Genomic DNA, 57,671 nt, shown 5'->3' with positions numbered 1-57,671 from the left:
GGTGCCATCTTCGCTGCAGCAGGCCTGGAGCGAATAAACCTGAAACCGGATGCTTTTTTAGACCTCAAATGGATGATCCCGGCTCCGGCACAAGGCGCGATGCTGGTGGTGGCAAAAGAGGAAGATGAATTTTGCCGGAAAGCGTTATCGGCCCTCAATCACGAAAAAACTGCCATCTGTGTACATATTGAAAGAGAGTTTTTACGTGTGCTGGAGGGAGGCTGTACTGCACCCATTGGTGCCCTGGCGACCATTGATGGTGAAGATGTAGATTTTAAAGCTGCACTCTTTAGCCTTGACGGGCAGCAGAGAATTGGAGTGGAGAAGAAAATCTCTGTTTCAGAGCATGAAGGTTTTGGCCGGGCATGCGCAAAAGAGGTGCTTGAAGCTGGCGGCGCAGAACTTATGCGGGAAATAAAAAAAGCCGTGAACAACACCAAAGGTTAATCGCCAACAAATTCCCCAAAAAAGATTTGGCAAGATCACAAGATAGCGACAGCCTTTCAAAACCGACTCCGAGAGGAGGCAGGACGGCTACTGTTCTTTCTACTAAAAAATTGACCAGGGCTCAGCGGGAGCTACTTCTCAACAAAGGAATCGGTTTGGTAGAAGCCGATTTTATTAAAGTTCAGCCAATCGATTTCCACGTCGAACAGCTTCCGGATAATATTATTTTTACCAGTAAAAATGCTGTTTATGCTATTTTGGAGCATCCTTTGGAAAAGGAGATTCGGGAGAAAAAAATCTTCTGCGTGGGGGAAAAAACAGCAATCCTTTTAGAGAATAATGGCTTCAGGGTTTCAAAAATGGCAAATTACGGAGCAAATCTTGCTTCCGAGATCATAAGTCAACATAAGGAAGAAGAATTCCTGTTTTTCTGCGGAAAAAAGAGGCATGCAGAGCTTCCGGAGCAATTGACATCGGCCGGAATCCGTTTCACGGAAGTCGAAGTCTATGATACTCAGACGCAATCAAAAAAAATTGATCGTACCTTTGACGGAGTGCTGTTCTTTAGTCCGAGCGCAGTGAGAAGTTACTGTTCCTTAAATGATCTAAGGGGAAGCCTGGCTTTTTGTGTTGGAACAACAACAGCATCGGAAGCTAAAAATTATACTAATAACATCATCATCGCCTCCACCCCATCTATTGAGAATGTGATTGTGCAGGTGGTGAGAACTTTTACATAAATAGAAGATACTTTTCAAAAATGATAAAAAACGATCTTTTTCTTAGAGCTTTAAAAGGCGAAACGGTGGAACGCCCGCCGGTATGGATGATGAGACAGGCGGGAAGATACCTGCCAGATTTTATGAAGCTCAAGGATAAGTACGATTTCTTTACCCGATGTCGCACCCCGGAACTGGCAACTGAAATCACCGTAATGCCAATTCACCAGGTAGGCACAGATGCTGCTATTCTTTTTAGTGACATTCTGGTGGTGCCGCAAGCGATGAATATTGAGGTGCAGATGAAACCCGGCCTGGGCCCATGGCTCCCCAATCCCGTGAGAACCTCTGCCGATGTTGAAAAGGTGATAGTGCCCAACGTGCATGAAACCTTAGGCTATGTATTGGAGGCAGTTAAAATGACAAAGAAGGAACTCAACGATGAAGTTCCCCTGATAGGTTTTGCCGGTTCTCCATGGACAATTCTGTGTTACGCAGTACAGGGACAGGGTTCCAAAAATTTCGATATCGCCAAGAAATTCTGTTTTACGAATCCGCAGGCAGCCCATACGCTGCTTCAAAAGATCACCGATACTACAATCGCCTACCTCAAGGCTAAAGTTGAAGCCGGAGTAGATGCGGTGCAGATTTTCGATTCCTGGGGCGGAATGCTTTCTCCTGAAGATTACCAGGAATTTTCATGGAAATACATTCAGCAGATCATAGATGCTTTAAAATCGGAAATTCCGGTGATAGCATTTGGGAAAGGCTGCTGGTTTGCTTTGGATAAAATGGCTCAATCTGGAGCTTCTGCCTTGGGCGTGGACTGGACCTGTTCCCCACAAATGGCAAGAAAATTAACCGGCGGAAATATCACTCTTCAGGGGAATTTTGATCCCAGCAGGTTGTATTCCCCTCCTTCAGAAATAAAGAGGATGGTGAATCAAATGATCAATGACTTCGGAAAGGACAAATATGTAGTGAACCTGGGCCATGGGATCCTTCCGGATATACCGGTGGAGAATGCGATCGCTTTTGTAGAAGCAGTTAAGGAATATAAAGCCTTTTAAAGTGGCAATAGGTAAAAGAATAGCAAGCCTGAATTTCAAAGAGCTGGCTATTCTTAGCGGGATCTTTTTAAAACATCCGCTTTACCTTATCCCTACCTGTAAGGCGACTAATAGAACGGTGAAGATCTGTAACCAGCTTTATGGGGCGCTGCATCATGAAGATAACAAGACGAACGCTTTTCGACATGCCCTTTGGAATTACCTGATCTGCAAATATTGTTTGTCTGTGGCAGGATCGGTTGAAAAAGCGGCAGGCTGGAGTAAAAAGATCACAGACCTGCATGAGCGGTTATCTCCAAATTCTGGATTAGCAAAGGCTATGGACCTGCATAACAACAGGATAGGAAGGGAATTATTTACAAATAGTCTTGACAAAGATGTAGATGTTGTAAGCCTTATACAGCAAAAGACAAAAGAAGCAGTGAAAGTCAGATCTTTAAATGACATTGAGAAATCAACGGAAGACCTGGTTTTTATTGAAGAAATTAGATCATAAAGATGAAAGAGAAATTTTACTCATACATTCAGGACCTCCAAGACAGGATCACTGCTAACCTGGAAGCCATTGACGGCGAAGCAGTTTTTAAAGAAGACCTGTGGCGCCGGGAAGAAGGCGGAGGTGGAAGAACCAGAGTCATAGAAAACGGAGCTGTTTTTGAAAAAGGAGGAGTAAATATTTCAAAAGTCTATGGACCTCTTGCCCCTGCAATGCAGAAGCATTTTGGCGTTGGAGATGTCGATTTTTTTGCCTGTGGCCTTAGCCTTGTGATCCATCCCAAAAATCCGATGGTTCCCACGGTACATGCCAACTGGCGGTATTTCGAAATGTATGACAAAGAAGGCAATACAGTAGACAGCTGGTTTGGCGGCGGACAAGATCTTACTCCATATTATCTTTTTGAGGAGGATGCGAAACATTTCCATCAAATCTGTAAGTCGGCCTGTGACCGGCATGATCCATCTTTTTACCCTGAATTTAAAAAGAAATGTGATGAATATTTCTGGAATGCGCACCGCGACGAAGCCCGCGGAATTGGCGGCTTATTCTTTGACTACCTGAGACCTTCAGAAAAAATGGATGAAGAAGCATGGTATGATTTCGTTTCAGATGTAGGAGATAGTTTCCTCAAAGCCTATCTTCCTATTGTAGAGAAAAGAATGGAACTATCTTATAATCCGCAGCACCGCAACTGGCAGGAAATAAGAAGAGGCCGCTATGTAGAATTCAATTTGGTGCACGACAAAGGCACTTTATTTGGATTAAAGACCAATGGCAGGATAGAAAGTATTTTGATGAGCCTCCCTCCGCACGTGCAGTGGGTTTACGACCATCATCCGGAACCGGGAAGTGAGGAGGAGAAATTAGAAAAAATTCTGAAAAAGCCACGAGAATGGGTGACGAAAGAGTAATCGGTGGTCAGTGATCGGTGATCAGGTTTCTTGAACCTCCAAATTTCTTTTTACCTTGAACCTTGAACCTTGAACCTTGAATCTTGAACCTTGAATCTTGAACCTTGAACCTTGAATTAAAATCATGCTAATACGAAACCGAAGACTTAGAACTAACGAAGCAATACGAAGCCTGGTAAGGGAAACCATCATTACACCTAATGACTTCATTGTGCCTCTATTTGTTGTGGAAGGAGAAAATGTAAAGGAAGAGATCGCCTCTATGCCCAATTACTACAGGTACAGTCTTGATCTCCTGAAGAAGGAAGTAAAAGAGCTTTGGAATCTGGGTCTAAAATCGGTTCTGGTTTTTGTCAAAGTACCCGATAACCTGAAGGACAATAAAGGAACAGAGGCACTTAATGCTGAAGGCCTCATGCAACGTGCGGTGAAGACAATAAAGGAGGCGGTTCCAGAAATGCTGGTAATGACCGATGTGGCTCTCGATCCCTATTCGTCCTATGGCCACGACGGAATTGTAGAAAATGGACAGATCATCAACGACGCCACGAAAGAAGTACTTGCAAAAATGTCACTTTCGCACGTGCAGGCAGGAGCAGATTTTGTTGCTCCCAGCGACATGATGGATGGTCGTATAAAAGCGATCCGGGAATTGCTTGAACAGGAGGGACATGTTAATTCGGGTATTATGAGCTACAGTGTGAAGTACGCATCAGCCTTTTATGGGCCGTTTCGGGATGCCCTTGATTCTGCACCCGGATTTGGTGATAAGAAGACTTATCAAATGGATCCTGCTAACCGGAAAGAAGCCATTAAAGAAACGCTTCAGGATGTGGAGGAAGGAGCCGATATTGTTATGGTCAAGCCGGGGCTATGTTACCTGGACATCGTGAGGGAGATCAAAAATGCTGTCAATGTGCCGGTGGCAGTGTACCAGGTAAGCGGAGAATATTCAATGCTCAAAGCAGCAGCCGAAAAAGGTTGGTTAAACCATGATGCAGTAATGCTGGAACAACTAACAGCCATCAAAAGAGCCGGGGCCCAATTGATCGCAAGTTATTTTGCGAAGGACGCTGTTAAATTGCTATAGGCCATCTGCTTTTTATTTAATTTTAGGTTGTGAAGCAGCAGCTGTTATTAGCAGTACGTTTTTTTCTCCCCCTGTTACTTTTTCTGAGCATCGGCGGGGGTTCTCTTTATGCTCACAACACCTCTGAAATACGAAAAGAGCAGCCATTTTCTTCTGAAAAAGTATCAGCTGCGAATTCTCTTTCTGTAGCTGTACGGGAAAACCCTCTTCAGGAGATAACGGAGCTTTCAAAGCAATCCTTTTCTGGATCCAATTCAGGATTACCTCATAAAATTAATTTGCCCGGATCTCTACATCCGGCTACAGCAAATTCTCACTTCTTAAGGGATTTAAGAAGAAATCTGAAGATCCAACTCTTTCCGAAGCATTTTTTCTTGTGACTCTCCTCCTGCAACTTTTGCAGGTCCAGGAATAGATTTTATTAAAACTTCAAAAAAACAAGAAAGAAATGGATATAGCATCCACCCTTATGGGTTTGGGACTACTACTAATGTTTGTAGCTCCCGTAGGTTTCATGGTATACAACCAGGCCAACAAAGAAAAAAAACGAACTAAAAAACTGGCATTTTTGGCAGGTAAGAATGGCTATCGGCTTGACGAGACAGAGAATTTACAAGGGCTCTCCTTAGCTCTTGACAGGTCGGCCCGAAAATTTTTCCTGTTGCGATCTGGTGATAAAGCTGAATTGCAGACTTTAGACTTATCCAATATTACAAAAATTGATCTATTGAAGGTCGATGAGGACGGTCACAACACTTCCTCTCTGGATGAGATAAGGGAGATCGCACTTGTGATCAAAGGCGTTGATCATCCTGATAAAAAGTTGATCTTTTATGCAGAGGAAGAAGATCCGGTAACACAAAAAACAGAACGACTGGACAAAGCAATAAAGTGGCAGAAGTCACTTCAGAAACATTCGCGAAAATAGTTTCCCCTTCAATTTTCATTAAAAAAGAACAGGAGTTGAATTCCTGTTCTTTTATTTTGAAGCTTCTTCAACCCCTGTTGTCACTGACATTATTAAGAATTCTCTCACGCTGATTTACGTCAAAACGGCTGCTGATCCTTGCCCAAACTACCAGTAAATTAGCGGGGTTTAAGAATGTTTTAGGTTGCCTTTAATATAATTTCACAACCTCCTCATGTACCTTTGAAAAAGAGCGGCGAGGAAACTCAGCCGTTTTTTTTCCGCAGGTTTTTACCCCTCTCCCCCACCAGGAAACCTGTCATAATTAATCTGGTTCTTTAAAAATTAAAAAGACCAATAAAAACAGCATGATTGAAAATCAATCTTCCAGAATTGCTCTAATTACCGGCGGAAGCAGCGGGATAGGATTTGCTATCGCAAAAAAACTGGAGCAGGAAGGTTTGAAAGTCATAGTGGCAGACATTGCCAAACCACAATCTATCCCTCAAGGCATCGTCTTTAAAACCTGCAATGTAAGCGTTGGAAATGATATAAATGAACTGTATGCCTGGACTGTAAAAAATTTTGGCCATCCGGAATACCTCATTCTTAACGCGGGAAGAGGTATACAGGAAAAGTTAACTGAAGGAGACCCCGAAAAATGGAAGGAGATCCTTGATACAAATTTACTTGGCGCATTGAGAACAATAAGGGCATTTACCCCCAATATGTTGTCAAAGAAAAAAGGAAATGTTGTTTTTATTTCCTCGGTAGCAGCTAATCAGCCGCATCCATACGGAGGGGTGTACGCAGCTTCAAAAACTGCATTAGAGGTGATCGCAGAGACTTTGAGGCTGGAAACTCTTCCGCACATTAATGTAACCGTAATAAGCCCCGGAATTGTTGACACTGCTTTTTTTAAGCACCAGGTTTCGGGTCACAATACAGTTGAGCAAATGGGAATGGGAGCTATTGATCCTGATGAAATCGCAGAAGATGTTTGGTATGCACTCAATAAAAAACAAGGAACAAGTATAAACAAGATCATAACAAGACCAACATTACAAAACTTCTAACCAACCAAAACAAAAGAAATGCAGAAGAAAATATTGATAACTGGAGGAGCAGGATTCATTGGGTCTCATCTTGCCGATGAGCTATTGAACAAAGGATACCAGGTTCGGGCTTTGGACAATCTCTCAGAACAGGTGCACGGCAAAAATGCCGGCCGCCCCGATTACCTAAACTCACAGGTGGAGCTACAGATAGGCGATGTTCGGGATAAAGCAGCAGTGAATAAGGCTTTGGATGGCATTGACATCGTAATCCACCTTGCCGCAATGGTTGGGGTTGGCCAAAGCATGTATCAGATAAAAGATTATACAGATGTCAATAATGTAGGAACCGCTGTTCTCATGGAAGCTTTGATGGACAAACCGGTTGAGAAACTCGTTACTGCATCCAGTATGAGCATTTATGGGGAAGGTCTTTACCTTGACCAATCAGGAGAGAAAAGAATGGATTGCGACAGGAAATTATCAGATCTCAAAAAAGGTCAGTGGGAAATGTACGATAGCAATGGAAAGGAGTTGAATCCGGTTCCTACTCCGGAGACCAAAACTCCCAATCTTTCTTCGGTCTATGCCCTTTCAAAATATGATCAGGAGCGGCTTAGCCTAATTACAGGAAAAGCTTACAATATTCCGACAACAGCTTTGAGGTTCTTTAATGTTTACGGAACCCGGCAGGCACTCTCCAACCCCTACACCGGAGTGCTTGCAATATTTGCCTCCCGGCTGCTGAATGACAACCCACCAATGATTTTCGAGGATGGAAAGCAAAAGCGGGATTTTATTCATGTAAAGGATGTAGCCCGGGCCATTAGACTGGCCATGGAAAAACCTGAAGCAGATGGCGAGGTCTTCAATGTTGGAAGCGGGAACAAATATACCATTGTTGAAATAGCCGACAAACTTGCTGAAGTTATGGGCAAGAAAAATATTAAGGCAGAAGTTACGGGCAAATATCGCGTGGGCGATATACGCCACTGCTTTGCCGATACCACTAAAACCCGCGAGAAATTAGGTTTTGAACCCGAGGTCAAGTTCGAAGAAGGATTATTCGAACTGGCAGAATGGCTCAAATCCCAAATAGCCACAGACAATGTTGGAAAAGCCAGCAGCGAATTGTCTTCCAGAGGTCTAACCGTTTAAAAGTAAAGCTATGAAAGTAAAGAAGAATATGTATAACAATACTCCTTCACTCGGAATACTTGAATGGTTTAGACCGGGTGAATACGAGGAGGTAAAAGCAGCGATCGAAGATTTTAAAAAATTAGGAATAAGGCACCTGCGCACAGGTATTTCCTGGGCAGACTGGTATGTGGAAGGAACGGCAGAATGGTATGACTGGCTCTTCGCAGAGCTTTCTCCGCATGTTGAAATCCTGCCTTGTTTCCTTTACACGCCACCATCTATAGGTGAAATGCCAAAAACTTCGGCTCCTCCTAAAGATCTAAAAGCCTATGCCGACTTTATCGATACCATGATCACCCGTTACGGGGATTACTTCGAGTGGGTGGAACTATGGAACGAACCAAACAATAAAGTAGAATACGACTTTACACTTGACTACTCCTGGAACAAGTTCTCTACCATGATTGGTATGGCAGCCCACTGGGCTCAAAAAAGGGGTAAAAAGACCTTATTAGGAGGAATGAGCCCCATTGATCCCAACTGGATGCAGATGATGATCGAGCAAAAGGTTCTCGATCATATAGATGCTGTTGGAATCCACGGCTTTCCACATGTATTCGACCAACAGTGGAAAGGTTGGGAAGTTAACATCAGGTGCATCAAAGATGTCATGGAAAAGTTTGGATACAACAAAGAGATATGGATCTCTGAAGTTGGTTTCTCCACCTGGCAAAATGACGAGGTAAAACAGTACCAGGAGTTCAAGAATGTGCTCAATGCCGATGCCGACAGGATCTACTGGTATTCTCTAAAAGACCTCGATCCTAAAAATTCCACTGTTGGAGGTTTCCATCTTGATGAAAGAGAATATCATTTTGGATTGAAGAAAACAGATGGTACCAAGAAGCTGCTCTATAAACTGCTTGAGAAAAACGGTGTAGAAAAACTGAAACAGCAGGATTACATTCAGAAGCAATACAAAATAAAACAAGATGAAAAATATATTCTTATAACCGGAGGTGCCGGTTTTATAGGAACGAATCTTGCCTCAAGATTTCTTTCTGAAGGGAAAAGAGTAATGATCTACGATAGCCTCTTTAGAGATGGAGTCGAGGAAAATCTACAATGGCTTCAGAAGGAATACGGGGAAAAACTAATTATCCAGATTTCAGACATTAATGAGACCAGGATATTACAGGAATGTGTGAATCACGCTTCCGAAGTTTTTCATCTTTGCGCCCAGGTGGCGGTGACCTCATCGGTCACAAATCCTGTACATGACTTTCAGGTGAACCTGAGTGGAACCTTTCATTTACTCGAGGCAATCAGGAAAAGTAAACATCAGCCGCCATTGATCTTTACCTCTACAAACAAGGTTTATGGAAATCTTCAGGATGTGAAAATGGTGGAAAATGAGACCAGGTTCTATCCTGCCGATGCCAAAATGAAGAAATATGGCATCAATGAAAAGATTCCGCTTGATTTCCACAGTCCTTATGGCTGCTCAAAAGGTGCGGCAGACCAGTACATCCTGGATTATTCAAGGACGTATGGTTTAAAGACTGCAATTTTTAGAATGAGTTGCATCTATGGACCTCATCAATTTGGTACCGAAGACCAGGGCTGGGTAGCACACTTCCTTATTAGCGCTCTTGAAGATGAACCAATAACCATCTATGGCAATGGAAAACAAGTAAGGGATATTCTTTTCGTTGAAGATCTCATTGATGCATTCATGCTGGCCCACAAGAATATTGACAGGCTGGCCGGGGAAGTATTCAACATTGGCGGAGGACCTCAAAATACTGTTAGTCTTCTGGAGATCCTCGACACGATCAAAGAAAAGGCCGGTAAAGAAATGAACGTGAGCTTTGAGGATTGGCGTACCGGGGACCAGTACTATTATGTTTCAAATACCAATAAATTCAAAGAAGCCACCGGTTGGCAGCCAAAATACGATGTAGACGAGGGTGTTGAAAAGCTTCTTAAATGGCTGTGTAAAAACAGAAATATTGATTTACCTGCAAATTTAAAATCCACTAAAGAGATTGCAATATGATATCAAACCAGGCAGTGCAGGAGCAATCCCCTGTTACAGAAAAGACTTCCTGTACTAAAACAGCTATTTTAAAAGCCCCGCAGACGGTGACCGTGGAAGAACGGGAATTACCAGAACCCGGAAAAGCTGAGGTTAGGATAAGACTGGAAGGATCGGGAGTTTGTGCATCCAATATTCCGGTGTGGGAAGGTCGGGACTGGTTCGATTATCCAATTACGCCCGGGGAACCCGGCCATGAAGGTTGGGGTGTCATCGACAAGGTGGGCCAGGATGTAACCAGCTGGAAAATAGGCGACAGAGTTACAGCGCTCACCTATAATGCTTATGCTACTCATGACATTGCAAAAGAAGACAGCATTGTAAAATTACCTGCTTCCCTGAACGGAAAACCTTTTCCCGGGGAACCTTTAGGTTGTGCAATGAACATCTTTGATCGCAGTGATATTCAAAAAGGGCAAAAAGTAGCTATTGTTGGCAGTGGTTTTTTAGGAACACTGCTGGTGCAACTGGCAAAATCTGCAGGTGCCGAAGTTATAGCGGTGTCAAGAAGGGAGTTTTCCCTGGATACTGCCAAAAAAGCCGGCGCAGATCATCTAATTCAAATGAACGATCACTATGAGATCATAGAGAAAGTAAAGGAATTGACCCATGGCAACTTTTGTGAGCGGGTGATAGAATGTACCGGCAAAGAATGGCCGCTCAATCTCTCCATTGAACTTACAGGCGAAAGAGGAAAACTCATTGTAGCCGGCTTTCACCAGGATGGGATGCGCAATTTGAATGTGCAAATGTTAAACTGGCAGGGAATTGATATGATAAGTGCTCATGAAAGAGATCCACAGCAGTATATCAATGGGATCAAGGCGGCAGTGGAAGCAGTGGAAGAGGGAAAAATGGATCCCTACCCACTGTTCACTCACCGGTTTTCTTTAGAAGAAATGGGGCAGGCCTATCAACATCTTACAGAGAGACCCGAAGGATTTATAAAAGCACTAATTATAAACCAGAAATGATCGAAACTCAGCCAACCAAAAAGGAATTATCATTAGGTTTTCTCGGCGTAGGCTGGATTGGTCGTAACCGCATGGAGGCAATTCTGAATAATACGGAAGCCAGGGCAGCTGCGATCACAGAACCTGATACAGACAATAAAGATGCTGCACTAAAGAGTGCTAAAAATGCCATTTTAAAGACCTCTCCTGAAGAGCTTTTTGCTGAAGAAGATCTTGACGGAATTGTTATCGCAACCCCAAGTGCCATGCATGCCCAACAAAGCATGGAAGCTCTCAAAAGCGGAAAGGCAGTCTTTTGCCAAAAGCCATTGGGGCGCACTGCCGAAGAAGTAAGGCAAGTGGTGGAAGCTTCGCGGGATGCAAACAAACTATTGGCTGTGGATCTTTCTTACCGATATACCAAAGCCTTTAAGGCCGTTTATGACACCATTCAAAAAGGGGAAATCGGTGACATCTTTGCTGTTGATCTCACTTTTCATAATGCCTACGGGCCCGACAAAGAATGGTTCTACGACATCAAAAGATCTGGTGGAGGCTGTGTAATGGACCTGGGAATTCACCTGGTGGATCTCGCCTTATGGAGCCTGAACTTTCCCGGAATAAAAGATGTTCAAAGTCAGCTTTTCCACAAGGGAAAAAAACTTACCTCCTTTGAAGAGCACGTAGAGGATTTTGCCAGTGTTTCTCTTACTTCTGAAGATGAGCAGGTGATCAACCTCGAGTGCTCCTGGCATGTCTCGGCCGGGAAGGATGCAATTATAGAAGCCACTTTCTACGGAACAAAAGGAGGGGCTTCCTTTAAAAATATCAACGGATCTTTTTATGATTTTAAAGCCGAAAAATATCACGGCACACACACCGAAACACTTGTTACGCCCCCGGACGACTGGAGTGGACGCGCCGGAGTAGTTTGGGTCGAAAATCTAATGACCAACAACGGATTTGATGAAAAATCTGCCACCGAATTTATAAAAACAGCCGAAGTAATAGACCGCATTTATGGAAGATAAAAAGACAAAGGTTTTAATGACTACCGATACGGTAGGCGGAGTTTGGGTTTATTCCCTAGAACTCTGCAGGGCACTGGCGCAGTACAATGTGCAGGTGCATTTGGTAGCTCTGGGAGCATGGCCTTCACCCGCACAACAGGTAGAGGCAGAAAAAATTCCAAATGTCACTTTTTACAAAAGTGATTACAAGCTGGAATGGATGGAGAATCCATGGGAAGATGTCGAGCGGTCACGTAAGTGGATCAACTGCATTTACCAAACCGTGCAGCCCGATATCGTTCATTTGAACAATTATGCTCATGTTGAGGAAGAATGGACGGCACCTGTAGTGACCGTTTTTCATTCGTGCGTTCAAACGTGGTGGCAGGCTGTTAAGGGAGTTAACGCGCCTCATGAGTGGGACAGGTACGCGAAGATCGTCAAAGAATCCCTGGAGGAATCTACGGTGGTTGTTGCCCCAACCGAAGCTATTCTGAAAAGGGCGAAAGACATGCATCATTTCACTTCAGAATCGAAAGTGATCTACAACGGAAGAAAAATTTCTTCTGAAGCCCAAAAACCGAAAGAAGAATTTATCCTTTGCATGGGCAGGATGTGGGATGAAGCCAAGAACCTGCCTTTACTTTCAAAAATCGCGGAGCGCCTCCCATGGCCGGTTTATGTTGCCGGGGAAGATATAAACCCGGGCACAGGTGTAAAATGTAAATTTAAGAATATAAAGTTCCTTGGAAAATTGTCTTCTAAAGAAGTACAGGACTGGATGCAGCGGGCAAGTATTTTCGTTAGCCCAACCCGCTATGAACCTTTTGGCCTGGCCATTCTTGAAGCTGCAGGAAATGGATGCGCACTTGTTTTAAGCAATCTGGATACCCTGCAGGAGCTATGGCATGATACAGCCCTCTTCTTTAATCCTGAAGATGAAGCTGAAGCCGAAAAAACTATAATCCGACTCATGGAGAGCCCAAACTTTCTGGAGGAGCTTTCAATAAAATCCAGGGAGCGGGCAAAAAATTATTCAGCAGAAAAAATGGCGGCAGGTTACAACAGCCTTTACCGGGAAATTTTGGAGAAAGAAAAAAACTTGATGAGTATATGAAAATAGTGATGTTTTACCATTCCCTCTACTCCGACTGGAACCACGGGAATGCGCATTTTTTAAGGGGGACAGTAAAGGAACTTCAAAAGCGGGGGCATGATGTGGATGTCTATGAGCCCGAGGGCGGCTGGAGCCTGCAAAATCTGCTCAAGGATCACGGTGCCGAGCAGCTGGATGAATTCCGGCAGTATTATCCTTCGCTCAATCCGCAGTTCTACAATCCTGAAAAAAGACTCAACTATAAGAATATTCTTGGCGAAGCCGATCTGGTGATCGTTCACGAATGGAACGAACCCGAGCTTATCGCTGAAATTGGCCGGCAAAAAGAAAAATTCGGGTTCAAACTGCTATTTCACGATACTCATCACCGTGCAGTTTCGGCTGAAAAAGAGATGGAAAAATTCAATTTTACCCACTTTGATGGCGCACTCGTTTTTGGCGAGGTGATAAAGAAGATCTATCAGGAAAATGAATGGGTAGAAAAGGTATGGACCTGGCATGAAGCTTCTGATGCCGAATTCTTTAGCCCTAACCGGGATGAGGAGAAGGAAGGGGACCTGGTATGGATAGGAAATTGGGGCGACGGTGAAAGGACCGAAGAGCTCATGGAGTTCCTTATTGAACCCATTAAGGAATTAAAGCTCAAGGCAAAGGTGTATGGCGTGCGCTATCCCGAAAAAGCTAAGAAAGCTTTGGCAGAAGCCGGAATTGAATATGGAGGTTATCTCCCAAATTACAAGGTGCCCGAAGTTTTTGCAAAATATAAAGTTACAGTGCATGTGCCCCGAAGGCCTTATGTTCAAATGTTGCCGGGGATCCCTACTATCCGGCCTTTTGAAGCCCTGTCCTGTGGTATTCCCTTGATTTGCAGTCCGTGGAATGATGCAGAAAACCTATTCACTCCCGGGGAGGATTATTTAGTTGCTAAAGACGGGAATGATATGGGCTACAAACTGGCAGAAGTGTTAAAAAGTCCGCTCCTGGCAAAAAGCCTTTCCGATAATGGCAGAAGAACCATTCTTGACCGGCATACCTGTGCACACAGAGTAGATCTTCTGGAAAATATCCTTCAGGAGCTGAATATTCCGGAGGAGAAGATCTATCCAATCCATCACAAAACCTTGGAAGCATGAAAAGAGACCTGAAAATTGCCTTTTTTGGATCCAGTATAGTATCAGCCTATTGGAACGGAGCAGCCACTTACTACCGCGGAATCGTTAAGGCGCTACACAAGATGGGGCATAAAGTGACATTTTACGAACCAGATATCTACGAACGTCAAAAACACAGGGATATAGAAGATCCGGAATGGTGTACTGTAAAAGTCTATCCCGAAGATAAGGTCACCCTTAAGGGATTGTTACGGGAAGCTTCAGAAGCAGACGTGATCATCAAAGCCAGTGGAGTAGGTGCCTTTGACGAATTTCTTGAAGAGGCAGTGGTACAGCTTAAAAAAGATGATAATCTCATTATATTTTGGGACGTAGATGCTCCCGCGACCTTGGACAGGATAGAGTCTAATGCTTCAGATCCCTTTAATGAACTTGTTCCGAAATACGATTTTGTGCTCACCTATGGTGGCGGACAACCGGTAATAGAGGCCTATGAACGTAACGGAGCTAAAAAATGTATTCCTATTTACAACGCTTTAGATACCGATACGCATTTCCCCGTAGACCCCGATCCTAAATTTGAAGGTACCCTGGCTTTTTTGGGTAATCGCCTGCCCGATAGAGAGAAGCGCGTGGAAGAATTCTTCATCAAACCTGCAAAAAATCTACCCGATGACAAGTTTCTGCTGGGAGGTAGCGGCTGGGGCGACAAATCTATGCCTGGCAACATCGATTACCTCGGCCATGTTTATACAAAAGACCACAACGCTTTCAATTGTACTCCAAAAGCAGTTTTGAACATTAGCCGCGACAGTATGGCCAAGTATGGTTTCTCCCCGGCAACGCGTGTCTTTGAAGCTGCCGGTGCCGGTGCCTGTTTAATAACTGATTACTGGAAAGGGATTGAGACCTTTTTCGAACCGGGAAAAGAGATCCTGGTCGCCAATAGCGGGGAAGAGGTACAGGTGATCCTTTCCGGATTAACTTCAGAAAGAGCAAAAGAAATTGGGGATGCAGCCTATAAAAAAGTACTCGCAGCACACACCTATGAGCACAGGGCAGAATTGCTGGAATCTGTAATCTCTGAAAAATTAAATACTGCCAAACCCGTTGAACAAAAATAGTAGCGAATGAAATTTGTCATTATAGGACTATCCGTCACTTCCTCCTGGGGCAATGGCCATGCCACCACTTACCGTGCGCTCCTTAAGGAGTTAAAAGCACTGGGACATGATATTCTTTTTCTGGAAAAGGATGTGCCGTGGTATTCCCCGCACCGCGACATGCCTGCACCCGATTTTTGCCGGCTGGGTCTTTACAAATCAAATGAAGAGCTAAAAGCCGACTACAGAAATGAAGTTGCAGAGGCAGACGTTGTCATCGTTGGCTCGTACGTGCAGCAGGGAGTGGAAGTAGGTAATTGGGCTATAGAAACTGCTACCGGTGTTACTGCTTTTTACGATATCGATACTCCTGTTACCCTGGCAAAGCTTGAAAGGAAAGATTACGAATACATTGATCCCGAAACCATCTCAAAATACGATCTGTATTTATCATTTTCGGGAGGTCCTATTCTAAGGCATTTAGAAGATCATTACGGTTCACCCATGGCCCGAGCGCTGTATTGCTCTGTTGATCCAGATCTTTACTTTCCCGAAGATCGCTCCAAAGAATGGAAGCTGGGCTACCTGGGAACTTACAGTGATGACAGGCAACCTACAGTAGAAGCATTACTTAATAAACCTGCTGCAAAATTTCCTTCGGAAAGATTTGTAGTTGCAGGGCCGCAATATCCTGAAGACTTTGCCTGGTCCAAAAATGTGGAGCGAATAGATCATCTTCCTCCTGCCGAGCACAGAAAATTTTACAACTCCCAGGAATTCACCCTGAATGTCACCCGGCAGGATATGATCAAGGCCGGATATTCCCCGAGTGTCCGCTTATTTGAGGCTGCGGCATGCGGCGTGCCTATAATTTCAGATTACTGGGATGGCATCCACAGCATTTTTGAGCAGGACAGGGAGATCCTTATAGCCCGACGCAGCGGCGATGTGGAAAAATACTTCCGAAGTATTTCTGAAGAGGAAAGAAAACAAATAGGGGAAAATGCCCTCCAAAAAGTAATGAAATCCCATACCGCCCGGGCAAGAGCAAAAGAATTAGTGAATTATGTGAAGGAAGTTCGACAGCCTTCAGAAAAAGTTTAATGTATGGCTAGCCAAACAGAAGTAAAGGAACTCGCACCGTGGTTCCATAATATTCATCTACCAAATGGAAACCAAACAGCACCCAACCATTTTTTGGGCGATTTCCCCAGGTTCAAATGGGAAAAAATAAAAGATTCCATTCCCGAAGATCTGGAAGGCTGGAAAGTTCTCGATATTGGTTGTAACGCCGGATTTTATTCCCTGGAACTGGCAAAACGCGGGGCAGATGTGCTGGCAATAGATCTCGATGAACACTACCTGAAACAGGCGAAATGGGCAGCAAAAGAATTTGGACTGGATGATAAGATAAGATTCAAACAAATGCAGGTGTATGACCTTGCACATCTTGAAGAGCAATTCGATCTTATCTGGTTCATGGGAGTGTTCTACCACCTAAGATACCCTATGCTGGCGTTGGATATACTCTCTCAAAAAGTCAAAAAAATGATGGTCTTCCAAACGCTATCCCTTCCGGGCACAGAGGAAATGGAGGTTCCGGAGGATGTGGAATTCCACAAGCGGGAGATCATGAAGGAAAATGCGTGGCCAAAAATGGCATTTATAGAACACAAATTGGCCGGAGATCCCACAAACTGGTGGGCACCGAACCACCAGGGAATCATTTCCATGCTTCAAAGCTGCGGACTCAAAGTAACCGCCATGCCCGAGGATGAGACCTATGTGGCTGAAAAGGATCCGGCACTGCATTCAAGCCTTTATACCTGGAACTATTCTGAATATCTATCGGCAGTTGGTAAGGACTGGAAAGAGGAGGTTGAGAAAAAAACCCGAAAGGGTTAATAGAGACGTAATTAATCGCGCTCATTTCGACAGTAAACTGGCGAGGCTTTTTTTGAACCTCGTAAGGTTTAAACCCAAGAATTGATAGACCTACAAGGTTTTGAAAACCTTGCAGGTCTTGGAATTATCGAACAGGTTCAATCTCAAAATTTTTAGGTGGCGTAGCACCCAGTAAATGTTCGACAAAGTAGTCCCAGCGGCGGCGCATCATGTAATAAGAATCCTCGCCAAAACCATGTCGGGCATTTGGAAAAATGATCAGGTCAAAATCTTTGTTTGCCTTTATTAGCGCGTCTACCACCAGGTAAGTGTTGTACGGAGGTACATTATCATCCAATCCGCCGTGGGCAAGCAGGAGCTTTCCCTGCAGGTTTTCGGCGTACAATTGATTGGCTTGTGCAGCATAGTTATCCTCGCCTTCCGGTCCCTTGGTCATGAGTCCAATATATCTTTCTCCCCAGTCATCTTCATAGTTGCGATTGTCATGGTTACCCGATTCTGCAATTCCGACGGAATAAAACTCCGGATGGCGGAACATAGCTGCAGCAGCGGCAAATCCACCTCCTGAATGTCCCCAGATCCCAACATTTTCGGCATCTATGTACGGATATTTTTCAGCCAACTGCCGGATTCCCGCTTTTTGATCCTCCAGCGTATTTCCTGAAATATCTCCGTAACAGGCATCGTGAAAAGCTTTTGACCTCCCTGGATTACATGAGCCGTCGATAACAATGACCACAAACCCCAGCTCGGCCAGTGCCTGATGATCCCTGCGTGCCGCCGAAAAATTCCGGCTACCAACACTTCCTCCCTGCGGACCCGGATAGACATAGTTGACAACAGGATATTTCTTTTTCTCATCTAGATGCGTTGGTGTAAACATGAGCCCGTAAAGATCCCACTGTCCGTTTGCCGATTTCACTGTAACAGGTTGAGGTGCCTTCCATCCCGACGACTTAAGCCTGGAAATATCTGCCTTCTCTAAAGTGGCAATTTTCTTTCCTGTTTTGGTACGTAAGACCGCAACAGGTGGCGTAGTTGGCGTAGAATAGCTGTCGACAAAATATTGATGATCGGGAGAAAAAGAAATGTTATGATTAGCATTTTCCGGAGTTAGCAGTTTCAGGTTTTTTCCGCTGAAATCGACTTTATAAAGATGGGAGAAATAAGGATCTCTGCCTTCTTCCCTGCCATTAGCTTTAAAATAAAGCACGCGATCCTTTTCATCCACATGCAAAAGCTCTGTGACAACAAAATCTCCTTTGGTGATTTGATGCTTTAGATCGCCTTTGTTTAGATCGTAGAGGTAAAGATGTCCCCAATTATCCCTTTCAGAATACCAGATGATCTCATTGCTCTTGGGTAAATAACGCCAGTTAATGCTTCCCTGCCCCGATTCATACTGCGTTTCCACAATTTCTTTGAAAACCTCTCTCACCTCGCCTGTTGCAGCATCGGCGATTTGAAGTTTGGCTTCTTTGTGGTCACGGGAAGTTGAAACGAAGGCAAGTTTTGTTGCGTCTGCATTCCAGTAATTGTCATCAAAAGCACCGCTACAGGAAATATCATCACATAAAGTTCCCCGCCGGGGATCTGGCTCCACCTGCAATTCTATTACTTTAGGCTTGTCAACTTCCACGATCACGCGGTGGATCTTTATCACCTCCTCGTCTTCGGGCAAGGGATATTTCCATTTTTGCAGTTTGGGAGCGCCAACCTTGGTTTCCACGAGATACATATCGCTTAAATGCCGCTGATCCTGCCGGTAAGTGGCAAGTTTCTTGGAATCGGGCGACCAGAGGACGATAGGTTTGTCACTCTTTCTCCAGCCGGCATTGTCTGTAGCGTAGCCAAAATTTTCTGTGCCATCGCTGGTGAGTTGTTTTTCCTCTCCGGTTTCAAGGTTGCGAAGCCACAAATTCCAGTCTTTGATATAAACCACCTTTTTACCATCGGGAGATAAGACCTCACTACGGGAAACCTGTGGAGATCTTTGTTGTTGGTGTTTCTTCGGAAGTAATCCGGCTAAAGAAGAAGCAGTTTTCTTCTGGCCGGTTCCCGGGTTTACAAGCACATATTCGGTACCGGCGGGTGTACTCACTTTGTACCAGAACTGCCCGTCATCCAGCCAGGTGGGCCTAACATTAGCTCTGTCCACCAGATCATTAGTATTAAAGCTTAGAAACTTTGTGGCTCGTTTATAATCTTCAGCAGTTATTTCCTTTACAGGTTCCTGGGCAAAGGAGTTTAGAAACACCAGCAGAAACAGAATATTCAAAAAGGGGATTTTTTTCATATCTTTTTTATTAGAAAACTTCAGGTGACAAGATACACAAAGAAGCTTTTGTAAGAATAAGCAAATTTAAATACCAAAAAATGCAGAATTAATTCCCTTTTAGGAAGTTTCCGTCCCAGCTTTCTTATTTTTGAGTAAATAACCCTGTTCATGCTTTGCATTAAACATCATTCAACAGATCCATATTTTAACATCGCTACAGATGAATATATCTTTAAGCACATCAAGGAAGACTGTTTTATGCTGTGGCGGAACGACAACGCGATCATTGTAGGAAAACATCAAAATACCCAGGCAGAGATCAATCACGAGTATGTGAAAGAAAGAGGAATAAAGGTGGTGAGGCGGCTCTCTGGTGGAGGTGCGGTATACCATGATCTTGGCAACCTCAACTTTTCCTTTACCCGCACCGGTGACAACTACGAGATGATCGATTTTGAGCGTTACACCAGGCCTATAATTGAGGTTTTAAAAGAACTAGGTGTGAACGCCAAATTTGAAGGCAGGAATGACCTGACGATAGAGGGAAAGAAATTTTCGGGAAATGCAGAACATGTCTTTAAGAACAAGGTGCTGCATCATGGGACGCTGCTGTTTTCTTCAGAAATGAAAGATGTGAGCGGAGCCCTGAAGGTGAATCCGCTTAAGTACAAAGACCGCGGCGTGAAATCTGTTCCCAACCGGGTGACAAATATAAGCGATCACCTTCCGGAAAAAATCAGCCTGGATGAATTCACAGATAAGATCATGAATTATATCATCGGCAATTTTGACGATGCGCGTCCCTACGAGTTTTCAGAAGAAGATTTGGCGGCAATTCAAAAGATAAGGGATGAGAAATACAGCACCTGGGAATGGAACTTCGGGTATTCGCCTGAATACAATTTTAGGCAAGGCGCCCGCACTCCCGGCGGAACTGTAGAGATGAACATGAATGTTACGAATGGGATAATCAGGGAAGTGAAGATCACAGGCGACTTCTTTCACATAAAGGATATTGGTCCCATTGAACAGGCACTTGAAAATACACGCCACGAAGAAAAGGACATCAGGCAAAAGCTTTCTCAGTTTAACCTCAACGATTATTTCAACAAGATCACCGAAGACGACCTGGTAGCGATCATGTTTTAGCTTTATTAATTTAAAAAATCTGAATGGAATTACTCATTTTATACGCCGTACTGGCCATCTTTTTCTCCTTTATGTGCTCGATCCTGGAGGCAGCTTTCCTAAGCTTCACCCCTTCCTATTTGAAGATCAAATTAAGAGAAGGCAAAGCTTATGCCCACACCCTTACGAAATTCAAGCAGGACGTGGACAAGCCATTGATAGCGATCCTTACGATCAACACCATTGCACATACTGTAGGAGCGATCTTAGTGGGTGTCCAGGCCGAGAAAGTCTATGGTGACGGCGGGAATGCAGTTGGTATAGTATCGGCCATCATGACTATTGCTATTTTAATTGTTTCTGAAATTATACCGAAGACTATAGGGGCCACCTACTGGAAATCTCTTGGAGGTTTTACGGCGACATCCCTCAAAGCCTTTGTTTTTCCGCTGAAGTATACAGGAATATTATGGCTAATGATGCTCACCACGAAACTTATAGGAAAATCGGCTCATGTGAGTTCCATGAGCAGGGAAGAATTTATGGCAATAACCGATGTGGCCGAAGAGGAAGGAGTTTTTGAGGAGCAGGAAACCACGGTGATAAGGAACATGCTGCTCTTTAAAAAGGTAAAGGCCAAGGATGTTATGACTCCTTTTTCTGTGGCGGTGACCGAAGATGAAAATACCACTATTGAACAATTTCACAGGGAGCACAGAAACCTGAAGTTTTCCAGGATTCCGGTTTACCACAAGAAACATAACAACATCACGGGGTTTGTACTAAAGGATGACATTTTAGAAGAAATGCTGGACCAAAAAGGACCTGAACCCCTCAAGATCCTGAAAAGGGATATCCCCATGACTTCTGAAGACACTCCTATTCCTCAACTTTTTGAAAGGTTCATTCGGGAAAGGACCCACCTGGCCATGGTAGTAGATCACTATGGTAATACCATAGGCCTGGTCACTATGGAAGATATTATTGAAACCCTTATGGGGCTGGAAATTATGGATGAGAGTGACAGCGTGGAGGACATGCAGGTACTGGCACGCCAAAACTGGGAAAAGAGAGCCAAAAAGCTGGGGCTTCTAAAGCAGGAGCAACCCGAGGGTAAAAAAAATACAGATGAACAGGGCCCTTCTTAGAACACCTCTGGGAAATGCCATTTTAGAAGGGAATGAGGAAGGCATTTCCAGACTAATTCTTACTGAAGATTCCCTTGAAATTAATGCCGATCCTGCCCCAGAACTTAAGGAGGCAAAAGTTCAATTGCAGCAATATTTTGCGGGAGAGCTGCAGGAATTTAGCCTGAAACTGAATCCACAGGGAACAGAATTTCAGAAAAAGGTATGGCAGGCTCTGCTCAAGATTCCGTATGGAAGAACTACATCCTATATGGACCTGGCAAAGGAACTGGGTGACCCGCTGGCAATAAGAGCGGTGGCTGCGGCAAATGGTAAGAATCCGCTTTGGATAATCGTCCCATGTCACCGGGTAATTGGCAGCGATGGCTCCCTCACGGGCTATGCAGGCGGGTTGTGGAGAAAAAAATGGCTGCTGGAACATGAACAACCTGTAAAACAACAAAGTTTATTTTCATGAGAGGTGTCAAAAAAGTAATTTTTGGGACCCTTATCTTTTTGGCTCTTGCCATTGGTCTCATCTACCTTTTCAACTTTGAATATATCTTCAAAGGAATTCAGTCCACCTATCTGCAGGGCCATTTGACTGCTCATATAGATGATCACGAATTCTTTGACAACAGGAAAATAGAAGCAGGAAAACCTCAACCATGGCCACAACACAAGGAATACAATCAATTCTCTCTCACCAAAGAACTTCAGGAAAAGAATGAAGAAGCCGGTACGATTGCATTTTTAATCATAAGGAATGACAGCATCTGGTATGAAAACTATGCGGAAGAGTACGGTCCACACTCGCTAACGAATTCTTTCTCGGTTGCGAAAAGCCTCGTAGCAGCCCTGCTCGGGAAAGCCATTTTTGACGGACATATTGAAAGTCTGGATCAACCCGTGGCCGATTTCTTTCCGAAGTTCGATAAAAGGCTGCAGCTACGGCATCTCGTTTCTATGTCTTCAGGTTTGAACTGGAAGGAAGATTACTATAATCCTTTTTCAATGACTGTTAGGGCTTACCTGGATGAAAATATCCGGGAGATGGTTCTAGACCTCAAAGTCGTAGAAGAACCGGGGAAAGAATTCGAATATTTGAGTGGGAATACTCAGCTGCTCGCAATGGTGCTGGAAAAAGCGACTGGCAAAAATGTATCCGAATATATGAGCGAAAGCTTTTGGAAACCCATGGGAATGGAAAATTATGCACTTTGGCAACTGGACAGCGAGGAAAGTGGTATGGAAAAGGCTTTTTGCTGCATTGCTTCCAACGCGAGGGATTTTGCCCGCTTCGGAAAACTGTACAATCACTATGGAACCTGGAATGGAGAACAGCTGCTGGATTCGGCTTATGTGGCAGAATCGATCAAGCCGCAATTTGAGGAGTATCCACACTACGGATTCGGGATTTGGCTGGAGAATTATGAGGGGCAGGAAGTATTTTACTTCCGCGGAATTTTAGGGCAGTATGTGATCGTGCTTCCGCAGAAAGATGTGATCATAGTGAGACTTGGGCAGGAAGGTGGTAAGGTTCCCGATGACAAGGAGCATCCCAATGATTTTTATTTCTATCTTGAGGAGGTGTTAAACACACTTGAAGCACATGATCAAGAAAATCGCACTCCGCAATCTGCTGTTCCTCGACATTGAAACAGTTCCCGAAAATGCCACATTTGCCGAGCTTTCTGAGGAAAAGCAGAAATTGTGGGAATCAAAATCCCAGTATCAGCGAAAAGAAGATTTCACTCCCGAAGAATTCTATGACCGTGCGGGCATTTGGGCAGAGTTTGGAAAGATCATCTGCATTTCGGTAGGATATTTTGCTTTTCAGGGGGAGAAAAGGACCTTTAGGACCACAACCTTCCACGGAGAAGAGAAAGAGCTGTTGACGGCTTTTAAGAACCTTCTGGAGAGCCATTTCGGCAGACCCCAACACCTGCTCTGCGCACATAACGGAAAAGAATTCGACTTCCCATACATCGCCAGGAGAATGCTCATCCATAACATGGAGCTTCCCAATAAGCTCAACCTCTTTGGAAAAAAACCATGGGAAGTACCTCATCTGGACACCCTGGAGCTCTGGAAATTTGGCGATTATAAACACTACACTTCCCTTAAATTGCTCTGCAATGTACTCGGCGTCCCTTCACCCAAAGAAGATATAGACGGCAGCCAGGTGTGCAAGGTATTTTATGAAGAAGGAGACCTCAACAGAATAGTGTCCTACTGCGAAAGGGACGTGATCGCCATCGCGCAGGTAATACTTAAACTAAGGCAGGAGCCTTTGCTCGATGAGGAGGAGATCATGCACGTCGAGATTCCTTAAGGAACTGTTATTTATCCTGCTGCTTTTCAAAGATTTAGTATATTTAAGAAAGAGATTTCAAAAATGTCATTTTTGAGACTGCTTAAATTGTTTAATCTAACAAACCTGTTATGTATTTATACGTAGAACAATGGAATGTCACCAAGGATTGGATGGATCTTTCCAAAGAAGACCGCCGGGCCTATATGAATAAAGTACAAGATGCCATTAATGAAATGTCGGGCGCCGGAATTGAAAATGTGGGCTGGGCTATGAATGATGAGCACACGCCCTATAGAAGTGATTATCGATATTTCGCGATTTGGAAGGTGCCTGATCTGGACACTGTAAAGAAATTTGAGCACGGGATCGAAGAAGCCAACTGGCACAAATATTTCTCCCAGGTCAACACCCGCGGAAAACTCATTCCATTAAACGAAGCGATCGACTTTCTGGTAAATCTTGAAAAGCATTCGACTTCTATTCTGGATTAATTGCAGACCTGTAAGGTCTTTTTTAGAGGTTGTAGGTCGGGAGCATATATAAAAAAACATAGACCTACAAGGTTTTGGAAACCTTGAAGGTCTTTTTTTATATTTTCATTTCAGGAATTTCCCCTTCTACAATCAAAGTACCTTCTGTAGCTTCCTTAATTTCCTCAACACTCACTCCCGGCGCTCTTTCCAGTAGCTTAAACCCTTTATCGGTTATTTCAAGCACTGCGAGATTGGTGACAATCTTAGTAACACACCCTACCCCTGTTAAGGGTAAAGAACATTTTTTGAGCAGCTTTGATTCTCCTGCTCTATTAGTGTGCATCATTGCTACAATAATATTTTCGGCACTGGCAACAAGGTCCATGGCTCCCCCCATTCCTTTCACCATTTTCCCCGGAATTTTCCAGTTGGCTATGTCACCATTCTCTGCAACTTCCATAGCGCCAAGGATGGTAAGGTCAACATGCTGACCTCTTATCATCCCGAAACTCATCGCCGAGTCAAAATAGCTTGCCCCGGGTAGTGCTGTAATGGTTTGTTTTCCTGCGTTAATGAGATCAGGGTCTTCTTCTCCTTCAAAAGGAAAAGGTCCCATTCCAAGAATTCCATTTTCACTTTGAAATTCAACTTCTATATCGTCCCGCACAAAATTGGCTACCAACGTTGGAATTCCTATACCAAGGTTGACGTAATAGCCATCCTTTACTTCTTGTGCAATGCGTTTTGCTATTCCGTTTTTATCTAACATTTTTTATAATTTGAAGATTGGCAGATTTGAAAATTTGGAGATTACTTTTTCTTACTGGAAGAAATGATTTTGGCTATGATCCTAATGATCGAATTCAATTCTTTCGGCAATTCAGGTTTAGGATCGGGAAAATGAGGTGACGCTTTGCACAGCCTAAGCCAGTAATCTGTCTCATCTGATTCCTTGGCTGCGATTTTGAACTTATGAATGAAATCTGCATTACTCTCTGCATTCTGAGCCTCCCAAACATTGGCACCAATTGAAGTTCCACTTCTAAAGAGCTGGGATGCCATTTCGTACTTGTGGAGAGATCTTAATTTTTCTGAATAGTCTATAGCTTCTAAGGCAAAACTGAAGGTTTTTGCTACAATTAAATTCTCTTTGTCATCTCTCATAAGTAATAAATTACGATTTCATTTTCAAATCAACTCATCTTCAAATTTTCAAATCCAAAAATTACTTTTGTCTAACAGTTCTTTGTTCAATTCTCTTTTCGTAATCTTTTCCCTGGAAGATCCTTTGTACGAAGATTCCCGGAATATGGATTTGATTTGGATCCAGCTCTCCCGGTTCCACAAGTTCTTCCACTTCGGCTACTGTAATGGTCGCGGCCCCGCACATCACCGGATTAAAGTTCCTTGCTGTACCTTTGAAAATGAGGTTTCCGGCCTTGTCTCCTTTCCAGGCTTTGACAAAGGCAAAATCGGCTTTGTACGCTTCTTCGAGCACATACATTTTCCCATTGAATTCACGTGTTTCTTTGCCAATGGCTACTTCGGTTCCGTAGCCTGCAGGTGTGTAAATTGCGGGAAAACCCTGCTGTGCCGCCTGGCATTTTGCAGCAAGAGTACCTTGAGGGGTCAATTCCACTTCAAGTTCTCCACTGAGCATTTGACGCTCAAATTCGGCATTCTCGCCCACATACGAAGAGACCATTTTGTCAATCTGTTTCTTCTGAAGGAGCAGCCCTAATCCAAAGTCATCAACTCCGGCGTTATTCGAGATACAGGTAAGATTTTTCAAGTTGAGACGAACCAGCTCAGAAATTGCATTTTCGGGAATTCCGCTTAATCCGAAGCCACCCAGCATAAAGGTCATACCATCATGCACTCCCTCCAGAGCTTCAGAAACATCCCGTACAGTTTTATTGATCATTGTTGGTAGTTTTATTCCGAAAAATACAAAAAAATAAAGGCCCTTTGCAATACAAAGGGCCTTCTATTAATAATTTCAGAATAAATTGAGAGTTTCTAAAAATCCAGCTCGTCGGGCAGACTGTCCTCGTCATCTTCACCATTGCGGCCATAAGCACTACAGTCTGTTTGAATAGTAACCACTTCCGGGCGGGGAAAAGGACCTTTAGCGACGTTCAATTCCTTATCGGCGTAGACCTTCTTCATATAGATCCCCCATATTGGCAGGGCCATTGTAGCTCCCTGCCCATAAGTAATCGTAGGGAAATGGACGGCACGATCCTCAGCTCCAACCCAAACTCCGGTAGTAAGATTTGGCACCATCCCCATAAACCAACCGTCACTTTGATTTTGGGTAGTCCCTGTTTTACCTGCAATAGGAATTTCATTCCTGTCAAAATTGTAGGGATATCCCGTCACGGCACGCTTGTAATGTTCGGCACCGGTAGCCCAATCTCCTCTAAGTCGTTGGCCCGACCCGTACTGAGTGACCCCCTCCATAAGGTTGAGCGTAACATAAGCCGCCTCTTTACTAAGCACATCCCGGGTTTCGGGCACATGCTGATAGAGAATAGTTCCATTCTTGTCTTCGATCCTGGTAACGATCACCGGCTTTACGTAAACACCTTCATTCACAAAAGTACTGTAGGCCGAGACCATTTCGAATACACTGAGATCGGCGGTACCCAAGGCAATCGAGGGGACCTCCGGAATATTCTCTGTGTCTATTCCCAGCTTTTCAATAAGATCGATCACGGGTTTGGGTCCTGTACGGTCAATTAAGCGGGCGGTCACGGTGTTCACAGATTCTGCCAATCCTCTTTTTAAGCTGATCATCCCTGCATATTCCCCGTCGCTGTTCTTTGGCGTCCAGTCATTTTGATTTCCATGTTTTCCTGCCTCAATAGTGTGAAGGCTTCTGGGTAACGTATCACAGGGAGAAAGGTGCAATTGATCTATTGCTGTTGCATATACAAAAGGTTTAAAGGTGGATCCAACCTGTCTTTTACCTTGTTTTACGTGATCGTACTTAAAGTGCTTGAAGTTCGTTCCTCCCACCCAGGCCTTAACTTCACCTGTTTGCGGCGTCATAGACATCATCCCCGCCTGAAAGAAGGATTTATAATATCTAATGGAATCCCTGGGAGTCATAGTAGTATCAATATTTCCTTTCCAGGAAAATACTTCCATTCGCGTAGGAGTGTCAAAAGATTTTAGGATCTCTTCGTTAGAAAGACCTTTTTCTTTCAGGATTCTCCAGCGCTCACTACGACGCATGGCATCGGTCATTAACTTATCGATCTCCTGCTGTGTAATATCTCTAAAAGGAGCAGTTTTGTTGCTCTTGTTCTGTCTGTCAAATTCCTTTTGAAGGTTAGCAATGTGCATTTGCACCGCCTCTTCTGCGTATTCCTGCATGCGGCTGTCAATACTGGTGTAGATCTTGAGGCCGTCGCGATAGATGTTGTATTTACTGCCATCGGGCTTTGGGTTCTTTTCGATCCAGTCTTTCATAAACCCCTGTAAATACACTCTAAAATAAGTTGCAACTCCTTCGTCATGTCCTTGTGGGGAAAATTCGGTCTGCAATGGCAATTGCTGAAGAGAATCTTTTTCTTCTTCGGTGATATAATCATTCACCTCCATCTGACTTAGCACCACATTGCGACGCTGCAAAGCATTGTCTTTAAATTGCTCTTTTTGAGGGTTATAAAGAATTGGATTTTTAAGCATCGCCACCAGCACTGCAGCTTCCTCTACATTGAGGTCTTTTGGCTCCTTATCGAAATAGATCTTAGCCGCAGAGCGCACTCCCACTGCCTGGTAAAGGAAGTCGTATTTGTTGAGATACATGGTAATGATCTCTTCCTTAGTATACTGTCTCTCAAGGCGGGTCGCAATGATCCATTCCTTCACTTTCTGAATTCCACGGGAAAGTGGATTTCGGGAAACATTATCGGTAAATAAAAGTTTTGCAAGCTGCTGCGTTATCGTACTCGCTCCCCCTCTTTTTCCGAGGAAAACCGCTGCACGCAAGGTTCCTTTTGCATCTATTCCCGAATGGTCGTAAAATCTTTCATCTTCTGTCGCAATTAGTGCTTCGATCAAATGCTGCGGAAGATCCTCGTATTTTACCGGAGTTCTGTTCTCGTTGTAGTATTTACCTAAAGTTTCCCCGTCTGATGAAAATATTTCGGTAGCCAGGTTAGTTTCAGGATTTTCAAGTTCTTCAAAAGTTGGCATAGTACCAAAAACACCCCAGCTCGCCAGCAAGAAAAGGAGTACTATTGCCGAAATTCCTAATGCAAATACTGTCCAGAACCAGGACTTGTAACGGCTGTATTGCTTTCTCTTTGCCGCCTCTTTATTTGCTTTTCCAGATGTTTTTGCCATCTATTATTGTTGTTGTTTAATGTCTTCTATTCTAAAACCAACCTCGGTAATGCCGTCAAGATTTTGAATACCTGTTATACTGTCCCGCCTGCGCATTGCCTGCTGTACCGTCACCAGGTACTCTCCTGCCTCGGTGAATCTTACATTTTCCTTGTACCAGAGCTTACTTTCCTTGACATCACCAAAGCCCGTGCCAAGCCATTCCCCCGAAGGCGCAGCCATCTCATACTGCAGGGTATCACTAATAACTTTCCCATTTGGAAAGTTTAACTCTGTGATCAAATAAATATTGCTGAAGTCGTAATTTGAATTATTCCTTAGATTGATGAAAAGATTGTAATTTTTAAGAGTATCTGGTGCCTCAAACCGGAATTCCACTATGGAGTCCCGTTGCCACTGCCCCCCGGGTATCGACCGGTACTGGTCAAACACTCGTGCTTCATCACAAGCCGAAAAAATAAGAAGTGCCAAAAAGAGGAAAAAAACAGATGCTTTACCCATTCTTTTGAGGTTTTCTCTTTTTGCGTTTGTTTTTGCGCTTTTTCTTACCAGATCCCTTGGAGTCAAATCTCGTGAGGCTATCCTGCCCCACAACATTGTGATAATCTGGCTTCTCTTCCTGTTGCAGATCTACTGCAAATTCTTCCAGGCTATTTACCGGCTCCTTTTTAGAATTGGCTTTGATGATCTTGTTTACCTGTTCCACGGTAAGCGTATGCCAGTTACTCCAGTCCCCTTCATAAGCGTACCACAATAAACCTTTGAAAATATCAATTTTTTGACACACAGCTGTGCCCTTCTTGGTGTGCAGTTTAACCTCAGATTTCGGAAAATCCTTCAGCGCATCCAGATAAGTATCCAATTCATAATTGAGGCAGCACTTTAATTTTCCGCATTGACCTGCCAGCTTCTGAGGGTTTAGAGAAAGCTGCTGATATCTTGCTGCGGAAGTATTTACACTACGGAAGTCGGTGAGCCATGTTGAACAACACAGTTCCCTTCCGCAGGAACCAATTCCGCCGAGACGTGCTGCTTCCTGCCTGAAGCCTATCTGTCGCATCTCAATACGGGTATTAAATTCCCTCGCAAATTCCTTGATAAGCTGACGGAAATCCACCCGCTCTTCAGCAGTATAATAAAAAGTAGCTTTGGAAGCATCTCCCTGGAACTCAATATCGCTTATCTTCATTTGAAGATTGAGCCGGATTGCAATTTCACGGGCACGAACTTTCATTTTCTCCTCCCGTTCACGGGCCTCCTGCCAAATATCAATATCCCGCTGAGTAGCCTTGCGATAGACCTTTAGCACTTCGCTGCTATCCTGTCGCACCTTTTTCTTCTTCATTTGAACACGAACAAGCTCCCCTACAAGGGAAACTATGCCCACATCATGTCCCGGTGCAGCCTCTGTAGCTACTATGTCTCCAATACTAAGGCTGAGATTTTCGGTATTTTTATAAAAATGTTTCCGGCCGTTCTTAAAACGGACTTCCACTATATTGAAAGGCTCCATTCCCTGCGGAAGAGCCATATTTGATAACCAGTCGAACACAGAAAGCTTGTTACAGCTATCTGTTCCACAGGTTCCATTATTCTTACATCCTTTAGGCTGACCGTCCTTGCCGGTCGAGCAACTGTTACATCCCATAATCTATATGTTGAAATCCTGGCAGGAAGAAATCCTCCCGCCGGATTGAATCTTAATTAAAAACTATTGAGGTAAATATACCATTATTTATGGAACGCAGTCTTGAGAAACTAATTGTTAGTTCTTGTACTTAAGTACCTCAGATCTTCCTTTTTTGAAGATCTTGTTACTGTTTCCTTTACCCTTTCTAAGGGCTTTTTGCTCCTCGTATGGCAAGGCGGCGATCTCCTTACACTCTGCTGAACAACAGGTGTTCATTTGCTCTGAACATTCCTCACACTGTATGAACAAGAGATGACACGCCTCATTTGCACAGTTCACGTGCGTATCGCAAGGTTTGCCACACTGGTGGCAATTAGAGATCACATCATCACTTATTCGCTCTCCCCTACGGTGGTCAAAAACGAAGTTCTTGCCAAGGAATTTGTTCTCGAGCTTCAGGTTCTCTACCTGTCTCGCATACTCAATGATCCCACCTTCCAGCTGAAATACCTTTTTGAAACCCTTGTGTTTGTAATAAGCACTGGCTTTTTCGCAGCGAATGCCGCCGGTGCAGTACATCACCAGGTTCTTGTCTTCTTTATGATCCTGAATATCTTTTTCAATGATGTCGAGACTGTCCCTAAAAGTATCAACATCTGGAGTCATTGCACCTTTAAAGTGGCCTATCTCACTTTCGTAGTGATTACGCATATCCACAAGGATAGTGTTTGGATCTTCTATGAGTTCATTGAACTTTTTAGCGTCGACATGAACTCCTTTATTGGTCACATCAAAGGTCGCATCATTAAGACCATCGGCCAGGATCTTGTCACGAACCTTTACCTTTAGTTTCAGGAAAGACTTGATATCGTGTTCTATAGCGATGTTGAGACGTACGTTTTCCAGGAAGTAGATCCCGTCAAGGAATTCCTTGAATTTTCCGAAGTTTTTGGCGGGAACAGAGAGCTGGGCATTGATCCCTTCATGGGCAACGTAGATCCTTCCCAGAACTTCCATTTCATCCCAGGCTACAAAAAGATGATTTCTAAAGAGGTGCGGATTTCCAATTTTTGCGTATTGGTAGAAAGAGAGCGTAAGCCGGTCTTCCCCGGCTTCCTCAAGTAATGCTTCCCTTTCTTTAGCGCTTAATTTATTGTACAGTTGCATGCTATACTAATGATTTAAGGTTAAAGAATTTTGCGCAAAGATAAGGCTTTAAATGAAAAAATGCCCGGATGTTGTATCGGGGCATTTTTTTCGAACGGCTAATTCGTTATTAATACTTTTAATTCTTCAACTAAAAATAAGAATAACGTTAGCCACCGTCCATTCGGCAGCTGCAGCTCAAATTAACCACCGCAGAACTACCGGAAATACTTAAGATAATATTTCTTTTTAAAAATTTCATGTAGTAAATGTGTTGCTTTACCTAATAGATGCCGAAAAGCAAAAAAGGTTGCGTATTAATTTTATGCTCATATAAAAACTTATAGTATTTTAGCAGCACTATCATATAAAAGAAGCCGAATTAAATGAGCAACGAGAAAGAAAGAGAAGCTAAATTAAAAGCCCTCAAACTCACCCTTGACAAGATGGATAAAACCTATGGAAAGGGTACTGTAATGAAGATGAGCGACCAGAGTGTTCTTGACGTAGATGTGATCCCTAGTGGATCTTTGGGTCTTGATCTTGCACTTGGAGTTGGAGGATATCCCCGCGGACGGGTTATTGAAATCTACGGCCCTGAATCTTCCGGAAAAACCACCCTTACCTTACACGCCATAGCCGAAGCCCAAAAAGCAGGAGGTATTGCGGCCTTTATTGATGCCGAGCATGCTTTTGACCGTTTCTATGCTGAAAAATTGGGCATTGACCTTGATAATCTTATCATTTCTCAACCCGACAATGGGGAGCAGGCACTTGAGATCGCCGATAACCTTATTCGCTCGGGAGCTATTGATATTATTGTAGTGGATTCTGTAGCTGCTTTAACTCCCAAGAGTGAGATCGAAGGAGAAATGGGGGATTCAAAAATGGGATTACACGCCCGTCTTATGTCCCAGGCACTTCGAAAATTGACCGCTTCTATTAGCAAAACCCACTGTACGGTGATCTTCATCAACCAATTGAGAGAGAAGATCGGGGTGATGTTCGGGAATCCCGAAACTACTACCGGTGGTAATGCCCTGAAGTTCTATGCTTCTATACGTCTTGACATTCGCCGTTCAACCCAGATCAAGGACAGCAATAGCGAAGTACAGGGTAACAAGACGCGTGTGAAGGTCGTAAAGAACAAAGTTGCCCCTCCATTCAAAACAGCCGAATTCGACATTATGTATGGCGAAGGTGTATCTAAAATTGGAGAGATCATAGATATAGGAGTGGATTATGAGATCATCAAAAAAAGCGGCTCCTGGTTTAGCTACGAAGATACAAAGCTGGGACAGGGTCGTGATGCTGTGAAGATCCTTCTAAAAGACAATCCAGACCTCATGGAGGAACTGGAAACCAAAATAAAAGACGCCATGGCAGTGGCAAAAGCTTAAAAAACTATTAAAATCCCGAAAATCTTCGGGATTTTTTCTTTTTAGGCGCAACCATTTTACAATTTCTGCATCTCTTCTACAGAGACCCCAACCTGCCAGTGCCGCTATGAATGATCGAGACCAGATTTTTAAATGTGAGTCCTACTGTAGAACCGGCAAAGCAAAGAGGGAAATTTTAAAGGCTAATTCCTTCGGAGGATCGGGAATATCTCACCATTCCCGATCTTCCTTTTTTAAAGTCTCTATCCCCCCAAAGAACATTTACAGTGCAAAAAACCGGCCTCCGGTTTTTATTTTTGTTGGAGAATCAGCTGAAATTCCTATATTTAGGTTTCCTGAAGCCGGTATCAGAACCCGGGTCAGCTACTTAAAAGGGGATACTATTCCGCCATTTTTCAACAGCACTTAAATTTTGGATATTGAGCATTAAGCAACTCATACAAAAATGCAAAAAGCAGGACATAAAGGCGCAGGAGCAGCTTTACAAGATGTTTGCGCATAAACTGTTCCCGGTTTGCCTAAAGTACTCTTCCAGCTATCAACAGGCTGAAGACAATCTTCAGGATGCATTTTTGATGATCTTCAAAAATATGCCTCAATACAAGAACAAAGGTTCTTTTGAAGGATGGATGAAGAGGATTGTGATCAACACAGCTCTTCAAAAATATAGGAAACAAACGGTCTTTGAGATCATTCGGGATGATTATCATAAAGAGCCCGAAATTGAAGTTGGAGAAGATGAAGTGTCTGTCGATTATTTACTGGAGATCATACAGCAACTGCCAGATCGTTACCGGCAGGTGTTTAACCTTTATGTACTCGATGGATTCTCTCATAAAGAGATTGCCGAGATGCTGAATATTTCAACCGGAACTTCAAAATCCAATCTCGCCAGAGCCCGAGTGATCCTCAAAGAAAAAATTGAGAATAGTCTATATAAAACAGCTGCCCGTTCTGTATAAATGAAAGAGAAGAAGTACATAGACAGGCTATATCAGGAGAAGTTTCGGGATTTCGAAGCAGCACCTCGCGATGCTGTCTGGAAATCTATCGAATCAAAACTTCAGGAAAAGCAAAGAAAAAAACCAGCAGTTCCATTTTGGTACCGCTACGCAGGTGTTGCCGCTCTTTTTGCTTTTCTTTTCATGTTAGGAGACTGGCTGCTTCCGGTATCTCCTTCTGCAACTGTGGCTAATGAGGACACAGAAGAGACGAGTTCCAGGCCGTCGATCCTTCCTGTTGACTCTCCTATAGTATTCACTCCTTTAGAAGAAGAGATTGATAATGCCGAAACGAAACCCGGAATTCTATCCCGGAAGGAAAATCTCTCAGTTGCTTTTAATTCAAAAACAGAAGAAAAACTTAGGACCTCTGAAGAAGAAGCTTCAGAAATAGTTTCCAAAAATGCCATTTTTGAGACCTCTGTTCCGGTGACCGGCAACAACAACTTAAGTAAAAAGAATTCTACTGATGTTCCTGAAGAACTAAAACCTTCTATCTATGATGCCCTTCAAACTTCAGAAGAAATAGAGATTGCCAGCACCGAAAGAAAAAGTAATTTTGAAGTCTCTACCCACGCAACTCCCATCTACTACGGTAAGATAGGAAGATCAAATCCCCTCGATGTTGGGTTTGATGAAGACAGAAAAGCAGAGGTAACTTACTCGTACGGGGTTTCTGTAGCTATGAATATTAGCGATAAAATCAAGATTCGATCTGGAGTTAATCGTGTGGATCTAAGCTATAGTACCAGTGGTATTGGCTATCAATCGGTCACAGGAGTCTACCCTGTAAGAAATGCTTCCCTCGTAAAAGTCAAGGACCCGGATGTGAAAATGGTGACTGGCAATGTTAACGGCAGAACACGAAGCAGCACCAATCGCACTCCGACCGGGGTTTTTATCAATGGCAACCTCAACCAAAAGATGGGATATATAGAGGTGCCTTTAGAATTTGAGATCAACCTCTGGGAACGAAAGTTTGAACTAAACCTTATAGGTGGTGGTAGTACTTTATTCCTTGATGAGAACGAGGTAGTGCTTAATACAGGAAGTGTAATGGCTGAAGGTAAGGCAGACAACCTGAATGACGTAAGCTTTAGTGCGAACCTTGGTCTCGGGGTAGATTACAATCTTTCTGAAAAGTTCAAGCTGAATCTGGAGCCAATGCTGAAGTATCAGCTTAGAACCTTTGATGCTCCTACGGGCGATGTGCAACCTTACTTCTTTGGGGTTTATACAGGATTTAGTTATAGATTCTAACCACAGAAATTTTCCTCCTTTAATTCCTTTAAGATCACTTCGCGGGTCTTTTCCCTGATTTCCTTTTTATTGAGCTGTGTAAGACCTGTGGTAGGGATGAATTCTTTGATCTTTACACGCATCCTGCCCGGGCTACCCTTAGTGAATAAATACGGAAAGCGTTTTTTGTTGTCATAGAACACCATAGGCACAATGGAAATTTGATGATCTATGGCCAACCGGAAAGCCCCGTCTTTGAAGGTATCCAAAACTACAGATTGATCGTCGGGCACCCCGCCTTCCGGAAAAATGCAAATACTGGTGCCATTGTTCAGGCGTCGCTGAGCTCTTTCAAAAACTTCCTTTCGGCTTTTTTGATTTCCGCGGTCAACGAGAATACAGGTGCGCTTATAGAAGTATCCAAAAAGAGGAATTTTCACCAGTTCTTTTTTTCCGACAAAAACGAAAGGATTCTTAACCGTAACCAGCATGAGCATAATGTCGGTCATGGAAGTATGATTGGCTACCAGCATATAGGCTTCCCCTTTTACCAGCCTCTGTTCCCGCTTTATCCTGGGATAGAATCCCATTCCAAAAAGAATAAAGGCAGCCCACCAGCGGGCGATCATAAAGAATTGAGGATAGAATTTCGTGCGGGAAGTGAAAAGGAGCAAAAAAGGAAAAAAAACAATGATTGGAATGGCCATCAGGATGTAAAACCATATTCTCCACAAGACAACCAGGAAAGACCTAAGTATGCGCATATGGTCAAAAGTAAGGAATTGGATTGAAGGTATTCTTGAAAAAAGATACCTTTGTGAAAAAATAGAGCAAGCCGATGTCCAGAATTCTTACGGGGGTACAAAGTACCGGAACTCCGCACCTGGGGAACATTTTAGGAGCCATTATTCCTGCTGTGGAAATGGCAAACGATCCTAAAAACGAATCCTTCCTTTTTATTGCAAACCTTCACACACTCACTCAGATAAAAGATCCTGAAGTGCTAAGGGAAAACACTCTTTCCACGGCAGCTACGTGGTTGGCGTTTGGCCTGGATATTGAAAAAACGGTGTTTTACAGGCAAAGTGATATTCCGCAGGTAACCGAACTCACCTGGTATTTGAATTGCTTCTTCCCATACCAGAGGTTGACCCTGGCGCATTCTTTTAAAGATAAGGCCGATAGGCTGGAGGACGTGAATGCCGGACTTTTTGATTACCCGATCCTCATGGCTGCAGATATTCTCCTCTATGATGCTGAAATTGTCCCGGTAGGAAAAGACCAGTTACAGCACCTGGAAATGACCCGGGATGTGGCTTCCCGCTTCCATGCAAAAATGGGGGAAACTTTCGTTATGCCCGATGCCAAAGTTTCTGAAGAAACCATGTATGTTCCGGGAACTGACGGTGAAAAAATGAGCAAATCAAAAGGCAATATTATCAACCTGTTCCTGCCAGACAAGAAGCTTAGAAAGCAGATCATGGCCATACAAACCGATAGTACACCCCTGGAAGATCCAAAAGATCCCGATACAGATAATGTCTTTAACATCTATAAGCTCGTTGCTACCAAAGAACAAACCGCCGAAATGCGCCGTAACTATGAAGCAGGCGGATATGGCTACGGACATGCTAAACAGGCTCTTTACGAAGTCCTGATCACCCGATTTGAAAAAGAACGGGCGCAGTATAACCACTACATGGAAAATCCTGAAAAAGTTGAAGAAGCACTTGCCGTAGGAGCCGGAAAAGCCAGGAAAGTAGCCGATGAGGTATTAAGCAGGGTAAGAAGGAAATTAGGCTACTAAACTGCTTCAAACAATTTTCCCGGTAAGGGCCGCACCACTCCCTTGAGCTCCATGTTGAGCAGTAAAGTTGCGGCCTTAAAAGTGGGAATATTAAGATTGAGCGCGATGAGATCGAGTTGTTCTTTACCCTTGTCCTTTAAATAAGAATAAAGCACCTCCTCCTCTTCTTCCAGTTCCACAAAAAGTTGTTTCTGTACCGGCTTCAGGTCATTTTTTGGATGCCAATTGAGAATATAGGCAATGTCTGCAGCAGAGCTAAGCACATGTGCCTGCTGGGACTTAAGAAGCATATTACATCCCTTGCTCTGTAAGTCTGTAGGACGACCCGGAACGGCGAATACTTCCCTGTTATATGAATTGGCTATGTCTGCAGACACGAGTGATCCTCCTTTTTCTGCACTTTCAATGACAACAGTGGCTTCGCTAAGGCCGGCGATAATTCGGTTTCGCTTGAGGAAGTTGTTGCGATCAAAAATGTCTGTACTCCAAAAATCGGTTAAAAAGCCCCCGTTCTCTTCTACGCCTGCCATGTACTTTTGATGTACTGCGGGGTATATTTGGTTAAGGCCATGGGCTAGACATCCTATAGTTTGAAGCTTGTGTTTTACGGCAGCCTTTTGAGCACAGATATCAATTCCATAGGCAAACCCGGAAACAATGACAGGGTCGAGGGGCGCGAGCTCCTCGATGAGTTTTTCACAGAAGGACAGGCCGTGGGTAGTAGCTCTGCGGGTACCGACAATGCTTAAGATCTTTTTGTTATTAAGATCCATATTCCCTCGTTTGAAAAGAAGGATAGGCCCGTCAAGACAATGCTTTAATTTTTCGGGATAATTGCTGTCCTGATAGTAAAGCGTCTCAATATTATTTTGGAAAATATATTCCAATTCTCTTTCAGCTGCTTCAAGATTTTTAGGAGAAAACAGATCAACAAGTTTGGTATTGCCGATTCCATCGACTTTTAAAAGCGTCGATCTTTTTTCTTTGAAAACAGCTTCGGCAGAACCCGTCTTCCGAATAAGTTTTTTTGCCGAAGCATCCCCTAAATTCGGGACATGCTGCAGCGCCAGAACATACTGTAATTCAGATTCTTCCATAGCATTTTTACTGCCCGAAAAGTAGTTTAAAAATTTGTTAATAATTTATGTGCAGCCTGTTTTTTCAGAAAATAAAATTTTCTACATTTGTTTCAATGGCAGTAGCAAAATACATCCACGACCTTCTTTACCGGTACGAATGTGTGATCCTCCCGGGATTCGGAGCTTTTATCACACAACAACATTCAGCCGGAATTCATGAACAGACAGGAGAATTCTTTCCTCCTAAAAAAACGGTTTCCTTTAACCGTCAATTAGATAAGAATGACGGTCTTTTAGCGAACTACATGATGGAAGCCGAAAAGGTTTCCTATGAGGAAGCACTGGAAAGGATAGAGCAGTTTGTGAATGAGCTGGAGCTTGTTCTTGAAAAGAACACTACAGTAAATCTGGAGAAACTAGGTTCCTTTACCTTGACTGAAGCCGGAAAACTTCAATTTGAACCTGCTGCCGGGACTAACTTCATGAAGGAAGCTTTTGGTCTCAGCACATTTACCCGAAGCACAATTTCCAGAGAGGTCTACAAGCAACACGCTGAGGAAATCGAAGAAAAGGCTCCTGTTGCCTTCACTCCTGAAAGAAGAGCAGGACGCTGGATGAAATATGCCGCGGTTGGACTCTTGGCTATAGGCTTGAGTGGTGCTGCGGGGATCAATATTTATAGTGATCAGGTAAACGAGCACAATATTGCCGAGCAACAAAAAGCAGTTTCTCAACTGGAAAATCAGATCCAACAGGCAACTTTTGTAATTGACAATCCTCTTCCTGCTGTCACCCTGAAGGTTTCAAAACAAACCGGAAATTTCCACATCGTTGCAGGTGCTTTTAGAGAAGCCGAAAATGCCGCTAAAGCCGTGGAAGAATTAAAAGCCAGGGGCTTTAAAGCCCGGCAGATTGGCGAAAACCGCTTTGGGTTACATCAGGTGCTTTACAGCAGTCATGAAACTCGCAGGGAAGCTATAAATGAGCTGTACAGGGTCAAAAAGGAAAATCCCGGAGCCTGGCTACTTGTTGAAGAACTGTAGTTATAGTCGGCAGTATTCAGTAGTTAGTAAGCAGTAGGTTTATAAACCTGCTAAATTCAAAGCACTTTTCAAACATTCCGAATGTGATGTTCAAAGTATGAGCTCTAAATTTCCAGTACCTAAGATAAGGTAACACCAAACACTGATTACTGAGCACTGAACACTGATCACTTAATCACACACAGCCTACTTACCACTGCTCCCTGCCCACTTTTTTAGTATCTCCTTAACGGCTTTTATAACAAAGCACCTTACCTTTGCCGAAAATTTGAGCAATGCAAGCCAGGACTCCTGAAGAATCTAAGACTACCCTAACAGATCTCGTACTTCCAAGCGAAACAAATCCTTTAAATAACCTTTTTGGAGGGGAACTGCTAGCGCGTATGGACCGTGCAGCCAGTATCGCCGCAAGGCGCCACAGCCGCAGGATAGTTGTTACAGCCTCGGTCAATCACGTCGCCTTCAACAAAGCCGTACCTCTTGGAAGCGTGGTTACTGTGGAAGCTAAGGTTTCGAGAGCTTTTAAATCTTCGATGGAGATCTATATCGATGTCTGGGTAGAGGATCGGGAAAGCGGAAAACGAAGTAAAGCTAATGAAGCCATTTACACTTTTGTAGCTGTTGATGAAACCGGAACCCCTGTAAATATTCCACCGCTGGAACCGGAAACAGAACTTGAGAAGAAAAGGTTTGAAGCCGCATTACGTCGTAAGCAACTAAGTCTTGTTTTAGCAGGAAAGATGAAACCTGAGGATGCGACAGAGTTAAAGGCATTGTTTGTCACTTCCTAAGCAATTAAAACTGAACCGGAATATGCCGCTCCTCTGGAGCTCCTATTTTATTCCAAATCCGTTTCTAAAAATATTTCGCTCCTCCGGAGCTTTACCCGGAAAGGTTTAGAGAAAAGCACCTTAACTTCTACGAAGCCCTGGTTCTTGGTTCCTGGCTCCAGCAGCAAAGTGGTTGTCCTTTACTACTGATAGTCCAATCCTCCTGACCTATTCCTAACCTGGCTTTAGACTCGGGATAGATATTTAACGGTAATAGTCCTGGTTCTTAGTTCCTGGCTCCAGCAGCGAAGGGGTCTATCTTTTACATCTGATAAATCCACTCTTCTGGATTGAGCTTCTGGTTATTTTTGTACATAACGAAGTAAAGGGTAGTCCTGCCATCGGTTTTATTTACGCCAATACTTCCCAGTTCCTGCCCCAGGGCTACCTCCTGCCCCTTGCGTACATCAACAGAGTCCAGGTGATTATAAATGGTGATGTAATCTCCATGCCTTACCATAACCATTAGGCTCGAGCCTTTCACAGCGATAATCTCACTTACAACGCCTCCAAAAACAGCGCGGGCTTTAGAATCAGGATCTGTTGCGATCCTCACCCCATTACTGTTCATGGTAGCTGTTTTTACAACCGGGTGCGGCTGAGTACCATATCTAAGAACAACAGTTCCTGTTCTTACCGGCCATGGCAATTTTCCTTTGTTCTTTTCGAAATCGGCGGCAAGTGCCTTGGCCTCGGGGGTTAGTTTAAATACGCTGCGGGAGGGAGAATCTTCCCCTTCATTACTTGCTGCAATAGCCTCTTCAATTATCCTTTCAATCTCGCGATCAATTTCATTGATCTCCTGCTGTTTCCTTTTCAGCTGAGTGGCAAACTGACCTTCTTTTTTACGCACTTCGGCAATAAGTCCCTGCTGCTCTTTTCTACTCTTTTCAAGTTGGGCACGAGTCTGCCTGTTTTCGGCTATAAGTTTATCCTTGGTCTTTTTCTGTTCTGCCAAACTTTGATTGAGCTTCTGAAGTTCTTCGGTACGCAATTTTATTTCCTCTCCCTGTTGATGCCGGTAATTTGCATACTGCTTCATGTATTGAAGCCTCTTATACGCCTGTAAAAAGTTTTCCGAAGAAAGCAGGAACATGATCCTGCTCTGCTGAGATTTACTCTTGTAGGAGCGCCGGATCATCTTGCTGTAATCCTCCTTAAGTTGCTCCAGTTCCTTACGAAGTGCCCCAATCCTGTTCTGGTTGGTATTGATCTCCCGGGTAAGCAGGTTGGCCTGTTGATTGGTTACGCGAATAAGATTCTCTGTAGACCGTATTTGTTGATCAAGATCCTCTACTTCGGTGAGGATGGATTTCTCCTTTTTAAGATTTGAGGTACGCAGCGAATTTATCCTTTGAATTTCTGCCTGCAACTCCAACCTTCGCTGTTCAAGCTCTTCCCGCTTATCGACCTGGGAGAATCCCTGAAGGCCTATTAATAAAAATCCCGCAACAAGGGCATGCTGTAATAGAATCTTTATTCTCATTCTATGCTAATTTCTTCGTAGCCCGAAGGTATTGAAAAAGGAAATGAAACAGGAACGTTAAATTCAATGTTTCTAAAGGTCATATCGATACGCGTATTTTCGGCGCCTTGTGTTGCAATGATCTTGATTTGCGAAGGAAACAGCTGTCCCTGTACCTTTTGATATTCGGGATAGGTAACCGTTACACTCCTGTTTTCCCTTTCCTGCCCCAGTTGCTGGGCAGTAGCTTTGAAGTTCCCCGCGTCAAGAAGGAACATTCGTTTTAGAAAATTTTCCTGTTCAGGCTGAAGCTGATATCCTCTGGAAGATTCGGTCAACATATATTTTTCCTCCCTAAGATCATAAATGGTTTGCCCCAGCAATAAGTTCTGAACCTTTTCATAGTCCAAAGGAGTGCCAAGAAGATCACTCAACAAGCTGAAATCTCCATCAAAATATGTCCTGGTGATCTTCTCATAAAACTGAACTGAATTTGGAGTGATCATAACTTTTGCAAGTGGTATTCCCAACAATTGTCCGCTCATCCAAATAGTGTCATCTTTTTTCATTCTAAAATTAACTGTGACACTTTGGCTCCTCTCCTCGGTTTGATAATCGAGGCTAAGTCTTCCCTGCAGGGTCTCAAAATCCACTTCGTTCTCGTAGTGTTGATTAATTACAGCGGCAACGGCGGCATCTTCGGGGGCTACAGTTCCCATTTTGGCCTTTCGGGTACTGCTACAAGAAACCAGGAAGAGGGCTGCGAAAAGGAGGGCGAATAAATTTTTGTAGGTCATTAAGATCTAATTTTCTAGGTTTTTAGCTTTGTCCAGAGCTTCTTCGGCTTTTTCGGTCTTGTTTTGACCTTGATATGCTATGGCCAGCTGCTTCTGAAATTCTTTTTCTGTTTGCGGGTCATCAATGAGATAGTCAATCCCCGTTAAAAGAGCTTCTTCAGCTTGTTTAAATTCATTAAGAGCATTGTTGGCAGTTCCTGTCATTAAAAACAACCAGGCCTGTGTCGGGAAGATCTCAAGGCCTTTCTGAGCAAGACGGTTCACCTCCTCAAAATTTCGGGCTTCGGCTTCCAGTTTTATTACATCCCGAAAAAGGCCGAAATCATCCTTTTCGTGCTCCAGTGCATTTTTGAAATAATTTAAAGCCAGTTCCTCATTTCCTTTTTCCATAAAGAAGGTCCCCAGCTGCTTATATACTTTTTTGTTATTCTCTTTTTCTGAAAACACTTCTACCAGCTGTATCAAATCTGCTTCCAAAGATGGGGTCTCTGTAACATAAAGTAAAAAATCATTGAGGGCCTGATACTTTGTTACTTCATCTATTTGGTCGCTCTCAAGCAGAATCCTCATTGAATTTACTGCCTCTTCCGATTCATTTTCAGTAATATAGAACTTGTAGAGAGCCAAATGCACCAGTTGTGAATCGGGGTTCATTTCAAGGAGCTCTTTTGCTGTCTCGAAAGCTTTTTCTACCTGTCCGTTCTCACTGTAGACAAATATGAGGTTCAAATAATCCTGTTCATTCTGAGGATCTTCTTCAATATTCTCCTCCAGGTCACTAATCTGGGCCTCCACATTATTAGTGCGTGCATAAACCTGCCGTCGAAGACTTTCCCTGTAGGTGCTGGATCCTTTTTTGAGATCTAGGGAATCAAGTAGAGCGAGGGCAGCATCATACTGCTCGTTCTGTATATAAAGATTTACCAGATCCTCAGAAAATGCCGGATTAAGACGCGCAAGATCCTTTACCACCGGCAGAGCTTTGTCGTACTCCTTACTTTGAAAATAAGTTGTGTAAAGTTCCTCAAGCATACCCTCATTTTTGGGAGCTGCTTTGCGTCCCTTCTCTAAATATACAGCGGCTTGTGAGTATTTGCTTAAGGCATTATAGTTTTTCCCAAGCTCCAGGTACACCACCGGCTCATCGGACTTTAATGCCAGGCTTTGCACCAGGGCATCAATCGCCTTTTGATGATTTTCAATTGCCTTTTGCTTAAGGGCTTCAAAAAAAAATTCCTGAAAAGCATCTTTTACATCCCCCAGGTCATCCTGCGCCATTTCTACCACCGGCTTCTCCTGGGCATAGAAAAGATGCCCGGGCTGCAGCAGGGTCAAAAATGAGATTATGTAAAGATGTTTTTTCATGCATTTTAAATGCTTCGGAAATTATTCAAGTACCGAATAATCTCCAATACTTATTTCTGTGAACTTACCATTGAACCTGGCGAAGTTACCTATCATTGCATTATTTAATTCCGCGTTCTCCACCTCAGCAAAGGTTTGGATAAGGCTGTTCTTTATGGTCGAGTTTTTCACTTTAGTGCCATTACCAATAGAAACATTAGGTCCGATCTTGGCATTTTTGAGCACTACATTTTCTCCAATAAAGCAAGGCTCAATGATCTCAGAATTTTCCATTTCAACATTCGAAGCCACAAGTTTTTCCCCATCTTCCTGAAGGAAATTCAGCATTCTCGTATTTGTTTCCACTGTCACCTGCTTATTTCCGCAATCCATCCATTCATCAACCTTGCCGGGAACAAATCTGGCACCCTTCTGCTTCATGGCTTCTATCCCATCATTGATCTGGTATTCTCCTCCACGAATGATGTTGTTATCAAGAACTCCCTGCAGTTCATTTTTTAGAACCGCTACATCCTTGAAGTAGTAGATCCCAATAACAGCAAGATCTGAAACATATTCAAATGGTTTCTCAACAAGGTCGGTGATCTCCCGTTTCTCGTTTAACTGCACTACGCCATAAGCTGAAGGATTTTCTACCTGTTTCACCCATATTACCGCATCGGCTTCTTTATCTAACGTAAAATCGGCTTTAAAAAGTGTATCGGCATATGCGATCACTGCAGGACCTTCCAGAGAGTCCTTTGCGCACATTATAGCGTGCCCCGTTCCAAGAGGTTTATCCTGATAATAAATTGTGCCTTTTGCACCAAGGGTTGTTGCTATGTTCTTAAGGTCGGTTTCAACTTTTTCACCAAAGTCTTCTCCAATGATAAAAGCGATCTCGTCTATCTTCTCATCGAGAACTTTAGCGATATCTTCAACCAGGCGATGTACGATAGGCTTGCCCGCAATGGGAATTAAAGGTTTGGGAACTGTTAAGGTATGTGGACGAAGCCGCGAACCGCGACCCGCCATAGGAACTATAATTTTCATGTTTTTTGATTTGAGATATTAGATTTGAGACGTGAGATCTTAATCTGCTCTGTTAGTTTTTAATTTATGGTTTTTGGTTTGTTGTTCATTCTCTCCCCCGGCCTCTCTCCGTAGGAACGGGAACATTTGAAAACCCTGCTCATTGTTAATTGTCAAATGTCAATTGGTAAAACTGGCAACTGAGCACTGAACACTCCTCACTTAAACACCAGTGCTTCCAAAGCCTCCCGCACCCCGACTAGTTTCCTCGAGGCTGTCTACTTCCTTCCAGATGATATGCTCATGTCGGGAAATGACCATTTGAGCTATTCTTTCTCCATTGTTGATTGTGAACTCTTCATTGGAAAGGTTCACCAGGATCACTCCTATTTCTCCGCGGTAGTCGGCATCTATAGTGCCGGGAGAATTCAGTACAGTAATACCTTTTTTGGCTGCCAGTCCGCTTCTTGGTCGCACCTGTGCCTCATAGCCCACGGGTAATTCAATAAAAAGTCCGGTTTTGATAATGGCTCTTGCCAGCGGGGCAAGAGTCACAGGTTCAGAAATATTTGCCCGCAGGTCCATTCCTGCAGAACTTCCGGTTTCATATGCCGGCAATTCATGACCGGACTTGTTAATAATCTTTACGTTCATTTCAATAAAATTTTCTTCAGAAGTGGCATTTCTAAGAGCTCTTCAAAAGTTGTTTTAACTGATCTTTTTCAGCGTAATAAATAAGGGCAAAAAAGATAAGAATTAATAAACTTCCGAGGTAATAATTATTCCTAAAAAGGTAGAAGTAAATGACCGAAAAGCTGATGGAAATTACCAGATAACTACCTATTCGCTTCAGGTCATACGGAATGGGATAATATTTTCTTCCGAAGTAAAAGGACAGCAACATCATACTCCCGTAAGCCGCAAGAGTAGCAATAGCAGAGCCCACGTAACTATAGTGCGGAATAAGCCAGAAGTTAAGCACCAGAGTAAGAGTAGCTCCAACCCCCGAAATATAGGCAGCAAAACGGGTACGGTCGCTTACTTTGTACCATACCGACAGATTGTGGTAAATACCTAGGAAGAAATTTGCGAGCAGGATCACAGGAACGACCACCATGGCTTCCCAATATGACTCATCCTGAATGAGAATGACCTTTAAAAGATCGGAAAATACTATTACCAGCAACAGGATAAGGGCTCCAAAAATGACAAAATATTTGGTGATTGTGGCATAGGTCATAGCTGAGTTCTTCTCCCTGGCGTGACTGAAGAAAAAAGGTTCTATGCCCATCCTGAATGCAGTGGCAAAAAGAGTCATGAACAGTGCCAATTTATAGCAGGCAGCATAGGCACCCACTTCGGCTTTGGCAATTCCTTCGGGCAATATGATGTTCAACAGAATTTTGTCCACTACCTCATTGATTGCAAAAGCAACACCTGCCAGAAGTATTGGAGTGCCATACTTTACCATTTCTTTCCACAAGCCCGCATCAAAAGTGTATTTCAACTTTAAATAAAATGGCAGCATTACCACTAAAGTTAGGGCGCTTGCAATGAGATTGGCTATGAAAATATACGCTATTTCAAAATCGGGTTTGTATATGGAATCGAAAAACCCGTCATTCCCTGCCAGTCGCGGAAGTAATACAATGAAGAAAACATTCAGGCCGAGATTCACAGCCACGTTCCCGATCTTTATTGCCGAATAAATACCCGGCTTTTCCTTTGCACGAAGCCATCCAAAAGGAATCACTACCAGGGCATCTAGTGCAAGAATAAAAATGACGTAGTTGAGATAGTAGGAGCCAATATCTGTCGCGGCTGCAATGGAGTCGCGGAACAGAAAGGCCAAAATAAGAAAGATCCCTGTTGATCCAAGGATTGAGATACTAGAGGTTGCGGTAACCTTTTCCCGGTGTTCTTCCTTATGAAAGAATCGAAAAAAGGAAGTTTCCATCCCGTAGGCCAAAATTACGTTGAAGAACACGATCCACGCAAAGACTATGGAGACTTCTCCATATTCTTCTTTTGGAAGATATTCAGTATACAGCGGCGTGAGCAGGAAAGATAGCATCCTGGGCACCACTGTGGCAACTCCGTAAATAAAGGTTTGTTTAAATAGCTTCTGAAAAAGCGCCAATAGTTCCTGCTTGTGATTTCCTCACAAATGTACTATTAATGCTGAATGTTTTCAGGCTTTTTTAGCCGCACTTCTCCATCATCTCTCCTTTGGATATCTTTTATTCTGAAGAACTTCTCTACTCCGTCTTTGGTGTATCGCACTACTGCTTCTCCCTCTTCCAATTCAAACGGGATCTTTTCAATTACTGCCGGAAGTTCATTCCCATATTCCATTTTTGGATCCTTATGCATCACAAAATCCTTATTCACTCCGGGATTTTTGAATCGGGCGACATAAAGATGAGGGTCGAAAGGCTCCTTTTCAAGTACACTCTTTCTTCCGCGGAAGTAGACCGTATCCATTTCTATTTCTGCATCTGCAGTTACAGGAATAAATAAATTAAAACCTGAGCCTGCTCCCCTCACTCCTCCTTTCCAGGTGGTGTAGTAAGCTTCTTTTACAACCATAGGAGGCTCTTCCTGAAGCTGCTTTCCATTTGCACAATTGCTAAAGCTCATAAGAATTAATAGTGCCGAAAGGGAGAGAAAAAATGGTTTCATAACCTAAAGTTTAAGAGTTCAGGGTAGAGTACTTCAATTTTGATACCAATTAATTTTAGATCTATGACCTCTACGCAGCAAGAACCGGAAACCGAGACAGCTATTGGTTGAATCCACGGAAAATAAAAAACTCCGCATCTGCTGACACGGAGTTTCAAAAATGGCATTTTCAGCCTGTATTTTCAATTATTTATTTAAAGCCTCAGCTCCTCCAACGATCTCAAGGATCTCATTGGTAATGGAAGCCTGACGTGCTTTGTTATAAGATAATTTGAGGGAATCTCTTAGCTCCTTAGCGTTATCTGTAGCTTTGTGCATTGCAGTCATACGCGCCCCGTGTTCTGAAGCAAAAGAGTCTCGCAGGGCTTTATACACCTGCATCTTTAGAGATTTTGGGATCAACTCAAGTACAATTTCTTCTTTAGACGGTTCAAAGATGTAATCCAAGGTGACGTTTTCATCTTTTTCTACCGGTACAATAGGAAGGAATTGCTCTGTCTGCACTTCTTGTGTAGCAGCATTCTTGAACTGGTTGTATACCAGAACGATCTTATCAAATTGTCCTTCAACAAAAAGGTTCATTAGTTCCTGCGCTATAGCTTCGGCATTCTCAAAACTGAGGTCATCATAAATGGCAGTCTCAGTTTTATAGATGTTGTGGGTTTTTTTAAGAATGTCGGTTGCTTTTTTCCCTATAGTATAGAACTGCACATCCTTTCCACTATAGTCGCGATTAGCCACATACTTTGATGCTTTAACGATGTTAGAGTTAAAAGCACCTGCCAATCCACGGTTGGAGGAAATTGCCACCATAAGCACCTTATTCACCTCCCTTTGCTCAGAATATTTACTCGATTTATCACTGTCGAGGGTAGCACTGAGGGACTGAAGCAACTCAGAAAGCTTTTCTGAGTAAGGTCTCATGGCGGTAATGGCATCCTGTGCCTTACTCAACTTTGCAGCCGATACCATTTTCATGGCACTGGTGATCTGCATGGTCGAAGAAACCGAGGTGATCCTACTTCTTAATTCTTTTAAATTGGCCATTTTTTGTAGTTATGAGTTTGGAGTTCTGAGTTAGGAGTTCTTTATTATTGAAACCATAATCTTCATCAACTCTTCACACTTAGCAATTAAAACTTTGCAATCCTTATTTGAGGTTGCCTCAATTAGCTCCAACCAATATTTAGTTTCATCAGCCTCTTTGAGAGCAATACCAAATTTATTTTTGTAATCTTTTGTGCTTACTCCCCTCTGTGCTTCCCTCACATTCGCTCCAATGCTTGTTCCACTCCTTAAAAGCTGAGAAGCCAGCTCAAATTCATTCTCTTTTTTTAAAGCCCGAGTGAAGAAAACAATGTCACAAGCAAATTGAAAACTTTAATCCGAATTGGGCTATTTTCCAATTTGCTCATAACTTATAACTCTTAACTCTGCACTGGCATTTTAGGCTTTGTACTTTGCTGAGATTTCTTTCGCCGCGTTTGTAAGCGTGTCGGTGATCTCATCTGTATATTTACCTGCTTTTAGTTGATCAAGTACATCTCTGTGCTTTGCATCAAGATATTCCAGATAATCTTTTTCAAATTCTCTTACTTTCTCAACAGGAACGTTTCTCAACAGGTTCTTAGATCCTGCATAGATTATTGCGATCTGGTTTTCTACAGGATAAGGATTGTTCTCTGCCTGCTTAAGGATCTCCACGTTACGCTTACCTTTTTCAATAACGTTTAACGTTGCAGGATCAAGGTCTGATCCAAACTTGGCAAATGCTTCAAGTTCACGGAACTGTGCCTGGTCAAGTTTAAGCGTACCGGCAACTTTCTTCATTGACTTGATCTGTGCGGCACCACCCACACGAGATACAGAGATACCTACGTTGATCGCAGGACGTACCCCAGAGTTGAAAAGGTCGGATGTTAAGAAGATCTGACCATCGGTGATCGAAATAACGTTTGTAGGGATATAAGCCGAAACGTCACCTGCCTGGGTTTCGATAAGCGGAAGTGCTGTAAGCGATCCTCCACCTTTTACTTTATCTTTTAGAACATCCGGAAGGTCATTCATGTTCTTCGCAATACTGTCATCTGCAATTACTTTTGCAGCACGCTCAAGAAGTCTTGAGTGAAGGAAGAAAACGTCTCCAGGATATGCCTCACGTCCCGGTGGACGTCTTAGAAGCAAGGAAACCTCACGGTAAGCAACAGCCTGCTTTGAAAGGTCATCATAAACGATCAATGCAGGACGTCCAGTATCCCTGAAGTATTCTCCGATCGCAGCACCTGCGAAAGGAGCATACACCTGCATTGGCGCAGGATCTGATGCGTTTGCTGCAACAATAGTAGTATAGGCAAGAGCTCCTTTATCTTCAAGGGTCTTGGCAATACCTGCAACAGTAGAAGCTTTTTGTCCTACAGCAACATATATACAATAAACAGGTTCCCCTGCATCGTAAAATTCTTTCTGGTTAAGGATCGTATCAATAACCACAGTGGTCTTACCTGTCTGGCGGTCACCAATTACAAGCTCCCTTTGCCCGCGTCCAATTGGCACCATGGCATCAATAGACTTGATCCCTGTTTGAAGCGGCTCGGTAACGGGCTGCCGATAAATTACTCCCGGCGCTTTACGTTCCAATGGCATCTGGAATGTCTCACCTTCAATAGGACCCTTACCATCAATTGGCTGTCCAAGGGTGTCCACAACACGTCCTACAATTCCTTCTCCAACATTGATAGAAGCAATACGCTGAGTTCTCTTTACAGTTGCTCCTTCCTTTACTTGTTTGTATGGACCTAAAAGTACCACCCCAACGTTGTCTTCTTCAAGGTTAAGTACAATTCCTTCCAATCCGCCTTCAAATTCAACTAACTCCCCGTATTGTGCATTGGAAAGTCCGTAGACGTTAGCGATACCATCCCCAACGTTGAGAACTGTACCTACTTCGTCAAGGGAAGCCTTAGCCTCAAACCCGGAAAGTTGTTTCTTTAATATTGCTGATACTTCAGCCGGATTAATTTCTGCCATAATTATTTAGAATAAAATGCTGCGCCCTAGGGCAACGGTTTTAATTAAATTTTTGCTACGTATGTGTTATTCTGTAATTCTCTTTTGAGGTTGGTAAGTTGAGCACTAACACTTCCATTATACTGGATGTCGCCCACTCTTAAGATAAAACCTCCTATGATGCTCTCATCGATAATATTCTCGATCTTCGCCTCATGACCTGTTAGTTCCTTTACTTTTTGCTGAATCTTAGCTTCAAGAGCCGGAGTCAAAGGTATTGCAGTGGTCACTTTTGCTACCTGCACTCCGTTCATTTCGTCAAAAAGTCGGTTGTATTCTTTTGCTACAAGCGGAAGAATATCCAGTCGGTTGTTCTCGATCAAGATTGCGAACAAACCTGAAGTAACACCATTCACAGATCTAAATATCTCTAAAAGGGCATTTTTCTTCATCGTATTCTTAACAACGGGGCTCTTCAAAAATGCCTGAAGATCACCACTATCTTTGATAGTGTTACTAATAAGGCTCATATCCTCATTCACCTCCTTAGTAACATTCTTGTCTTTGGCCAGGCTTAAAAGCGCTTTGGCATATCTTGCGGCTGCTCTGCTTCCCTGCATCTTTTTAGTTTAAAGTAACATCATCAAGCATATCCTCAACCAGCTTTTCCTGCTTGGCTTTGGTAGAAAGCTCTTCTCTTACAACTTTTTCAGCTATCTGAACTGATAAGGTAGCCACCTGATTCTTGATATCGGCAAGGGCTGCATTCTTTTCAGTCTGAATAGTTGCTTTTGCCTGCTGGATCATTTTTTCTCCTTCTCTCTGTGCATCTTCCTTAGCTTCAGAGATCATCTTTTCTTTGATCTGTCTTGCTTCCTTGATCATGTTGTCACGCTCCATACGGGCTTCCTGTAGCAACTTCTCATTATCGGCCTGCAGGTTCTGCATTTCTTTACGTGCATTTTCAGCAGAATCAAGTGCATCCTGTATTCCCTGCTCCCTTGCGTTAAGAGCGTCTAAAATGGGCTTCCAGGCAAATTTTTTCAGCAAAACAATTAGCACGACCAGGATAATGATCTGCCAGAAAAACAATCCAAAAGAAAAATCGTTGACTAACTTTTCCATATTCTATTTTATTTCTTGTATCGTTTAATTTTTTTGTAATAAATCAAGCCTTGCAGCCAACCGCTGCAAAGCCTGATGTTTTTTTGGATTGATTAAACTGCGAAAAGAGCAGCAAAAGCAACACCTTCCAAAAGTGCAGCGATAATAATCATTGCAGTCTGGATTTTTCCGGCAGCTTCTGGCTGACGTGCAATTCCTTCCATTGCAGCGCTACCAATCTTACCAAGACCAAAACCAGCTCCAATAATAATTAGACCAGCTCCAATCAAATCTAAGTTCAAAACTTCTTCCATTACTTATTTATTAAAAATTAAACTTACTCTTAAATATGTTTATACTACAATACCGGAATGTCTTCGTTATCGGCAGGGTGATGATGATCATGCTCTTCAACTGCCATACCTATGTACAAGGCGCTTAGCAGGGTGAAGATATATGCCTGAAGAAAAGCAACCAGCAATTCTATAACCGAAATGAAGATTGTGAATCCAAAGAAAGCAGGTCCTGCGATCCAGTTCTGGAAGACAACGATCAAACCAAGCAGCGTCATTACTATCACGTGACCCGCAGTCATGTTGGCAAAAAGTCGGATCATAAGCGCAAAAGGCTTGGTGAACATCCCCAGCACCTCGATAGGCGCAAGAATGATCTTCATAGGAACAGGTACTCCCGGCATCCAAAAAATGTGTTTCCAGTAATCTTTATTTCCGCTGAACTGTACAATTATGAAAGTAACAAGCGCAAGAGCGAAGGTCACAGCAATATTTCCCGTAACGTTTACCCCAAGCGGAGTCATTCCCAAAAGGTTCAGGATCCAGATAAAGAAGAATACTGTTAAAAGGAAACCTGTATATTTTCTATAGTTCTTGCCAATGTTTGGCTTTGCGATCTCATCGCGAACATAAAGCACAAGTGGTTCAAGAACACGCCCGAATTTCTTCGGAATTGGTCTGTTCTTATAGGTTTTTGCAAGCTGACTGAAAAGAATAAACATCAGGAGGCCAACCAACATCATGGTTAGAACATTCTTTGTGATCGAAAAATCCCAGGGCCTTTCGTTTTCAGGAAAACCGGCTTCATTATAATGAATGGTTCCCTCTGCATCGGTTTTATAGATGTGAGAGTGATAAAGTCTGTAATGTTGACCATCAATTTCCACGAGATCTTCCCCATGGTGAAACTTCCCTGAAGAAAAAATCTTTAGCCCGTCATCCCAAAGAATTACAGGAAGCGGAAAGCCGTAGTGCGCTCCGGTCTCCCCATCTGAAAAGAAATTTACATAGTAAGAATCCTGTAGGTGATGATCTATATATGCCTCGATCTCCTCTTCGGTATTGACCTTTGCATCCTCACCTTCCTGAGGTTCTTTAACACCAAATGCCTGAGAGTTGAAACTCACAAACATTAAAAGACAGGCTAATAAAAACTTCGCAACGTTTTCCTTTTGCATTTTCCGGGTAAATTACAGTCCTTTAATTTGGCTGCAAATGTACATAATTATATAAAAATAAGCAGCCTAAGAACCCTAATTGTTTTTTTGAAGGCAAACAGCCGTAATTACTTGTCTTTAGAGAAGTTAGTGCGATTTAGGATTTTCGAGATATAGATGATTTCCACTATAATACAGAGAGCATAAGGAACAAAAAAATGCAAAAAGACAGATTTGTCCAGAACAAATCCCGATGTTTTTATAAGATAAAAGAAAATACCCAGCTTCACCATTCCACTTACCAGAAAAATAAATCCCAATTGTTCCTTTAGGTGTTCACTGGCCAGTATTATAGTGGAAGTAAACAAAAGAGTAATACCCACATTGAATTTATAGGCAAAATTCAAAAGATCAAGTGGACGATCGGGATAGAGGTGGGTGAAGATGACATAGTGCAAACCATAGCTTACTCCCGCTGTCAAGAATAGAAGAATAGAGAACCTAAAAAGGTCTTTTAGAATTAAAGGATTCAATTATTGTAGCGTTTGAGCTGTTTAAGAACAACATAGACAGAAGCCACCAGTCCAAAAAGAACAAAACCAATGGTGAACCAATTCTTCTCCATTGGATATCTCTCGTCGAGCTTTTTACCTATCCATGCGCAAATAAATATCGTGGCACCCATTTGAAATGCAATGCCTGTAAGGATAGCCCAGTTCTTAAGCTGACTGTTCTTGTTTTTGTCTTTCTCCTCTTTCATTTCGAATGGCCTTTACACCACCTCTCATTGTACAGGTGGCGTTAAAAGTAGCTCCCGGTTCAACAGCTAACTTTGATACTGTAGCCTCTCCTTCGATCACTGCCGTACTTCTAAGGCTCAAGGTTCCCGAGATCTTAAGAGTACCATTGAATTTACCTTCAATATCTGCATTCTCACATTCCAGCTCTCCATTGACAGATCCATCTTTACCAATTACCACTTTGGCAGCAGATCTTACGGTTCCTTCAACAGATCCATCTATTCTGAAGCAACCTTTGGATTCAATATTCCCGGTAATCTTGGTCCCATGGGAGATCTTGTTCTGGTCTTTGCTGTTCTCTGATGTCGATTTTGCCTTTTCCTGTTTAAACATTACTGTGGGGGGGTGTTTAATGAAGTTAAGTAGGTTTCAATGTTTTTGTGGATCTGTGCGATCCGGTAGTTTGGGGTTGAAATATAGAAATATTTTTTGTTAACGCCGTACTTCTTATCGTTGGTTAAGCGCTGCGCGAAAGTTTTTGCGCCTGCCACGGAGGTAAAACCATGGACCACAACAAAATCTTTTTCACCATCGTAAACATCCAGTGATACTTCTCCGGTATAGTTGAAATCCTCAAGGGCAGCTGCAATTTCCTCCTTTAGTTCTGTTGCCTGCTTTTGTTCAACCTTTTCAAATGGGAAGACAAGTTTAAAGGAATTTGCTGTGGAGTCAGAGATAAATTGATTCGATGCCAACGAAGGCAAAGCTTTATTCAAAATTTCTTGAGCTTTCTTACCTTCAACACTTTGAGGATAATTTAATGCAACGTAATTAAGGCTCTCCTTATACTTTTCAAATCCATAAAGCCGTCCTTCGGCCATTGCTTTTAGAAGTTCCAGTTTAGGAACGATCTCGTCCCCGGCAAATTCATTGATGTACACTTCCGTTCCGGCTATGACCTCAACAAAATCCTGATCTTCATATTTTCCATAAAGCTCTTCATATACTGAGGTTGGATTGTTTTCATCCTTTAGGAGACTCTCAGGATTAGAAATAATGGCAGCATACCGGGAATCGGGATAGGCTACTAAAATGTCATTTTTGAGGGATTGTGCCCGGGCGGTCATCCCTAGATCAGTATAGATCTTGAAGAGATTGTACTTGGCAGGCAGGAGTAGCCGATCTTCAGGATCATTTTGTAGCAGGAACTCCAGCCTTTCTGCAGCCAACTCGTTCTCACTAAATTTTTCTCTATAGATCAAGCCCAGCTGGTAACTGGCAAAATTAAGATCACCTTTTATGCTGTCCAGTTGAGCCTGATTCGTGGGAATTCCACTAATATATGTTTCAGGGTTAAACCTGGGGTCGTTTTCTATAAGGTCATTCACTCCGCTTGTTGCAAGGTCTTCCCCTCCACCACTTATTCTGCGTGTCCTCCAGTTATCGGCCAATTCCCTGTCGCCCCATAACCTGAAAAATTCCTGTTTTCCATAAGCCACTGCAGTAGGATTATAGAAGTAAAAGGACGAGCCGGGATTTGGTACTCCGGGCATTGCCGGACGCTTGTTCTCAAAGAATTTTTGTGCCGCCTCCTCCTGCGCCGGTCTTTGCGTTTCACTTGTGGCCTGCTCCCTTAGTTTTGTAGTATAATCCTTAAAATATTCTAACTGCTGCTCCTCTGTAAGTGAGGCTAAATACAGGATACTGTCAGCTTCCTCCGCCATATTTTCATAGTAGATAACATCATCCAGGTTATCCCTTTTCCTCTTGATCAATCTGTATTCCCTGCTATTCTCAGAAAGTTTAGTAAGGGTGCTGTCATAGTAAGCTCCCGCCATCTCATAATTAGCTGCATCAAAATTAATGTTCCCGAGGGTTTGATAATCCAGGGACTGCAGATAGCTGTTGTTCGAGGGGCTGCGCAGGGAACGATTATAATATTCAATAGCAAGCCGGGAAGAATCCTGCTGATAGTGGAACTCTGCCAGTTGAAAATAGATCTTGTCCAGGTAAGGCCTGTTCTCCCTATCTTCGGCCAATTCTGTTAGTTGCTCCAGCACCAAAGCCTTTTCTCCGGCGGTAGCATTCGTATATTCGATTTGCCTTATCATGGCATTCACCAGGTAAATGCGTGGGATCTTTCGGTTGAGATCAATGACCTGATCGAAAGCATAGGAGGCACTGTCGGGTTCTCCTAGCACGTCATATAGCTGCCCGGTAATATACCAGTAGCGGCCTTCTTTGTTATCGTTACCGGTAAGATTGGCAGCACGACGAATGTGAGCCAGTGCACTGTCGGGGGCATTGATATTCAGGTAAGCCTGGGCAAGCATGGCAGAAGCCTCTGCCCGGTTATCCTCTTCAAGCCGCTCACTTTGCAGGATCTTCTTGAGGTTCTTAATCGCCAATTGATCAAATTCCAGGCGCATATTGGTCTTTTCTCTCCAGATCCTGGCTTCGTTGATGGTATTACTAAGCGGATATTTGTGAAGTATATAATTAAAAGCCTCCAGCGCCGGCACAAACCTTTGGTCGTAATACCTGGCTTTTCCCAGCAATAAATAAGCCTCATCAATCTGAGGATTTTTTTCAGATCCTTCTATGAGCATGGAGTGCCTCTGGATAGCTTTTACAGCTTTTTCTTCGGCTACGACAAAATTAGGGTTCAATGTTTCCCCTGGAGCCATGACCTCCTCTCTTATCTCCATTCGCTCTACCGGAAGGATCTGCCAGTAGTTGTCCAGATAGCTTTCGTTAAGCGCCTCAATTCCAAGATCAAGTGCGAGATTTCCATTATACAAGGTGTTATATTCGGCCGTAACGGCATGCCAGTTGCGGTTAAGAAAGGTATTTTTCTTTCTCGAACAGCCCGTCAAGGCAACCAACAGGAGTAAAATGGCAGTGGCCTTTAGAATTTTTTCCAAATCAACAGATTCTTCTTATTAGCAATAACTTATAAGTGCCGCAAATATTATTGTGGAAGGGTAAAAATAGGTAATTTTTCCCGGCAAATAGCTGCTGTTGATAGGATATCTCAGGGACCCGTACTAAGGAATTTGAGAATGCACGACCTCCAGGTGAGTTACCTTTTGGTCAAATCTCGAGAGAAGCTCCCTGGCCTCCCGGGGCACGTAGGCGGTTTCATAATCTTCTCCCGTTAGTTTTCTTATGGTCTCAAGGTCTTTAAACCTCATCATGGTAGTAAATTCGACTTCATCTTCGCTCAGTTTTCTTTTCAGCAGTTCAACACCTTTAAATCCTTCACCCGTTTTTGCCTCTATGTCTTTAAAGATTCTGGAGGTTACCAGCTCCTCATAGGCATCTGCATTTTCAAGTGTTGTATAGCCGTGCCATATCCTTACTACCATTATCCTACCTCTTTAGCATATCCACCTGCAAAATACTGCTCCAGTTCCTTTAAAGTAGCTTCTGAAGTTTTGATGTCGTTCACCACAAGACCTTTATCCAACACTACAATGCGTTCACAAACTTCGGTAATATGAATAAGATCGTGACTGGAGATAAGGAAAGTGGTATCTGTATCGGCAGTGAGGTCCTTAATTAAAGCTTTTAGTCGTATTTGTGTGCTGGGATCGAGGTTGGCAAAAGGTTCGTCGAGGATCACAACTTCAGGGTCACCTATTAAAGCAGCTACAATCCCGACTTTTTTCTGGTTTCCTTTTGAGAGATCCCGCAGGTATTTCTTTCTTCCCAAAACCTCCCCGTTGAAAAATTCTTCAAAATTCTGAAGGAAAGCAGCAACATCGGCTTTATTCCGGTTACGCAGTTCCCCCACAAAATTAAAATACTCTTCGGGGGTAAGGTATCCAATGAGAAAACTTTCATCAATGAATGAAGAAGTAAAAGGTTTCCACGCTTCACTTTGGCTTACCGTGATTTCATTGTTGAAAATATTCCCTGTTGTAGGCTGAATAAGATCTAACAAAAGGCTGAAAAAAGTGGTTTTTCCCGCTCCATTATTTCCTACCAACCCAAAGCTCTGGCCACGAGGAACTTCAAGATGATCGATCTCCAGCACCTTTGTGCCGCCGTATACTTTA

General features: G+C 43.2%; 59 protein-coding genes (2 of these 59 running past the window's edge). 29 read left to right on the top strand and 30 right to left on the bottom strand.

Annotated features, from left to right (window positions below):
* From hemC to VR862_RS07150, 17 genes are all read left to right on the top strand, one after another.
* Positions 1-447, top strand: partial view of a hydroxymethylbilane synthase gene (gene hemC, locus VR862_RS07230; protein WP_324720284.1) — the 3' portion only. The gene continues 477 nt to the left of window position 1, outside the view; only the last 447 of its 924 coding nucleotides appear in the window; the start codon falls outside the window, past its left edge; the stop codon is at positions 445-447.
* Positions 448-473: 26 nt separating this feature from the next.
* Positions 474-1,187 (top strand): uroporphyrinogen-III synthase, encoded by a 714-nt coding sequence (locus VR862_RS07225; protein ID WP_324720283.1) that lies wholly within the window; start codon positions 474-476, stop codon positions 1,185-1,187.
* Between the two features lie 20 nt (positions 1,188-1,207).
* Positions 1,208-2,236, top strand: a complete 1,029-nt coding sequence (gene hemE / locus VR862_RS07220) for a uroporphyrinogen decarboxylase (RefSeq protein ID WP_324720282.1) — start codon at positions 1,208-1,210, stop codon at positions 2,234-2,236.
* Between the two features lies 1 nt (position 2,237).
* Complete coding sequence (locus tag VR862_RS07215) at positions 2,238-2,732, top strand: DUF6973 domain-containing protein (protein ID WP_324720281.1); 495 nt, start codon at positions 2,238-2,240, stop codon at positions 2,730-2,732.
* Between the two features lie 2 nt (positions 2,733-2,734).
* Positions 2,735-3,646: an oxygen-dependent coproporphyrinogen oxidase gene (gene hemF / locus VR862_RS07210; protein ID WP_324720280.1), complete on the top strand. Its 912-nt coding sequence runs from the start codon at positions 2,735-2,737 to the stop codon at positions 3,644-3,646.
* 124 nt (positions 3,647-3,770) lie between these two features.
* Positions 3,771-4,736, top strand: coding sequence for a porphobilinogen synthase (gene hemB, locus VR862_RS07205; protein WP_324720279.1), 966 nt, complete (start codon positions 3,771-3,773; stop codon positions 4,734-4,736).
* A gap of 448 nt (positions 4,737-5,184) precedes the next feature.
* A complete protein-coding gene (locus VR862_RS07200) occupies positions 5,185-5,664 on the top strand; it encodes a hypothetical protein (RefSeq protein WP_324720278.1) in 480 nt (159 codons plus the stop codon).
* Positions 5,665-6,011: 347 nt separating this feature from the next.
* On the top strand, positions 6,012-6,719 hold the full coding sequence (locus VR862_RS07195; RefSeq protein WP_324720277.1) for an SDR family oxidoreductase: 708 nt from the start codon (positions 6,012-6,014) through the stop codon (positions 6,717-6,719).
* Between the two features lie 18 nt (positions 6,720-6,737).
* Positions 6,738-7,856: an SDR family NAD(P)-dependent oxidoreductase gene (locus tag VR862_RS07190; protein ID WP_324720276.1), complete on the top strand. Its 1,119-nt coding sequence runs from the start codon at positions 6,738-6,740 to the stop codon at positions 7,854-7,856.
* 10 nt (positions 7,857-7,866) lie between these two features.
* Complete coding sequence (locus VR862_RS07185) at positions 7,867-9,897, top strand: GDP-mannose 4,6-dehydratase (RefSeq protein WP_324720275.1); 2,031 nt, start codon at positions 7,867-7,869, stop codon at positions 9,895-9,897.
* Positions 9,894-10,910 (top strand): MDR/zinc-dependent alcohol dehydrogenase-like family protein, encoded by a 1,017-nt coding sequence (locus tag VR862_RS07180; protein ID WP_324720274.1) that lies wholly within the window; start codon positions 9,894-9,896, stop codon positions 10,908-10,910. The genes VR862_RS07185 and VR862_RS07180 overlap by 4 nt, the downstream gene beginning before the upstream one ends.
* Positions 10,907-11,920, top strand: coding sequence for a Gfo/Idh/MocA family protein (locus VR862_RS07175; protein WP_324720273.1), 1,014 nt, complete (start codon positions 10,907-10,909; stop codon positions 11,918-11,920). The genes VR862_RS07180 and VR862_RS07175 overlap by 4 nt, the downstream gene beginning before the upstream one ends.
* Positions 11,910-13,016, top strand: coding sequence for a glycosyltransferase family 4 protein (locus tag VR862_RS07170; protein ID WP_324720272.1), 1,107 nt, complete (start codon positions 11,910-11,912; stop codon positions 13,014-13,016). Before VR862_RS07175 ends, VR862_RS07170 begins: the two co-directional genes overlap by 11 nt.
* On the top strand, positions 13,013-14,149 hold the full coding sequence (locus VR862_RS07165; RefSeq protein ID WP_324720271.1) for a CgeB family protein: 1,137 nt from the start codon (positions 13,013-13,015) through the stop codon (positions 14,147-14,149). The genes VR862_RS07170 and VR862_RS07165 overlap by 4 nt, the downstream gene beginning before the upstream one ends.
* On the top strand, positions 14,146-15,252 hold the full coding sequence (locus VR862_RS07160) for a CgeB family protein (RefSeq protein WP_324720270.1): 1,107 nt from the start codon (positions 14,146-14,148) through the stop codon (positions 15,250-15,252). The genes VR862_RS07165 and VR862_RS07160 overlap by 4 nt, the downstream gene beginning before the upstream one ends.
* Before the next feature lie 6 nt (positions 15,253-15,258).
* Entirely contained in the window at positions 15,259-16,335 is a 1,077-nt protein-coding gene (locus VR862_RS07155) for a CgeB family protein (protein WP_324720269.1), read from the top strand.
* A gap of 3 nt (positions 16,336-16,338) precedes the next feature.
* A complete protein-coding gene (locus tag VR862_RS07150; RefSeq protein WP_324720268.1) occupies positions 16,339-17,136 on the top strand; it encodes a TIGR04290 family methyltransferase in 798 nt (265 codons plus the stop codon).
* A 124-nt stretch (positions 17,137-17,260) separates the two neighbouring features.
* Here the strand turns inward: VR862_RS07150 and VR862_RS07145 are convergent, their stop codons facing one another.
* Positions 17,261-19,432 carry a S9 family peptidase gene (locus VR862_RS07145; protein WP_324720267.1) on the bottom strand — a complete coding sequence of 724 codons (2,172 nt, stop codon included), beginning with the start codon at positions 19,430-19,432 and terminating at the stop codon, positions 17,261-17,263.
* Between the two features lie 150 nt (positions 19,433-19,582).
* Here VR862_RS07145 and lplA point away from each other — a divergent pair, with 150 nt between their 5' ends.
* The 6 genes from lplA (at position 19,583) to VR862_RS07115 (ending at position 24,477) form a co-directional block, all read left to right on the top strand.
* Complete coding sequence (gene lplA / locus VR862_RS07140; protein WP_324720266.1) at positions 19,583-20,563, top strand: lipoate--protein ligase; 981 nt, start codon at positions 19,583-19,585, stop codon at positions 20,561-20,563.
* 23 nt (positions 20,564-20,586) lie between these two features.
* Positions 20,587-21,690 (top strand): CNNM domain-containing protein, encoded by a 1,104-nt coding sequence (locus VR862_RS07135; protein WP_324720265.1) that lies wholly within the window; start codon positions 20,587-20,589, stop codon positions 21,688-21,690.
* Positions 21,671-22,147 (top strand): methylated-DNA--[protein]-cysteine S-methyltransferase, encoded by a 477-nt coding sequence (locus tag VR862_RS07130; protein WP_324720264.1) that lies wholly within the window; start codon positions 21,671-21,673, stop codon positions 22,145-22,147. Before VR862_RS07135 ends, VR862_RS07130 begins: the two co-directional genes overlap by 20 nt.
* Positions 22,144-23,328, top strand: coding sequence for a serine hydrolase domain-containing protein (locus VR862_RS07125; protein ID WP_324720263.1), 1,185 nt, complete (start codon positions 22,144-22,146; stop codon positions 23,326-23,328). The genes VR862_RS07130 and VR862_RS07125 overlap by 4 nt, the downstream gene beginning before the upstream one ends.
* The gene (locus VR862_RS07120; protein WP_324720262.1) at positions 23,282-24,004 is read left to right on the top strand and encodes a 3'-5' exonuclease; all 723 of its coding nucleotides are present in this window, start codon (positions 23,282-23,284) and stop codon (positions 24,002-24,004) included. The genes VR862_RS07125 and VR862_RS07120 overlap by 47 nt, the downstream gene beginning before the upstream one ends.
* 110 nt (positions 24,005-24,114) lie before the next feature.
* On the top strand, positions 24,115-24,477 hold the full coding sequence (locus VR862_RS07115; RefSeq protein ID WP_324720261.1) for a DUF6616 family protein: 363 nt from the start codon (positions 24,115-24,117) through the stop codon (positions 24,475-24,477).
* A gap of 97 nt (positions 24,478-24,574) precedes the next feature.
* Here VR862_RS07115 and VR862_RS07110 read toward each other — a convergent pair whose 3' ends face one another.
* The 7 genes from VR862_RS07110 to trhO all read right to left on the bottom strand — a co-directional run bounded on the left by VR862_RS07110 (position 24,575) and on the right by trhO (position 31,612).
* Positions 24,575-25,228: a CoA transferase subunit B gene (locus VR862_RS07110; protein ID WP_324720260.1), complete on the bottom strand. Its 654-nt coding sequence runs from the start codon at positions 25,226-25,228 to the stop codon at positions 24,575-24,577.
* Between the two features lie 41 nt (positions 25,229-25,269).
* Positions 25,270-25,623, bottom strand: a complete 354-nt coding sequence (locus VR862_RS07105) for a four helix bundle protein (protein WP_324720259.1) — start codon at positions 25,621-25,623, stop codon at positions 25,270-25,272.
* 61 nt (positions 25,624-25,684) lie between these two features.
* A complete protein-coding gene (locus VR862_RS07100) occupies positions 25,685-26,383 on the bottom strand; it encodes a CoA transferase subunit A (RefSeq protein WP_324720258.1) in 699 nt (232 codons plus the stop codon).
* Between the two features lie 95 nt (positions 26,384-26,478).
* Positions 26,479-28,815, bottom strand: a complete 2,337-nt coding sequence (locus VR862_RS07095) for a penicillin-binding protein 1A (protein WP_324720257.1) — start codon at positions 28,813-28,815, stop codon at positions 26,479-26,481.
* A gap of 3 nt (positions 28,816-28,818) precedes the next feature.
* Positions 28,819-29,316, bottom strand: a complete 498-nt coding sequence (locus VR862_RS07090) for a gliding motility lipoprotein GldH (RefSeq protein ID WP_324720256.1) — start codon at positions 29,314-29,316, stop codon at positions 28,819-28,821.
* On the bottom strand, positions 29,309-30,463 hold the full coding sequence (locus VR862_RS07085) for a PSP1 domain-containing protein (protein WP_324720255.1): 1,155 nt from the start codon (positions 30,461-30,463) through the stop codon (positions 29,309-29,311). Before VR862_RS07085 ends, VR862_RS07090 begins: the two co-directional genes overlap by 8 nt.
* 117 nt (positions 30,464-30,580) lie before the next feature.
* Positions 30,581-31,612, bottom strand: coding sequence for an oxygen-dependent tRNA uridine(34) hydroxylase TrhO (gene trhO / locus VR862_RS07080; protein ID WP_324720254.1), 1,032 nt, complete (start codon positions 31,610-31,612; stop codon positions 30,581-30,583).
* Between the two features lie 365 nt (positions 31,613-31,977).
* On the opposite strand from trhO, the gene recA reads away from it, so the two are divergent.
* From recA to VR862_RS07065, 3 genes are all read left to right on the top strand, one after another.
* Positions 31,978-32,991, top strand: a complete 1,014-nt coding sequence (gene recA / locus VR862_RS07075; protein WP_324720253.1) for a recombinase RecA — start codon at positions 31,978-31,980, stop codon at positions 32,989-32,991.
* A gap of 419 nt (positions 32,992-33,410) precedes the next feature.
* A complete protein-coding gene (locus VR862_RS07070) occupies positions 33,411-33,953 on the top strand; it encodes an RNA polymerase sigma factor (protein WP_324720252.1) in 543 nt (180 codons plus the stop codon).
* The gene (locus VR862_RS07065) at positions 33,954-35,252 is read left to right on the top strand and encodes a putative outer membrane beta-barrel protein (protein WP_324720251.1); all 1,299 of its coding nucleotides are present in this window, start codon (positions 33,954-33,956) and stop codon (positions 35,250-35,252) included.
* On the opposite strand, the gene VR862_RS07060 is transcribed toward VR862_RS07065, so the two are convergent.
* Positions 35,249-35,995: a lysophospholipid acyltransferase family protein gene (locus VR862_RS07060; protein WP_324720250.1), complete on the bottom strand. Its 747-nt coding sequence runs from the start codon at positions 35,993-35,995 to the stop codon at positions 35,249-35,251. The genes VR862_RS07065 and VR862_RS07060 overlap by 4 nt on opposite strands.
* A 74-nt stretch (positions 35,996-36,069) precedes the next feature.
* Here VR862_RS07060 and trpS point away from each other — a divergent pair, with 74 nt between their 5' ends.
* On the top strand, positions 36,070-37,038 hold the full coding sequence (gene trpS, locus VR862_RS07055; protein ID WP_324720249.1) for a tryptophan--tRNA ligase: 969 nt from the start codon (positions 36,070-36,072) through the stop codon (positions 37,036-37,038).
* Here trpS and dprA read toward each other — a convergent pair.
* Entirely contained in the window at positions 37,035-38,135 is a 1,101-nt protein-coding gene (dprA, locus tag VR862_RS07050) for a DNA-processing protein DprA (protein ID WP_324720248.1), read from the bottom strand. The two genes, trpS and dprA, sit on opposite strands and share 4 nt — an antisense overlap.
* 95 nt (positions 38,136-38,230) lie before the next feature.
* Here dprA and VR862_RS07045 point away from each other — a divergent pair, with 95 nt between their 5' ends.
* Positions 38,231-39,160: an HU domain-containing protein gene (locus VR862_RS07045; protein WP_324720247.1), complete on the top strand. Its 930-nt coding sequence runs from the start codon at positions 38,231-38,233 to the stop codon at positions 39,158-39,160.
* Between the two features lie 275 nt (positions 39,161-39,435).
* The gene (locus VR862_RS07040; protein WP_324720246.1) at positions 39,436-39,951 is read left to right on the top strand and encodes an acyl-CoA thioesterase; all 516 of its coding nucleotides are present in this window, start codon (positions 39,436-39,438) and stop codon (positions 39,949-39,951) included.
* Between the two features lie 301 nt (positions 39,952-40,252).
* On the opposite strand, the gene VR862_RS07035 is transcribed toward VR862_RS07040, so the two are convergent.
* From VR862_RS07035 to VR862_RS06940, 20 genes are all read right to left on the bottom strand, one after another.
* The gene (locus VR862_RS07035; RefSeq protein WP_324720245.1) at positions 40,253-41,476 is read right to left on the bottom strand and encodes a murein hydrolase activator EnvC family protein; all 1,224 of its coding nucleotides are present in this window, start codon (positions 41,474-41,476) and stop codon (positions 40,253-40,255) included.
* The gene (lolB1, locus tag VR862_RS07030) at positions 41,473-42,252 is read right to left on the bottom strand and encodes a lipoprotein insertase outer membrane protein LolB1 (RefSeq protein ID WP_324720244.1); all 780 of its coding nucleotides are present in this window, start codon (positions 42,250-42,252) and stop codon (positions 41,473-41,475) included. The genes VR862_RS07035 and lolB1 overlap by 4 nt, the downstream gene beginning before the upstream one ends.
* A gap of 6 nt (positions 42,253-42,258) precedes the next feature.
* Positions 42,259-43,617 carry a tetratricopeptide repeat protein gene (locus tag VR862_RS07025; RefSeq protein WP_324720243.1) on the bottom strand — a complete coding sequence of 453 codons (1,359 nt, stop codon included), beginning with the start codon at positions 43,615-43,617 and terminating at the stop codon, positions 42,259-42,261.
* A gap of 21 nt (positions 43,618-43,638) precedes the next feature.
* A complete protein-coding gene (locus tag VR862_RS07020) occupies positions 43,639-44,649 on the bottom strand; it encodes a sugar phosphate nucleotidyltransferase (RefSeq protein WP_324720242.1) in 1,011 nt (336 codons plus the stop codon).
* A 201-nt stretch (positions 44,650-44,850) separates the two neighbouring features.
* Positions 44,851-45,282 (bottom strand): dUTP diphosphatase, encoded by a 432-nt coding sequence (gene dut / locus VR862_RS07015; protein WP_324720241.1) that lies wholly within the window; start codon positions 45,280-45,282, stop codon positions 44,851-44,853.
* A 31-nt stretch (positions 45,283-45,313) separates the two neighbouring features.
* Positions 45,314-46,768, bottom strand: a complete 1,455-nt coding sequence (locus tag VR862_RS07010; RefSeq protein ID WP_324720240.1) for an oligosaccharide flippase family protein — start codon at positions 46,766-46,768, stop codon at positions 45,314-45,316.
* A gap of 35 nt (positions 46,769-46,803) precedes the next feature.
* The gene (locus VR862_RS07005; RefSeq protein ID WP_324720239.1) at positions 46,804-47,310 is read right to left on the bottom strand and encodes a hypothetical protein; all 507 of its coding nucleotides are present in this window, start codon (positions 47,308-47,310) and stop codon (positions 46,804-46,806) included.
* Positions 47,311-47,496: 186 nt separating this feature from the next.
* Positions 47,497-48,357, bottom strand: coding sequence for an ATP synthase F1 subunit gamma (atpG, locus tag VR862_RS07000; protein ID WP_324720238.1), 861 nt, complete (start codon positions 48,355-48,357; stop codon positions 47,497-47,499).
* Between the two features lie 30 nt (positions 48,358-48,387).
* A complete protein-coding gene (locus tag VR862_RS06995; RefSeq protein ID WP_324720387.1) occupies positions 48,388-48,669 on the bottom strand; it encodes a four helix bundle protein in 282 nt (93 codons plus the stop codon).
* A gap of 87 nt (positions 48,670-48,756) precedes the next feature.
* Positions 48,757-50,337 (bottom strand): F0F1 ATP synthase subunit alpha, encoded by a 1,581-nt coding sequence (gene atpA / locus VR862_RS06990; protein ID WP_324720237.1) that lies wholly within the window; start codon positions 50,335-50,337, stop codon positions 48,757-48,759.
* 44 nt (positions 50,338-50,381) lie between these two features.
* Positions 50,382-50,936 carry an ATP synthase F1 subunit delta gene (gene atpH / locus VR862_RS06985; protein WP_324720236.1) on the bottom strand — a complete coding sequence of 185 codons (555 nt, stop codon included), beginning with the start codon at positions 50,934-50,936 and terminating at the stop codon, positions 50,382-50,384.
* Positions 50,937-50,940: 4 nt separating this feature from the next.
* Positions 50,941-51,441, bottom strand: a complete 501-nt coding sequence (locus VR862_RS06980; RefSeq protein WP_324720235.1) for a F0F1 ATP synthase subunit B — start codon at positions 51,439-51,441, stop codon at positions 50,941-50,943.
* Between the two features lie 92 nt (positions 51,442-51,533).
* A complete protein-coding gene (gene atpE, locus VR862_RS06975) occupies positions 51,534-51,734 on the bottom strand; it encodes an ATP synthase F0 subunit C (RefSeq protein WP_281169110.1) in 201 nt (66 codons plus the stop codon).
* Positions 51,735-51,778: 44 nt separating this feature from the next.
* Complete coding sequence (gene atpB / locus VR862_RS06970; RefSeq protein ID WP_324720234.1) at positions 51,779-52,891, bottom strand: F0F1 ATP synthase subunit A; 1,113 nt, start codon at positions 52,889-52,891, stop codon at positions 51,779-51,781.
* A 107-nt stretch (positions 52,892-52,998) separates the two neighbouring features.
* Positions 52,999-53,403, bottom strand: coding sequence for a hypothetical protein (locus tag VR862_RS06965; RefSeq protein WP_324720233.1), 405 nt, complete (start codon positions 53,401-53,403; stop codon positions 52,999-53,001).
* On the bottom strand, positions 53,400-53,630 hold the full coding sequence (locus VR862_RS06960) for an AtpZ/AtpI family protein (RefSeq protein ID WP_324720232.1): 231 nt from the start codon (positions 53,628-53,630) through the stop codon (positions 53,400-53,402). Before VR862_RS06960 ends, VR862_RS06965 begins: the two co-directional genes overlap by 4 nt.
* A complete protein-coding gene (locus VR862_RS06955) occupies positions 53,590-54,003 on the bottom strand; it encodes a bactofilin family protein (protein ID WP_324720231.1) in 414 nt (137 codons plus the stop codon). The genes VR862_RS06960 and VR862_RS06955 overlap by 41 nt, the downstream gene beginning before the upstream one ends.
* Positions 54,003-56,534 carry a type IX secretion system periplasmic lipoprotein PorW/SprE gene (gene porW / locus VR862_RS06950; RefSeq protein WP_324720230.1) on the bottom strand — a complete coding sequence of 844 codons (2,532 nt, stop codon included), beginning with the start codon at positions 56,532-56,534 and terminating at the stop codon, positions 54,003-54,005. The genes VR862_RS06955 and porW overlap by 1 nt, the downstream gene beginning before the upstream one ends.
* A 123-nt stretch (positions 56,535-56,657) precedes the next feature.
* Positions 56,658-56,978, bottom strand: a complete 321-nt coding sequence (locus tag VR862_RS06945) for a hypothetical protein (protein WP_324720229.1) — start codon at positions 56,976-56,978, stop codon at positions 56,658-56,660.
* Positions 56,978-57,671 carry the 3' portion of an ABC transporter ATP-binding protein gene (locus VR862_RS06940; RefSeq protein WP_324720228.1) on the bottom strand. It continues 23 nt past the right edge of the window, so 694 of the gene's 717 nt are visible here — the last part of the coding sequence; its start codon lies off the right edge, out of view; the stop codon is at positions 56,978-56,980. Before VR862_RS06940 ends, VR862_RS06945 begins: the two co-directional genes overlap by 1 nt.

It is taken from the genome of Salinimicrobium aquimaris (genome assembly GCF_035607535.1).
Taxonomy (GTDB): domain Bacteria; phylum Bacteroidota; class Bacteroidia; order Flavobacteriales; family Flavobacteriaceae; genus Salinimicrobium.
Note: the sequence above shows the minus strand (reverse complement) of the source record. Positions and strands in the feature narration are given on the sequence as shown.

Excerpts from the sequence above, each read along its gene's own strand:
- hemE (WP_324720282.1), top strand. The coding sequence starts at position 1,208 with ATGATAAAAAACGATCTTTTTCTTAGAGCTTTAAAAGGCGAAACGGTG.
- hemF (WP_324720280.1), top strand. The coding sequence starts at position 2,735 with ATGAAAGAGAAATTTTACTCATACATTCAGGACCTCCAAGACAGGATC.
- hemB (WP_324720279.1), top strand. The coding sequence starts at position 3,771 with ATGCTAATACGAAACCGAAGACTTAGAACTAACGAAGCAATACGAAGC.
- VR862_RS07200 (WP_324720278.1), top strand. The coding sequence starts at position 5,185 with ATGGATATAGCATCCACCCTTATGGGTTTGGGACTACTACTAATGTTT.
- VR862_RS07195 (WP_324720277.1), top strand. The coding sequence starts at position 6,012 with ATGATTGAAAATCAATCTTCCAGAATTGCTCTAATTACCGGCGGAAGC.
- VR862_RS07190 (WP_324720276.1), top strand. The coding sequence starts at position 6,738 with ATGCAGAAGAAAATATTGATAACTGGAGGAGCAGGATTCATTGGGTCT.
- VR862_RS07185 (WP_324720275.1), top strand. The coding sequence starts at position 7,867 with ATGAAAGTAAAGAAGAATATGTATAACAATACTCCTTCACTCGGAATA.
- VR862_RS07180 (WP_324720274.1), top strand. The coding sequence starts at position 9,894 with ATGATATCAAACCAGGCAGTGCAGGAGCAATCCCCTGTTACAGAAAAG.
- VR862_RS07175 (WP_324720273.1), top strand. The coding sequence starts at position 10,907 with ATGATCGAAACTCAGCCAACCAAAAAGGAATTATCATTAGGTTTTCTC.
- VR862_RS07170 (WP_324720272.1), top strand. The coding sequence starts at position 11,910 with ATGGAAGATAAAAAGACAAAGGTTTTAATGACTACCGATACGGTAGGC.
- VR862_RS07165 (WP_324720271.1), top strand. The coding sequence starts at position 13,013 with ATGAAAATAGTGATGTTTTACCATTCCCTCTACTCCGACTGGAACCAC.
- VR862_RS07160 (WP_324720270.1), top strand. The coding sequence starts at position 14,146 with ATGAAAAGAGACCTGAAAATTGCCTTTTTTGGATCCAGTATAGTATCA.
- VR862_RS07155 (WP_324720269.1), top strand. The coding sequence starts at position 15,259 with ATGAAATTTGTCATTATAGGACTATCCGTCACTTCCTCCTGGGGCAAT.
- VR862_RS07150 (WP_324720268.1), top strand. The coding sequence starts at position 16,339 with ATGGCTAGCCAAACAGAAGTAAAGGAACTCGCACCGTGGTTCCATAAT.
- VR862_RS07145 (WP_324720267.1), bottom strand. The coding sequence starts at position 19,432 with ATGAAAAAAATCCCCTTTTTGAATATTCTGTTTCTGCTGGTGTTTCTA.
- lplA (WP_324720266.1), top strand. The coding sequence starts at position 19,583 with ATGCTTTGCATTAAACATCATTCAACAGATCCATATTTTAACATCGCT.
- VR862_RS07135 (WP_324720265.1), top strand. The coding sequence starts at position 20,587 with ATGGAATTACTCATTTTATACGCCGTACTGGCCATCTTTTTCTCCTTT.
- VR862_RS07130 (WP_324720264.1), top strand. The coding sequence starts at position 21,671 with ATGAACAGGGCCCTTCTTAGAACACCTCTGGGAAATGCCATTTTAGAA.
- VR862_RS07125 (WP_324720263.1), top strand. The coding sequence starts at position 22,144 with ATGAGAGGTGTCAAAAAAGTAATTTTTGGGACCCTTATCTTTTTGGCT.
- VR862_RS07120 (WP_324720262.1), top strand. The coding sequence starts at position 23,282 with ATGATCAAGAAAATCGCACTCCGCAATCTGCTGTTCCTCGACATTGAA.
- VR862_RS07115 (WP_324720261.1), top strand. The coding sequence starts at position 24,115 with ATGTATTTATACGTAGAACAATGGAATGTCACCAAGGATTGGATGGAT.
- VR862_RS07110 (WP_324720260.1), bottom strand. The coding sequence starts at position 25,228 with ATGTTAGATAAAAACGGAATAGCAAAACGCATTGCACAAGAAGTAAAG.
- VR862_RS07105 (WP_324720259.1), bottom strand. The coding sequence starts at position 25,623 with ATGAGAGATGACAAAGAGAATTTAATTGTAGCAAAAACCTTCAGTTTT.
- VR862_RS07100 (WP_324720258.1), bottom strand. The coding sequence starts at position 26,383 with ATGATCAATAAAACTGTACGGGATGTTTCTGAAGCTCTGGAGGGAGTG.
- VR862_RS07095 (WP_324720257.1), bottom strand. The coding sequence starts at position 28,815 with ATGGCAAAAACATCTGGAAAAGCAAATAAAGAGGCGGCAAAGAGAAAG.
- VR862_RS07090 (WP_324720256.1), bottom strand. The coding sequence starts at position 29,316 with ATGGGTAAAGCATCTGTTTTTTTCCTCTTTTTGGCACTTCTTATTTTT.
- VR862_RS07085 (WP_324720255.1), bottom strand. The coding sequence starts at position 30,463 with ATGGGATGTAACAGTTGCTCGACCGGCAAGGACGGTCAGCCTAAAGGA.
- trhO (WP_324720254.1), bottom strand. The coding sequence starts at position 31,612 with ATGCAACTGTACAATAAATTAAGCGCTAAAGAAAGGGAAGCATTACTT.
- recA (WP_324720253.1), top strand. The coding sequence starts at position 31,978 with ATGAGCAACGAGAAAGAAAGAGAAGCTAAATTAAAAGCCCTCAAACTC.
- VR862_RS07065 (WP_324720251.1), top strand. The coding sequence starts at position 33,954 with ATGAAAGAGAAGAAGTACATAGACAGGCTATATCAGGAGAAGTTTCGG.
- VR862_RS07060 (WP_324720250.1), bottom strand. The coding sequence starts at position 35,995 with ATGCGCATACTTAGGTCTTTCCTGGTTGTCTTGTGGAGAATATGGTTT.
- trpS (WP_324720249.1), top strand. The coding sequence starts at position 36,070 with ATGTCCAGAATTCTTACGGGGGTACAAAGTACCGGAACTCCGCACCTG.
- dprA (WP_324720248.1), bottom strand. The coding sequence starts at position 38,135 with ATGGAAGAATCTGAATTACAGTATGTTCTGGCGCTGCAGCATGTCCCG.
- VR862_RS07045 (WP_324720247.1), top strand. The coding sequence starts at position 38,231 with ATGGCAGTAGCAAAATACATCCACGACCTTCTTTACCGGTACGAATGT.
- VR862_RS07040 (WP_324720246.1), top strand. The coding sequence starts at position 39,436 with ATGCAAGCCAGGACTCCTGAAGAATCTAAGACTACCCTAACAGATCTC.
- VR862_RS07035 (WP_324720245.1), bottom strand. The coding sequence starts at position 41,476 with ATGAGAATAAAGATTCTATTACAGCATGCCCTTGTTGCGGGATTTTTA.
- lolB1 (WP_324720244.1), bottom strand. The coding sequence starts at position 42,252 with ATGACCTACAAAAATTTATTCGCCCTCCTTTTCGCAGCCCTCTTCCTG.
- VR862_RS07025 (WP_324720243.1), bottom strand. The coding sequence starts at position 43,617 with ATGAAAAAACATCTTTACATAATCTCATTTTTGACCCTGCTGCAGCCC.
- VR862_RS07020 (WP_324720242.1), bottom strand. The coding sequence starts at position 44,649 with ATGAAAATTATAGTTCCTATGGCGGGTCGCGGTTCGCGGCTTCGTCCA.
- dut (WP_324720241.1), bottom strand. The coding sequence starts at position 45,282 with ATGAACGTAAAGATTATTAACAAGTCCGGTCATGAATTGCCGGCATAT.
- VR862_RS07005 (WP_324720239.1), bottom strand. The coding sequence starts at position 47,310 with ATGAAACCATTTTTTCTCTCCCTTTCGGCACTATTAATTCTTATGAGC.
- atpG (WP_324720238.1), bottom strand. The coding sequence starts at position 48,357 with ATGGCCAATTTAAAAGAATTAAGAAGTAGGATCACCTCGGTTTCTTCG.
- atpA (WP_324720237.1), bottom strand. The coding sequence starts at position 50,337 with ATGGCAGAAATTAATCCGGCTGAAGTATCAGCAATATTAAAGAAACAA.
- atpH (WP_324720236.1), bottom strand. The coding sequence starts at position 50,936 with ATGCAGGGAAGCAGAGCAGCCGCAAGATATGCCAAAGCGCTTTTAAGC.
- VR862_RS06980 (WP_324720235.1), bottom strand. The coding sequence starts at position 51,441 with ATGGAAAAGTTAGTCAACGATTTTTCTTTTGGATTGTTTTTCTGGCAG.
- atpE (WP_281169110.1), bottom strand. The coding sequence starts at position 51,734 with ATGGAAGAAGTTTTGAACTTAGATTTGATTGGAGCTGGTCTAATTATT.
- atpB (WP_324720234.1), bottom strand. The coding sequence starts at position 52,891 with ATGCAAAAGGAAAACGTTGCGAAGTTTTTATTAGCCTGTCTTTTAATG.
- VR862_RS06960 (WP_324720232.1), bottom strand. The coding sequence starts at position 53,630 with ATGAAAGAGGAGAAAGACAAAAACAAGAACAGTCAGCTTAAGAACTGG.
- VR862_RS06955 (WP_324720231.1), bottom strand. The coding sequence starts at position 54,003 with ATGTTTAAACAGGAAAAGGCAAAATCGACATCAGAGAACAGCAAAGAC.
- VR862_RS06945 (WP_324720229.1), bottom strand. The coding sequence starts at position 56,978 with ATGGTAGTAAGGATATGGCACGGCTATACAACACTTGAAAATGCAGAT.